Raw genomic sequence first — 57,671 nt, forward strand, 5'->3', positions numbered from 1 at the left:
TCCAGGCTAACTATTATTCGACGAATATCTATCGGTTCTTTTTCGAATCTCCCGATTCCATTACTCTTATTATTTTGTCTTGAAATCTCTTTCAAAACGGCTGTCAATTCAATATGTCTACGAACGTATCTTCTTTTCTTATTTCGCTTGTCTCTCAAAGCGGGTGCAAAAGTAATCTACTTATTTAGATTTACAAGCTTTTTTACAGAGTTTTTTCAACTTTTTTCAAAACTTTTTCCTAACACTCTGATAACGGTAAATTTAGATTAGAAATAAAAAATAAAAAAAATAAAACCTTTCTTACTTTTTGATTTTTTATTAATTCTACTCTATCGAAAAAAACTGATTTTATAGAATTGGCAACTGTTAGTATTTGATAAGTAAAATATCAAAAAACATTAATATAGAGAACTTTCTCAAAATATACATTAGTTATTCAATTTATACATTATACTTACAATCAAGCTCTTTACTCTATTTCGGAATCGTTACATAAAAAATAATTGGGCTTGGTATCTATTTCTGCCACAAAAACCAATGCGCTATTTTAGAAATATTTCACTATTTAAGTTTTGTAACAGATCATGACACATTATAATTTACAAAAGAAGTACCTTAGAAAATATAAGAGCTCTTAAATACAAGGCTCGAAGTACAGAAGTATTCGAACCATATAACCCGAAGTCTTGTAAATGGTGTATTTTAATTTTAGAAATCGACTTTGCTACAGTTTTGATCCCAAAAGACTGAATTAAAGGAATTAAAAAAAACACTCATTTTACTGGCTTTTGATTTGACCGTTATTGGAGAAAATTCGAATCTTTTATTACAAGATTTGAAAATATTAGCCGAATCTTTTTAAGATATTTATAATATGAAATTAATACAAAAAATTGTAGTTAACTACCAAAAATGTCTAAATATTGTAATAGGAAATTATTTTTCTGTTTCATAAGTCAAATAATTTGCTAGTAACCGGATGGTGTTTTACTTTTTTTTATCTAGTATTTCTGTATTTGCAAAAACAATAAAATTGTCTTTAGCTCGTGATACCTGTTCATCTATAATTAACATTTACTTTTTGATTCACCTAAAAGATTAGCTTTTTCATAAATTCATGTAAGTCATTGAGATATAAAGGCACATCTTTTAGAAGTATTTAAACGAAATAAATTATAATATTTTTGTTATGGAAACTGCTTATTTATATGTCAGAGTACTGACGAACAAAAAGCAAAAACTATTGATCAGTCAATTGATTTCTCTGTGCCAGAAAAAACAATTCAAACAAACGCAACCATCACAACCGTCTCTCCCAAAAAGCAGCAGTTTTCCACCTGGTTTCTGCTTGGTAAAAAATACTTTTATGTTTTAGGTAATATTGCCAAATGAACCCTGTTTGTTCAGTATGTGTTTTTCGAAGTGTTTCAGTAAAACCATACTGTAATAGTAAAGCTTGCAATTGCATGGCACTGGCCATTGCATTGTACATGCCCTGAGAAGATAATGGGTCAAAACTTAATGCTGCATCACCTAGAGCAGCCCATTGTTGCCCGGCTACTTGTTCTAATTTAGTCGAATTAGCAGCAACTGAACCTTTAAAAACAATAGCATTTTTATGTTCTTTTAGTAAAGATAAAATAACAGGATTTTCTTTTGCCAATTCTAAAAATGAGGCAGTCGTTTTAAGTTCGTTTTTAGCCACTAAATCAGCATCGGTATGAAAAGCCACTACTCGTTTGTCACTAGGAACAACAGCACTATACCACCAACCATTTTCACTGGCTGAAATAGTACTCATGGTATTGGTCCGGGTATTAGGTAAAGTAACCCAACAAGCAATCAATTTGTCTTCGACTTCCCGTTTAATGCCAAGACTTTTTGCAAAATGCGATTGGCGACCACTTGCATCAATAACAAAAGAGGCCGAAATCGTTGAAACAGATAAAGAGGTATCACTAGCTCTCAATTGCACCTCCCAACGAGAATTTTCATAAGAACTATTATACAGTTTGAAACCCCATAAACAATGAACTCCGCGGCTCTCTGCAACTCTTCTTAAATGGGTTTCAAAAACCTGTCGATCCAAATTTTTAACAAAACCATCTGGATTTCTTAAATCATCTACAAGATGTACCTGATTACTTCCCCAATAGGACTGCATACCAACGTTTTTTTGATACAAAGTGCCTAGTTGGTTTTCCAAACCATCTAACAAATCTAATTGTTTTAAAATACGTTGCGAAGCAGGAGCTAAAGATTCTCCAATACGCTCAATAGGTTCAGGAAGTTTATCGACTAATGTTACCTGATAGGTATCTATCAGAGAAATGGCAGCAATGCAACCTGCAATGCCGCCACCTATAATTAATATATCTGTTTTTTCTGTTGCCAAACCTAATATTTTTTTGGAATAAAACGCTGGAAACGTACCAACTGTTCAGGAACACCAACATCTTTTCTAGGTTGTCTGGAATGGGGAACAGTTCTTGTTTTAGTAAATTTATGTGCTTTAGAAGCTAATAAATCTACCAGTTTTTCAACTTCGTTTGTTAAAGCTTCATCCTGAACCAATTCGTCCTCAACCAATTTTAACAGTTGTTCGCGAGTACTTTCTGTTACAACTTGTTCAGTAAATAAACCTTCATTAGATAAATACCCTAAAGTAGTCTGTAGCAAGGATTCTTCCTTATTATTCAAATTCTTATTGTTATTTAAGATTTTTCTTAATCTGGCTTCTGTCTCTTTCAACAACAGTTGATTTTGTTCTTCATTAGGAACTACACCAATTTGCATTTCTGGTGGAAAATTAGCACTATCAGGGACACCTGGACGTGGCTGCACAATTGCTAGCTTGTCAAAATACTTCACCATTGCATTGATCTGATTGGTCTGTGTTGGTGCTTCGCCATCTAGAGGCAAATCATCCAGCCAAAAATAACGAAATGCAAAAGCTTCTCTACGGGTTTCTTCTGCTAAGTGTGTATCTAAAGTTTCTTTGTAACGCTCTTCACTCAAAATATTGTTCGGAACCCTTGCAGGCCAAAATGTTGGCAGATAAGGATCGTATGCAGTAGTATAACCATCTCTGCAGCTTGCTGTATCAGTCTGCCAGGGAATAGCCATCCATCTGGTTACACCACCTGGTACCTGACCTCCTAGTAAAGGACCAGCAGGCAAAGTCAGGACATCACTATTCATAGTAGATCCATAATAATGATAATCGGTTTTTGGTGTTTTTGGAGCATGTTTCAATCGAAAAGGAGCCATATACATACCAGAAGTTCGCATAGGCCAGGTCATTTCACAGCCCGGATGGAAAGCATCTGCCAAACAGAAATCCATAGCTGCTTTAGTTAGCATATCCGGTTGTTCAGCAATAGGATAGTCATCAATTTTTTTAACAGGCGGAACATAAGGACAACCTGTTTTGTCTACAAAATCAGCATCAAAATCACCTTTGACCCATTGATCTAAAAACTCCAGTTGCAAATGAGATAAAGTAGAATGCTGGCGGACAGAACCTGTGGTAGGAATGGCAACCGCATCACCATATAACCAGGGCCATAGCTGTGGAGCCTCAGCGCCAGACTGATCAAACCTACGGAAATTATTAGAAATAGTACGACGCATTTCTAAGTTGGCAGAAGAAGGGTCATTTAGTTTTTTTACCCATGCTACGCTGGTATAATTAAATTGTCCGCCCCATCCAAAAGCTGCTGCAAATCCTGCATTTACCCATTGCAAGTTGGTCATTCTTTCAAAAATAGGCAAGATGTCTTTACAGAAAGAGGGTCTTGCTGGTCTCACCAACATTCCCGATTCTACAGCAACACTACGCATTAAATCCCACATCGTACGAACCGATTTTTGCATAGGGGCATAATCCGGTGGAGCACAAATTACCCAGGCAGGATCTACATTAAGAACTACTCCATCATATTCTACTGTAGCAGTAACAGGCCCATCTGACATATCATCATACCAGCCTTCATTGTTGGCAAAGGTAATGGCTCTGTCGCCATTGATATTTTTCGATTTACCATGACCACCCAGCATTATTAAGCGTCCTTTTTCATCGGTATGCATTTCTCCTAGATAAACCTGTTTGCCCATGAACTTACCTGTGAACTTTTTTCCTTCAGTGACATTAGGTTTTGAAATACTTTCGCCACCACCGTCAATCAATAACTTGCTGCGGTCTTTTACATCAATATTTCTCAATAAAGAAGGTGGAACATTAGGATCGGTGGCATCCGGAATATCTAAGGCAATCTGGAACTGATACCAGGATGCTTTTTGATTGGCCAAATGCGAATGCCAGGTAATTTTAGCATTTTCCATAGTCAGCTCCTTAATCGCTTTTCCGGCAGCATTGAAACCATAAATGCGAAACTGTGCCGCCTGACGTTTGATGGCTCCTGTTTTGTCGCGATAAGCATACACATCATCTTTGGCTTCTGGCTCATCTACTAAAGGACCTATGAAATACTCTTCTTCACTATTTCCCACACGCATCACACCAATAGGGGGATAAATACCAGCTCTAACAATACAAGTACTATCCTCGTCTGTATTACCCCTAAAATGTGGATTTATAGCATTAGGTTCCTGTAGCTGCTGTCCATTGGCCTGATGTCTGGCTTCTGCACTAGCTGCATAAACTGTTTTACGAGCCTCTGCAATTGAACCTAAAGGTTTATGAGCTCCTAAAGTTCTCCAAATATTAAATGAAAGATTGCTTCCAAATTCAGACTGACCAATCGCTGTTATATCTTGTTGTGGTAAATGCAGCTTAGCAATACAGATGTACGGACTTTCCTCTGTACTCCAGACTACTTGTGCATCATTAAGAGGCATGGTTAAATCGTTAGTACGCAATTGGATTTCAAATCTGAAAGTAGCAGCCCCATTGCGTAAACGTTTTTCTAAATCCAGTCGTAAATAATTATCATTATCAAAAGGTGCTCCTTTATAAGTATCCTCCGGAACCAAACGGTATTTAACAATTTGATTTTCGCCTAGCTGAAAAGGTAAAATAGCCCAATAACCAGTACTTAACACACTTGCTTCTTCTTTCTGCATAGCTTGCAGAATACTAGCCAGTTCAGGATGTTTGTTAATATAAGTATCATAATCCCTGTCAATAACACCGGCAGTTGTAAACGTGCACATTTGCTGTGCATCACGAGCAAAAAAGCGATCAATATTCTGAAAAATGAAATCGGCAGTAGAACCTTCCCCAAAAAGCTTCGGTCCTTCTACACCAAACAATTTCAACCCGACTCCAATAGTGGAGTGCAAGTCAGGTGAAGTAGTGCCTGTATCACTGGAGAAACGAACAGCACAATCATAACGAGAGCTGGCAAAAATACCTATTTTGAATTTTTCAGGAATATCTTCATTGATTATAAATTGACCATAAGTAATCCCATGTTGTTTTCTAAAAACAGCACGCTCTGCTGGATTCTGCCCTTTTTCAATTCGTGTTTTTTGGCCCATTTCTACAAACATCTCTTTCAGTCGCTGTGTCACCATTTCAGTACTGCCGGTACTGTCCCAACATTTTACGTTGTTTGCTGTAGGTTTTTCAATGATTCGTTTTTTGTTGTCCATATTTTGTAATTATTGGTTAGTTACGATAGTTAGTAGAAATCTTATGATTTATCTTATACTTATGACAACCAAAATAGGGCAATCGTTAACCGCTATTAATAGTATATCCTTACAAATCCAAAACTTATCTTATAGTTGAGATGAGATAGTTTTATGTGTTTATTTATACTCCAAAATTTGAAAAATTATTCAGTAAAAAACATCTAAATGTCACAAGAGTGTTTTATTTAGGTACAGAACCTTTAAAAAGTTGATTTACGGTTTTGACTAATGTGGTTCATCCCTTTTGTATGTCCTTATTTGAAATTAGAAGCTGTTCTGTTAAGTTTCGAAAATGAACAATGGCTGAAGCAGCTCAAAAATTAAATTAACAAGCTATCTAATGCGGTAAAACTGTTGGTATATGCTAGGTGACTGAGATAATTGGAAATACAAATATGCTTCCGAACGGCAAAAATGGAAATGGTTAAAGAAGAATTAGAGTAATATTTATTTCCTCCTAAAACGCTTGCATTACAGTTGAACTTCAAAAACCAGGATATCAATTATATTCAAACACAGTACTTATTTATGTGTTCGTGTTAATTCTTTACGTCTCAGTAAAAAAGAATAAAATTAGACTAAAAAATGACAAAACAGAATATTGAATATGAGAAGTCAGAGACGTTCGTTTCAGCATTTTTTATAAGAACACTTAGGAAAACAGGCTTTACCAAACCGCGCCTAACTAAATTCCGTATATATTTATAAAACACAATATTATGAATACTAATTCACTACACCTGACTGCAAAAATTTACCGCTGTCTCACCGAAAATCAAGGACAGTCACTTCATTTTGAAGAACTTTGTGCCCTCATTTATCCTGCTGATCTGAAAGTAGGTGATGCTAATGATTTGCTTTCTGCCGAAATTGAGTACAAAACCAAGGTAATGAATTCATTAATCTTTCTTTCTCACATTAAACTGGTTATTTTAAACGAGCGTACAGACGAAAGCTTTCTTAACTTATCTAATAGAAACTAGCTGTATTTTGTAAAAGCAATACAATATCCCGAACAATACAGAATCATTTTCAAACGATATTGAATTATTTTGACAACAGAAGCACTAATGCTTCGGCAGAATCATTCAATGCAAAAATAAAAGCGTTCAGAATAAAATTCAGAGGGGGTAGAAATATAGAACTCTTTCTTTTTAGGCTAACAAATATTTATGCTTAATTTTTCAATCCCACAGGTTTTCGTATTGATCCCGTATTGATCCTTAAAAACTAAATAACGTAAAACAAAAAGAGGATAATCAGTTACGATTATCCTCTTTAGTGATCCCAGAAGGATTCGAACCTTCGACCTACGCATTAGAAGTGCGTTGCTCTATCCAGCTGAGCTATGGAACCATTTCTTTTTAAACTTATGGCAAAGTTTTGTCGGGGTGGCAGGATTCGAACCTGCGGCCTCCTGCTCCCAAAGCAGGCGCGATAACCGGGCTACGCTACACCCCGAGGCAAAATTTAAGCGGAGAGACAGGGACTCGAACCCTGGCGACGGTTACCCGTCGACAGATTAGCAATCTGCTCCATTACCGCTCTGGCACCTCTCCATGCTCAAGGAATTGTTTCCCTTTTTGCGGTTGCAAATGTAAGACAACATTCGATATCTCACAACTATTTTTGCGCTTTTTTCAATCTTTTTTTAATCTTTTTTTTAAAACACTTCACAATCAAACAAATAGAAATTAACAAAAAATTCATCTAAATTTAAAATCTGCCCTATTCCATACAAAATTTGAATTTGTTCAAATAAACAGTAAATTTGCTTTACTAACTAATATTAAACAGAACATGAACAAAAGAGTTGTTATCGTTTCTGCCGTTAGAACACCTATCGGAAGTTTCATGGGAGGTTTATCTACCGTACCCGCACCAAAATTAGGAGCTGCTGCCATAAAAGGGGCTCTCCAAAAAATTAATCTTGACCCAAAACTGGTAGATGAAGTTTTCATGGGTAATGTAATTCAGGCTGGCGTTGGGCAGGCTCCGGCTCGTCAGGCAGCATTATTTGCAGGTTTATCTGAAGAAGTTGCTGCTACAACCGTAAACAAAGTATGCGCCTCCGGAATGAAAGCTGTCATGTTCGCAGCTCAGGCAATTGCCTGTGGAGATGCTGAAGTTGTTGTTGCCGGCGGAATGGAAAGTATGAGTTTGATTCCGCATTATGTACAGATGCGTGCCGGAAACAAATTTGGCCCTGCTACCCTGCTGGATGGTATGCAGAAAGATGGTTTGACAGATGCTTACGATAACAACGCAATGGGAGTTTGCGCTGACTTATGTGCAACCGAATACAACATCAGCCGTGAAGAACAAGATGCTTTCGCAATTCAATCTTACGAAAGAAGTGCAAAAGCCTGGGATGCCGGAAAATTCGACAATGAAGTGGTTCCTGTTGAAGTCCCACAAAGACGTGGTGAACCGGTTATATTTTCAAAAGACGAAGAATATACTAATGTAAAATTAGATAAAATTCCATCTTTAAGTGCTGTTTTCACAAAGGACGGAACCGTAACTGCTGCAAATGCTTCAACAATTAACGATGGAGCTGCGGCTTTAATTTTAATGTCTGAAGAAAAAGCAAATGCATTAGGTTTAAAACCGCTTGCTTACATTAAAGGCTATGCAGATGCGGCACAGGAGCCAAAATGGTTTACCACAAGCCCTGCAAAAGCATTACCAAAAGCGTTGGATAAAGCCGGAATTTCAATCTCAGATGTTGATTATTTCGAATTAAACGAAGCATTTTCTGTTGTTGGTTTAGCAAATGCAAAAATTTTAAATCTCGATAGTAATAAAGTAAATGTTAACGGCGGAGCGGTTTCTTTAGGACATCCTCTTGGAGCTTCAGGCGCACGTATCATCGTTACACTACTAAACATTTTAGAACAAAACAATGCCAAAACCGGAGCTGCTGCAATATGCAACGGCGGCGGCGGCGCATCTGCCATTGTTATTGAGAGAGCCTAAATAAATATTCACATCAGGAGTTGTAAATTCAATAACTCCTGATTTTTAACTTATAAATTTCCTTAAATGTTCGGAATCTGCAATTTAGCCATAGTACCCGTTCGATCTGAAGCAAGTGACAGGAGTGAAATCGTTACACAACTTTTATTTGGAGAACATATCGAAATTTTAGAACGTAAAAATCAATGGGCACGAATCAGGATTCAGTTTGATGATTATGAAGGCTGGGTAGATTCTAAACAATATCAGGAAATTACCAAAGAGCAATTTAATCAATTAAGCAAAGAAGCCATTATCTTAAATGCCGATTTGATTGATTATATCACAGCACCGGATAATTTATTGCTTCCTATTCCGCTTGGCGCTTCATTATCGTTTTTGAATAACAGCGAAATCAACACTTCAAATTTTGATTTCGAAGGAACAAAAACAAGCGGCATAAAACCTAAAAGTGCTCTTATAAACACCGCGTTTATGTACCTAAATGCACCTTATCTTTGGGGTGGAAAAACGCCTTTTGGAATTGATTGTTCAGGCTTTACACAAATGGTTTACAAATTAAACGGCTATAAAATTCACCGTGATGCCTCTCAGCAGGCCCGTGATGGAGAACCTTTAAGCTTTATTGAAGAAAGTGAACCGGGAGACCTAGCCTTTTTTGATAATGAAGAAGGAAATATCATTCATGTCGGAATCATCATGGACAATAATTACATCATTCACGCAAGTGGGAAAGTCCGCATCGACCGTCTGGACCACCTCGGAATTTACAATCCTGAATTAAAGAAACATACGCACAACCTCAGAGTAATTAAGAAGATTATTTAAATTTCCATTTTTCGCGTAGCAACTTCTAAAAAAGCAAAATGACTAAAATTGAATTATCAAAAACAAGCTTTCAAATTAATGGTACAACCATCGAATTCCCAATTGACATTACAATTTTACAAGAAGCTTTAGGAAATTCCAGATACGTTAAAAAAAAATACAATCATATCTACACCTGGGACGATCAAGGAATAATGGCTTTTTCAAAAGAAGGAAACAAAGTAGAAAGTCTTGCGATTGAATTTAAAGTTAAAGAATATGATTATTGTGCAAAAAACATTTTTACAGGAGAATTTATTTTTGACGGAGAGGATTTGTTTCAATACTACAACAACAATAAGAACCAGCTTGTAAAACTTTTTAAAGGTGACAGAAGCGGTGCTTTTATCCTAAACGGAATTAGCGTTTGGTTTGATAAAGAAGACGGCAAAATCACAAGTTTAAGCATTTCTCCACGTGAGGAAGAAGAAAAAAAAGTTTCAGCTTCTGTTGATCCTGAATTCAAATTCTTTGAACCACTTTGGAAAGAATGGATTTCTGAAATCAATAAAATTGTTTCTGAAAACAATGATTATTACAATCTTGCAGAAGGAATTTCAGAAGAAGACATAAATAATCATTCGGTTATTGAAAATGAAATAAAAATTCCTCTTGCGCTAGTAAATTTCTACAAAGTACATAACGTTGATTATGATGCTGTAACTTCAACTTTTCAGATTTTAATCAATAATTGGCCTTACGAATTAATTCCTTTTCAAGACATTGCAGAAGAATGGAATTCGATTCAAGATTTACAATTCGACGAAGACGATTTACCGGAACAGGAAATTGATTTCGAAAAAATCAATACAGACAATTACGCCAATCCAAAATGGATTCCGTTTGCTACGGGAAGAAATGGCGATTATTTACTTTTTGACACCGATCCCGCTTCAAAAGGAAAATATGGACAAATCATCGAACTTCAAAACGAATCGTGGGAAAGAAATATCATTGCTGATTCATTAGAAGAGTTAATTCAAAATGAAATCAGTAATTTAAAAGCGGGTAAAACTGAACATTTTAGCTTTATAATAGAAAAAGAAAATTAATTTTTTCTCTCACAGATAACGCGGATTTATTTTTAAAAATCTGTTTAAATCTGCCAAAATCATTTAAAATCTGCGTGAAAGAAAAAAACTAAGCACTCAACCGAATTGTCTTTCTAAACTCTGAAGGACTATATCCTTTCTGCTTCCTAAAAAACTTATTAAAGTGGCTTTCATCCGTAAAACCAAACTCATACGCAATTTCATTAATACGCTTATCGCTGAACTGAAGTCGATGTTCAATCAGTTTCGTTTTGTAATTACTGATGTACTGTTGCATCGTTTCGCTGGCATGTTTCTTAAAATAACGCCCTAAATACGTATTCGAAATTCCGAAGTAATAGCTAATTGATTCGGCTTTAATCTTTTCCGGATAATAAATATTGTTCTGAATATATTGAAGAATATCCATCGCTTTAGCCTCAGTATCAATACTAACCTGCTCCGGAAGATATTTTGCAATATTTCTCGCTACAATTATAATCAGTGTATTGACTAATTGCTGAATCAATTCCTGATTGTAAATATCCTTATCCTCCTTTTCCCGGCAAATCGCTTCAATCATCACTTTAACCAGACATTTATCCGGATCATTTTTCAAAATGCAGCCCGGCTGATGGTTCGCATTTTGCAGAATATATTCCAAACGCTGAATACTTTCGTTCTGCAGACTTGAATTTTTCAAATAAATGTCATTGAATCTCAAAAAGAAAAATTTCGTTTGGGTTTCAATCGTGAAATTATGACAGTCTTCGGGCGTCAATAAAAACAAATGTCCCGGATCATACCTAAATATATTTTTGTTGATACATTGCGAACCTGTACCTTCCAAAATATAAACCAGTTCGAAAAAATTATGTCGATCACCTACATCCGGATATTCGTCCAGTGTTTCAAACGAAACCGTAAAAGGCTCATATAAATTTTCTTTTTTCATATAGAAATTATTTGAAGATGCAAATATACCCAAAAAAGGTAAAAATATACCAATTAATAATCAAAAAAACAGTATAATTTTGCTTTATCAATTTAAAACAAAAAATCACCATCATGGAATATAGAAAATTAGGCAACTCTGAACTTGAATTATCAACAATCACTTACGGTGCTTTTGCAATTGGCGGAACTATGTGGGCAGGAACAGATAAAAAAGATGCAATCGACTCTATTCACGCCTCAATCGATCACGGGGTTACCACAATCGACACTGCTCCTTTTTACGGATTTGGTTTAAGCGAAGAAATGATTGGCGAAGCTGTCAAAAGCCACGATCGCTCAAAAGTTCAGTTATTGACTAAATTCGGTTTAGTTTGGGACGGAAGCAACAACGGAAAAGGCGATTACTTTTTCGATGCCGATGACAACGGTAAAAAAGTGCCGATTTACAAATATTCATCCAAACAAAACGTAATCAAAGAGATCGAAGAAAGCTTGAAACGTCTTCAAACCGATTATATCGATTTACTCCAAATTCACTGGCCTGACATTACAACACCAATTTCTGAAACTATGGAAGCTGTTGAAACGCTAATTCAACAAGGAAAAATCAGAGCTTTCGGAGTAAGTAATTATAATGTTTCACAAATTCAGGAAGCACAAAAAACAGTTCAGGTAGTTTCTGATCAGGTTGCCTATAGCATGCTAAACCGCAAAATTGAAGAAGAACTAATTCCTTTCACCGTGGCAGAAAATATCGGAATCATTGCTTACAGTCCAATGGAAAGAGGCTTATTGACCGGAAAATACTTCTTAGATAGCAAATTAAAAGAAAACGACCACAGAAACGGTTATTTCGGAAAATTCGATTTACAGCAGGTAAAAACCTTAATCGAAGAATTGAGCTCTTTAGCACATTCAAAACATGTTTCAATTTCGCAATTGGTTTTACGCTGGACGACGTTACAAAAAGGAATTGCGGTTGTTTTAGCCGGAGCCAGAAATGCAGAACAAGCCATCTCTAACGCCAAAACAATGGATTTCGATTTATCCCCTTCAGAATTAGAGTTTATCAATCAGGCAATTGCTAAAATAAAATAATCTTTAAACATATAGAAACATAGAATTTCCTTGTAAACAAACATAGTCTGCTCAATCTTGTCATTCCGAGGAACGAGGAATCTTCGCGAGAAACTCTACAAAGATTAGCGACTCTCTATGCGGAGCTACTTACGGAGATTCCTCGTTCCTCGGAATGACAAACTTTGAGAACTTTATGCGAAAAACTAGTTTTTAAAACCTATGTTTCTATGTATTAAAAACAAATTCACAACAATTAAAATAATTTGGGTGTGTCCCTCCGGGTCGGGCTTTCGGCTATATCTTTTGCTCCATTTCATTCCACAAAAGGATATCGCCTCAATCCCTCACACATCAGTTTTCACAAAAACAATTAAAATGAAAAAGATATTTATAATCAACGGCGGACAGAAATTCGCACATTCAGGAGGACAATTCAATCAAACCGTTCAGGACTGGACAGTTGAATTCCTTTCCAAAAACAATAATTACGAAATAAAAACAACTCATATCGAAAACCAAATTGATCTTCAGGAAGAAGTAGAAAAATTCGTTTGGGCAGATTTAATTATCTATCACACACCGGTTTGGTGGTTTCAAATTCCAAACCTTTTCAAAAAATACATTGATGATGTTTTCACACACGGACATAACAACGGAATCTACAAAAGCGACGGAAGAAGCCGTGTAAATCCCGACATCAATTACGGAACCGGCGGACTTTTACACGGACGCAAATACATGCTTACCACCAGCTGGAATGCTCCCGCAATGGCTTTTACACTTCCGGGAGAATTTTTCGAAGAAACTTCTGTTGATGATGGCGTAATGTTTGGTTTTCACAAAATGAACAAATTCACAGGAATGGAAAAAGTAAACGGATTTCATTTTCATGATGTCGAAAAAGGCGCAACACCTGAAAATATTGTTATCTTTAAAGAAAATTACACCAATCATTTAAAAGAAATTTTTAAAACTTTATAATCATGATTTCAATTACTGCCATTTTCAAAGGTAAACCGGAACATAACGATCAAATACAAAAGATGATGCGCCATCTTGTTACTGAGACCAGAAAAGAAGCTGCCTGTGTCCGTTACGATTTACATACATCCGAAAATGTATTCATCATTTGGGAAGAATGGAAAGACCAGCCAGGACTTGACATACACAATTCACAACCCTATTTAGCCGATTTTATTTCTCAAATCAGGGATCTCGTTTCAGATCCGATACAGGTTTACAAAACGACCCAGATTTTATAAATATTATTCCTGCAAGGTTTCCAAAACCTTGTAGGTATGCTATAACCTTCTAAAAAATAGACCTACAAGGTTTTGGAAACCTTGCAGGTCAAAATAAAACTTTATTTTATCCCTCCAAAAGCCCCGAAACACATATTCTTATGTAAAATTTCGACTTTTGAGAAACCCACTTTTTTCATCAAATCCAATTGATAATTCATTGATCTTGGCGAATCTTCCTTCTCAATGTAATCCAACACTTTCTGGCGATACTCAGCCCCTCCTATTCCTTCCAAATATTCGCCATAACGCTGCCAGGTATATTCATTCAACAAATCTGTATCTTGCGTGATCAAGTCAGAAATCATCAAACATCCGCCTGGTTTCAATAATCTGAATAATTTAGCAAAAGTCGTTTCCCAATCGTTATCATCTCGTAAATGATGCAAAACAGCTCCTGCCAAAATAATATCAAAACTATTATCTTCTAAATCTATTTCGCGAATATCTCCTTGTTTAACTCGTACTTTTCCGTTTGTCACAGCCGAAACTCTTTCAAAAGCCCGATCCAGCATTGGCAAGCTCAAATCGACCAAAGTGCAGTTTAAATTCGACACTTTAGATAACATCATTAAAGTGTAATTTCCGGCACCACAACCTACATCCAAAACAGTTGCAGCATTTGGGACAATTCGTTTTGAAGCTTCGGTTATTAATTCCAACGAAATGGTAGCGTCGATTGTGGCAACCTGCCCTGTTTCTAAATTTGAGAATCGTTCGACATCATTGTCAAATCGTTCTTTGATTTCTTCGATAGTTGATTTTTTCATCTTTTAAGTTAAAGGTTATAAGTTAAACGTTAGAATTAGTTTTACGTTTTACATCTAACTTCTAACATTTAACATCAATCCAAAACTACCTCTTTCATAAATACTTTAAAAATACTATTTTTATCAATTAATAATACTTTAAAAGTATCATGGAATTACGTCACTTAAAATATTTTCTGGCTGTTGCCGAAGAACTAAACTTTACCAAAGCGGCAGAAAAACTCTTTATTTCTCAGCCACCATTAAGCCGGCAAATAGCCGAATTAGAAGAAGAACTTCAAGCAAAGCTTTTTATTCGAAATAACAAAAAAGTGGAATTGACCGAAGCTGGAAAATATTTTAAAGAAGAAGTAACCGCACTTTTTCAGAATCTGGAACGCATTGCTGTGAAAACAAAAAAAATTGCTGAGAACGTTTCAGGCGAATTCAGAATTGCTTACATCAGTTCGATTAATTCGTCTGTTATTTCCGATCTAATAAAACATCTGAAAGCACAATTCCCATATGTTAATTTCAAGCTTTTCGAAGTATCAACTACCAAACAAATCGACGCTTTAGAACAAGGAAAAATCGAGATGGGAATCATTCGGTCACCAATTCATTCACCCAAAATAAAATCGCATTTATGGTTTAAAGACGGCTTTTCATTGGTTTATAATAAAAACACTTTTCAGATAAAATCAGAAACCGAAATCTTAAAACTACAAGATGAAACGTTTGTTTTTTTCAATAAAGATTACGCACCGCATTATCATGAAGTTTTACTAGAACTTTGTGCTTTTTATGGCTTTACGCCGAAGATTATTCATGAAGCAAACAATATTAATTCAATTGTACAACTGGTCAAAAACGGATTGGGGATTTCGATTGTACCTTCTAACATTGCAAAAAACAATTCCGATTCGGAGATTGATTTCATTGAATTGAAAAAAGTAAATCTATTTACAAATGTTTCTTTAATAACCTCAAAAGATGATCTTTCTGAAATCACGCAGTCAGCTGTTAAGTTTTTATTGAAAAAAGGATAGTTCACAATAAAGTAACCATAAAGCTTGTCATTCTGAGGAACGAAGAATCCCCACAAGTAACTCGACAAAGATTGGATTCTCGCAATGGAGTTACTTGTGGAGATTTCTCCCTCCGGTCGAAATGACAAACCGTATAAATATCTGTCTAATCATATTAAATCTGCAAAATCTGCGTGAAACAAAAAAACTAATGAAAAATTCATGGCCATAATAAAAATTCGTTACAAATTAGTACAGAAATCCACACCATAAAAAGAGAACTTTTAAATACCTTAGCAAATTATAATTCCACTCAATAAAATCAATAAAAATGGCTGAACAATCTTCAATTCAGTGCCCAAACTGCGGAACTCCTATCGATGTAAATGATGTTTTAAAACACCAGCTGGAAGATAGTATCCGCAAAGAATTTCAACAAAAAGTTAATATTCAAAACCGTGAATTAGAGCTTAAAAACGAACAATTCGAAAAAGCAAAAGCCGAATTTGAAGCGAAAAAAAAGCAGGAAAACGAACTTTTTGCCGAGCGTCTGGAGCGCGAGAAAAAAGCAGCGGAAAAAGAAATTGGCGAAAAGCTAAAAACCAAGCTCGAAGAAGAAAACAAAGACCGTTTGTTATTGATGGAAAAAGAGCTCTCTGAAAAGTCTGAAAAAATCAGGGAATTAAATAAAATGGAAGGCGAAATTGCCAAATTACAGCGTGAAAAACTGGAAATGAAAGAAGCCATCCAGGCAGAAGCCGAAAAGCAATTGAATGCGCAACTGGCATTGGAACGCGAAAAAATCAGAAAACAGGAAGACGACAAAAACGAATTAAAATTCAAAGAACTTCAGAAACAACTGGAAGAACAAAAAAAGCTTACTGAAGAAATGAAACGCAAGCAGGAACAAGGTTCGATGCAATTGCAGGGTGAAGTAATGGAACTGGCAATCGAAGAATGGCTTGCCAACAACTTCCCTCTTGACAGTATTGACGAAGTTAAAAAAGGGGCAAACGGTGCCGACTGTCTTCAGATTGTAAATACTCGTGAACATCAAAACTGCGGTTCGATTTATTACGAAAGCAAAAGAACCAAAGCATTTCAGCCTTCCTGGATTGAGAAATTCAAAAATGATATCCGAACCAAAAGAGCCAATATTGGCGTTTTAGTTACCGAAGTAATGCCAGCCGGAATGGAACGAATGGGCATGCGTGACGGCATCTGGATTTGTACTTATGATGAATTTAAAGGCTTGAGCGCCGTTTTGCGTCAGTCAATCATTCAGGTGAGTCAGGCGGTTCAGGCACAGGAAAACAAAGGCGATAAAATGTCAATGCTATATGATTTCTTAACCAGCAATGAATTCCGTTTACAAGTGGAAGGAATTGTAGAAGGTTTTACCCAAATGCAAAGTGATCTGGATGCTGAAAAAAGAGCCATGCAGCGAATCTGGAAGCAGCGCGAAAAACAAATCGAAAAAGTAGTCCACAACACTTTAGGAATGTACGGTTCTATTCGCGGAATTGCAGGAAATGCAGTTCAGACCGTTCGGGCGCTGGAACTCGATTTTATTGAAGATGAAAACGATGATCCTAAGGAATTAGAATAGTTATCATTATAAATATCAGGAGCTTATTCCAGCTGTACGCTATATCTTTTATGGTTCCGATAGCCATCGGGACCATAAAAGGATGCCGCTCCCATCTGAGCTAGGGCAATCCTGCTATTAAGATATTTAGAAAATCTCAAAAATATTATCATAAATAGAACTCCATTTTCCATGTAGAATTGTTAAGAAATTTTGATTTTTATTTTTAGACAAAAACACAAACATTTCTTTTTCAAATCCTTACACTTATTTTTTCAGTAAAAACTTAACATTGGAAAACTTGTTTTATAATTATCTTTACTTAACTGTGAGTTAACAATTTACTTACATTATAAAGATAATCCTTATTTAATACCTGTATAATGATGGAAAACAAGACCGAAGAAACAAATCCTGAGAACATTGATTCTCCAAAAACTGAAAATATTCAGCCGGCTGCAGAAAAAGAAAATACACCGGAAATAAAAAAGCCTGTCCGCAGAGCTCCGGCTAAAACAACTACTGCTGCAAAACCAGCTACAACTGCAACAGTAAAAACGACAACAACAAAAACGCCGGTAAAACCTGCAGTAACTGCCAAACCAACAGCAATAAGAAAAGCACCTGCAAAAAATATAGTATCCACAACAGTACAACCGGAAGAAATAGCTGCGGAGACTATTACTAAATCAATTGAAGCTACAAACGAAGCTGCTGATACAGAAACTTCAAAAGATAAATCTGAAAAAAAGAAGAAAAAAGTGAAAGACAAAGAAAAAGACAAAGCCAAAAAGAAATTAGCAAAGAAAAAAGAGAAAGCTAAAAAAGACAAAAAGAAAGAAAAAGCTAAAAAAGCAAAATTAAAAGCTGCAGCTAAGAAAAAGGAAAAAGCTAAAAAAGCTAAGGAAAAAGCGAAAGCTAAAAAAATAGCAAAAAAGAAAGCAAAGTCTAAAAAGAAGGCAAAAGCTAAAAAGAAAAAATAATACAACAGAAAGGTTTAACTTTAATAAAAGTTGAACCTTTTTTTGTTCTTACGTTTGTCATTGCGAGGAACGAAGTAACCTCATAAGCATTGGTAAATATATTGTGGAAGCTTCTGAATGAGATTGCTTCGTTCCTCGCAATGACAAATTACCCTCCAATCGCAATCATACTGCGATTATCAAAATGCAGTTTCGGATTATCCATTTCAGAAATAGTCACCATTCCGGATCGTACTTTTTTCTTGCTTTTGACAGAAGCTGAAATCAATTCTGTGATCGATTCGCCATTTCTGAAAGCAGTCAGTAAATCAGTTTCGGAATTCGAGAAAAGACAGTTTTTTATTTTTCCGTTTGCTGTCAGGCGGATTCGGTTGCAGCTGTCACAAAACGGATTCGTAATCGAACTTATGATTCCGAAATCACCCTGAAAACCTTTGATTTTATAGGTTCTGGCGGTAAAATTTTTCTCATCCTCCAATTTCTGAATTTTATCAGAAGTAAAACAAGTTTTAACCTGTGATAAAATTTCACTTTGTGATACCATTTTGCTCCTGTCCCACTCGTTTCCGGCAAAAGGCATAAATTCAATAAAACGCACCGAAATAGGTAAAGACTCTGTTAAATTGATAAAATCTACTATTTCGTTATCATTAAAACCTTTCATCAAAACAACATTTACTTTGACCTGAAAATCATGGTTTAAAAGCAAATGCAGGTTATCAATCACTTTCTGAAATTGATTTCTGAGTGTGATCGAATGAAATTTTGAAGCAACCAGCGTATCCAAACTCAGATTGATTTTTTTGATCCCGGCCTGTTTTAAAACATCAATATGACGGTCAATTAAAATACCGTTTGTTGTAATCGAAAGGGAAACTTCTAAAGCCGATAATTTAGAAACAATTTCAGGAAAATCTTTTCTCAACAAAGGTTCTCCCCCCGTCAGTCTGATTTTATCAACACCATTTTCTGTGAAAGTCCGGGCAATTGCAAAAATCTCTTCGGCAGTCATTAAGCTGGCTTTTGGAGACAGTGCAATTCCGTCAGCAGGCATGCAGTATGTACAACGCAAATTGCATTTCTCTAACAACGAAATACGCAAATAATTGTGTTTTCGCCCAAAATCATCCGTTAAAATGGTTTTAGAGGGTGTCATGATTTTTTCCTTTTAAAATATGAAAAACGTGCATCACATGCGGAAAAACGGCATCCATGGATTCTCTTGCCCCGTTTGTTGATCCCGGCAAGGCCAAAACCAGGCTTTTCCCTAATGTTCCTGCAACTGTTCTGGATAACATCGCATACGGCATACGCTGCTGCCCGTAATCGCGAATGGCTTCTTCGATTCCCGGAATTCTGCTTTCTAATATTGGGGAAAGCGCTTCAGGCGTTACATCCCTTGGCGACAATCCGGTTCCGCCTGTAAAAATAACCAGCTGATTATCTTTGGTGAAAGCCTTTGTCTTTTCCTGAATAATTTCTAATTCATCCGGAATAATCTCGTAATGAGTCGTTTCAACGCCGTAAGAATCTAATTTTTCTACAATGATTTTTCCGGACCGGTCTTCTTTATCACCGGCAAAAATAGAGTCGGAACAAACAAAAACCGCTGCTTTTATGGCGTACGGAAATTTATTTTTGAAAGACGATTTTCCGCCTTCTTTATTAATTAATTTAATCGTTGAAATTTCGATTTCCTTATCAATCGGTTTCAGCATATCGTACATCGTAAGCGCTACGATTGAAGCACCATGCATCGCCTCTACCTCTACTCCGGTTTTATAAACGGTTTTTACATTGAAGATAATCTGAATCGTCAAGTCCTCAATTTTATATTCAACCGAAGTATATTCAATTGGCAGCGGATGACAATCCGGAATCGACAAATGCGTGTTTTTTACGGCAAACAATCCGGCCGTTTTTGCCATTTCCAATACATTTCCTTTCGGCACAAGATTATTGACTACCGCGTCAATTGTTTCCTGTTTGCTTACTTTGACAATTGCTGTGGCTGTTGCTTTTCTTAAGGTGTTTATTTTATGCGTAATGTCTACCATTTTAGGTGTTTTTTTTCCAGGTGAATGTATCGTTTTCAAACATTTCCTTGCCAAAAATCGGCACATCTGTTTTAATCCAGTTTACAATAGCTTCTGTAGCTTCATAAACTTGTTTTCGTCTTGTTGCCGAAACAAAAACAAACAGACAGATTTCGCCTGCCTTTACCACACCTAAACTGTGATAAATGTGCATGCAGGTCAAATCGAATTTAGCAAAAGCTTTTTCACGAATGGTATGCAGGGCTTCGTTTGCCATATCAGTGTAAGCCGAATAATCAATTGCCACAACCGTATTATCATGAATCACATCGGCGCGAACCTGGCCCAGAAAAATATTATGCGCCCCAATTGTATGTTTGGATTGATGTTTGGCAATCGACTCCGCAATAAACTGGGGAGAAATTGGTCCTTCTACAAATACATTTTTACTCATTGTTTTTATATTTTTTTTGCCAAAGTTTTTACAGATTAAAAGGATTTTGCAATGAATTACACAAATTTTCTGTCCTTATATTCTATAAAAAGAATCATCGCAATATTGTCATTTCGACGAAGGAGAAATCCCCGTAAGAAGCTCTACAAAGTTTGGCGAAATTCCAGACGGAGTTACTTGTGTAGATTCTTCGTTCCTCAGAATGACAAACTGTATGGACAATTATAATCCTTGACTATATTTTTATATTTTTATTTCTTTAATTAATAATTCTTTAATTGCCAAAGCCCCGCCAACAACACTTTTTACACCTTCAAATTCTTTTTTCTGAAGCAATTCAACAGCCATTTTACTTCTAATTCCGGATTGGCAGAAGACATAAATCGTTTGATTTGGATCTAGTTTTTCAATTTCATTTTCCAGATACATTAACGGAATCTGAATACTGTTTTTGAATGTTATTTTTGGAAGTTCGTCTGCATTTCGAACATCCAAAAACAAGACTTCTTCATTATCAATTTGATCTAAAACTGCTTCGGCTGAAATCTCTTCAATAAGATTTTCTTTGTGGGAATATTTTTCTTCAAAAATACTTCTGTCTATTAGAAAAGAATCACTTTTTTCAAAATCATATTTCTGCTGTTCATTATTCAGGATGTTATAAACCAATATCTTTCCACTTAAAATTTCTCCTGTTTCCAGAATCATTTTTATAACTTCATTGGCCTGGAGCATTCCGATAATTCCAACTGAGATTCCAATGACGCCCGCATCCGTACAATTTACAGATGAACTGTTTTCATCCGGATACAAACATCTGTAGGTTGGTCCATTTTGATAATTAAAAACCGAAACCTGTCCCTGAAACCTGAAAATTGATCCATAAACCATTGGTTTATTTGTAATCAAGCAGGCATCATTTATCAGGTATTTTATTTGAAGATTATCAGTTGCATCAACAATAATATCATATTTTTCGAATAAAGCAATGGCGTTTTTCCCTGAAAGTTTTTCAGCAACAGCGTTTACTTTAACGTCGGGATTTAATGCTGTCACCATGGATTTGGCTTCTTCAACCTTATATTTCCCGACAGATGAACTTTTGTAAATTACCTGACGCTGCAAATTTGAAAGTTCCACAACATCATCATCCACGATTCCGATTTCGCCTACTCCGGCTGCTGCCAGATAAGGCAATATTGCAGTACCAAGACCTCCTGCACCAATAATTAAAACTTTTGATTTTAATAATTTGTACTGACCTGTTTCTCCAATTTCGGGAAGGATTATTTGTCGGTTATAACGTGAAGATGCATTCATAAATTGTAAATTATCCTCCTGCAAAAGGAGGCAATAATGCAACAATATCGCTTGTTTTCAAAGCATAATCTGTTGTTTTTGAAACTATTTTCTGATTGACTGCAACACTGAATGACAACGATTCGAATTTGTATTTTTCTTCTAAATCCTGCAATAAATCCTGCAGGGAAATATTCGAAGAAATTACATTTTCGAAGGAACATTGTGTCTTTTCAGCTATAGCTCCAAAATATTTAACTTCAATCATTTATTATAAATTTAAACTATATCAAACCAATATGGATCGAGCCTAAGGCTCTTTGCCATTTCACATTTTATCATATGGACGAATTGAAATTCATTCCTACAAAATTATTCGAGCCTACAGCTCTTTTTTGAATTTAGTTCCAACCCCGATAAAACAAATATTTTGCAGCAACTATTCAGCCCTGCAAAATTATTCCGGGCTGCAACTTTTTTTTAAATATAGTCACAGCAGGACAATTTATTTTGTAGCAACGGAATTTATTCCGTTGTGTTAGTTTTGAAGCAATAATAAAGTTCCAGAGGAACGATTCATATATTCCGGACGTTTATTATAAATTTAAATTCTGAAATATAAATTCGTCTTCAAAGTGTTCCTGAAAATACGAGGTCAGTCTTGACGTATTTTTTACCACTTCTCCAATTACAATAATTGCCGGTGATGAAATGTTTTTTTCGGCGACTAATTTAGTAATTGAGCTAATGTTTCCTACTACTTTTTGTTCTGAATTTTTAGTTCCGTTTTGAATAATCGCAATCGGTAAATCATCAGTACGATTGGCTTTATAAATGTCAACAATTTCATTTAATTTATGCATCCCCATCAAAATAACCACTGTCGCAGCCGATTGGGATGCCAAATGTACATCTTTAGACAATTCATGACTGGAGGTTGTACCCGTAATTACCCAGAAACTCTCTGCTACTTTTCGTTGTGTAAGACTGATTCCTACTGAAGCCGGAACGCCCAATGCAGATGAAATCCCGGGAACGACAGCAGTTTCCAGACCAAATTTTTCAGAATATTCGATTTCTTCACTTCCACGTCCGAAAATAAACGGATCGCCTCCTTTTAAACGAACTACATGTCCGTAACGATTTGCCATCGAAACTATCAATTCATTAATCTGATCTTGTGTATAGGCGTGGCATCCCAAACGCTTACCCACAAAAACAATCTCTGCCTGCGTTGCATATTGCAACAATTCTTCATTGACAAGCGCATCATACAAAACTACGTCGGCATTTTCTAACGCTTTAATTGCTTTCAGCGTAATCAATTCAACATCTCCCGGGCCTGCGCCTACTACTGTTAACTTTGGTGTTCTTGAGTTTTGCATAATCTATTAACTTAAATTGATATTCAGGTTGTTTAATTCGTCTGCCGAATTAATATTTGTCAAAGGAAAGTTTTCGCTTTCTTCTATTTTTATAATCTGATGGGGCACTTTCGATAGAAAATCCATCATTTTCAGTTCATTGTTGTCGATTGCTTCTTTTATAACCGGAATTATTTTTTTCGAATAAATTCCGATTAAAGGATGTATCCTGCTTTCTGTCGCAAATATGGTAATCTGGGCTTCCTGATTGTGTTTTGAGATTAATTCAGCTAACAATTCTGAAGAAATCAATGGAATGTCACAGCTTAAAATCAGGTTAAATTCGGTTTCAGAATGCTCCAGTGCGGTATAAATTCCACCCAAAGGGCCTTTATCTTTAACAATATCAGCCGTTTTCTGATACGGCAGATAATCGTATTCTTTTGTATTTGTTATGAACTCAATAGCAGACGTAACGGGCAAAACAGCCTGAATTATATGTTCAATAAATGGTTTTCCCTGAAACAGAACCAATCCTTTTTCAGACTTCATTCGGGAACTTTTTCCTCCGCAAAGAATAAATGCTGTTAGTGTTTTCATGATTAATTAATTTGTTTTCAGGTTTAATTGAAATGAGAAAAATTTTACCGCAAAGAGCGCTAAGGTTTTATTTATTTAACTTTTAAGATTAAGTTCGCAAAGGTTCCAAAGCTTTGCGAACTTAACTATTTTCATAAACCGCTTTAATGACACCTTGCGTACTTTGCGGTAAAATTAAAAACTATACTTTGGCTACATCTCAAGGAAAAATCAATTTTATGCTTGCCATTAAAATCACGGTTCCTAAAACTATTTTTAAAGTTTTGTTCGAAAAATAACCGCTTCCGTAAAACCCGCCTAACATTCCGCCTATCACTGCAATCGGAACCAGATATAAACTTTCTATCGGAATAATTTTTCCTCCCAAAAGAAATCCTAGCATTCCGGCAACCGAGTTTACAAATATGAAAAGGCTTGAAATAGCAGCTGATTCTTTTACCGAAGCCCATCCCAGGAACAATAAAACCGGACTTAAGATAATGCCACCTCCTATGCCCAGCATTCCTGACAACAACCCAATTACAAATCCGATTGCCAATGCAAAAGGCAATTGAATTTGAACCGCTTCTTTTTCTTTAAAATTGAATATTCCGAACAGCCTCAAGGCTGCGAACACCAGAACGATTCCTAAAATAACTTTATAAATTGTATTGTCCAATGTGATAAATCCGCCAATAAAAGCTGCCGGGACAGAAGCTATCGCAAACGGATAAAAAAGTTTGGGTTTGAAATAATTCATTCTGTAATAAAACAAAAACGAAATACTCGAAACAAATAAATTAAGTAACAATGCCGAAGGTTTCATAATCGTCACCGGAAAAGCAAAAATGGTCATTAAAGCCAAATAACCCGAAGCTCCGCCATGTCCTACACTTGAGTACAAAAACGCAATCACGATTAATGCGAAGCTGAAGAGGATAATATTTTCGGAAGTAAGTAAATTCATTTTTTTGTTTCAGGTTTTATTTGTTTCACGTTCATGCTATATGTTTATTTTTACACACTGCATCTTAAAACAAAAATTCTTTATTCTTTATTCTTTATTCTTTATTCTTTATTCTTTATTCTTTATAAATCTAATCAATCGGCAGTAAAGTCACAAATTGTTCTTTTTCAATCATTTCTACATCATTTGGTACAATTAACAAACAATTTGCTGTAGCAAAAGTATTAAGCATTGCTGAGCTCTGACCCTCTAAAACCGCTACATGGGTTTCATCATACAAGGCTTTTAAGAACAATGTTTTTCCGGAAGTATTTTTAATATCCGTATTTAATTTTCGGATAACTTTCGGTAAATGAATATCTGAAAATCCCATTCGGTTTCGGATTGCCGGATATACATATACATAAAAATTAGTCAGTGATGAAGCCGGATTTCCAGGTAAAGCAAAAACTAAAGCTTCTTTTTTAGAACCAAAAAACATTGGTTTGCCTGGTTTTTGATTGATTTTATAAAAATGTTCCTTCACTTCATTTTTAAGTAGTGCTTCTTTTACAAAATCATAATCCCCAACTGAAATTCCGCCTGAAATTAAAACCACATCATATTTTTCAAGTATATCTTTCAAAGCTTTCTTAGTCGTTTTAAGATTGTCTTTAACATTAAAAACCTTTGTTTTATTTATACCAATCGTTTGAAGCGCTGCCTGTAGCATTAGTGAATTACTTTCGTAAATTTTTCCTTTTGGCAATTTTTTTCCCGGCTTTACCAATTCATTTCCAGTAACTAAAATAGCTACTTTCGGCTTTTTGTAAACCGTAATTTCAGTAATTCCTAAACAAGCCAAAAAACCAATTGCGGCTGGTGTAATTAAAGTATTGGCTTCAAAAACAACTTCTTCTTTATTAATCTGTTCTCCTTTTGCACGAACATTTGCCAATTTCTCAGGCATTTTAGCAATCAAAATCGAATTTTCATTTGCCATAACGTGCTCCTGCATCACAACTGTATCCGCATCATCCGGAACAAAAGCTCCGGTAAAAATCCTTACAGCTTCATTTTCTTTCAGTTTTATATTAGAATGATCACCGGCTTGTGAACTGCTTACCACATCGTATTGATGTTTTCTGCTGTGAATGAAAGCATAACCATCCATTGCTGACTGGCGAAACGGCGGCATTGCAATTGGCGAATAAACCGTCTCCGCTAAAACATATCCAAGTGCTTTTCTCACTGCTATTTTTTGCAATGGCATTTTCGAACTGTTTTCAGCTACAATCGTTAAGGCTTCATTTACTTGTATCATTTTAAAAAATATAAAACTAAGTAAAAATACTTATTACAAATATAAGTATTTTTTACTAGTATGATTAAAAAATTTAATTTATTTTTCAATCTATAAAATTACTCTAATTTATTTAAAATCACGGCTTAAAATTGAATGTTGTTTTGGGCTAAAATTCTTCAATTTTAGATTCAAACAGATTTTTTTAAGACTTACCTAATTTTTTTACAATTCAAATAATAATAAAAATGAATAAATCGAGTATAAAATACTGCATTTCATTACTAAATAAATTTTATTTTTTAACATTTGTTTGACTTCACAAAAACAATAATAACTTAATAATCAAAACATTAAATCCTTTGATTAATGTGAAATTTATTTATTCAATTTATTATTAAAAAAAATGCAGCAAATTTTTGGATATTATTATATTAAATTTAACTTTGTCTATAGGATTAATAGAGTTTAAAACTTATTTAAAACCATAAACAACTGCATTTTGAAAACAACCGAAAGCATATCGTATTTTATTCCTTCTAAAAAAAATACTTATAACACGTCTTGTTGTTGTATGTGCTTCTGTTGTTAATTGTCAAAAACAATTCTTGTTTATTCAATTTCCAACTTTAATTGAAATAAGCAATCTTTATAAAATTCAAAAAATTACTGCAAATCTGTTTCTAACAATTATTTGTACCGAAACAGTATTTGAAACTATACCTGAAAAAGAAAATCAAATTAAAACTAAAAATTACCAAAATGAAAAAGATGCACAACTGCTGCTGTAAATAAACAAAAAAGCCATTTCTGCGGCAACAGAAATGGCGTGGCTTAAAGAAAATTTATCGCTAAATAAAGGAAACACGAGAGAGTTGAAAAATCAACTTTCAGGGCTCCTTGTTAATTACTTAAACCAATACAAAGAAATGAAAAAAAATATAAATGTTTACACATTATTATTTCTCCTGTTTTTAACATCAGGAATAAATGCCCAAAATACAACTCCACTTATTCAGTCTAAACTGGACGGGACAATAGTGGATGACATTACAAACCAGCCCATTATTGGAGCTTCAGTTATTATTAAAGGAACGACACACGGGGTTCAGACAGATACTGAAGGAAAATTTTATTTTCAAACTGGTCAGAAATTACCTTACACTTTAATCATAACCTATATCGGATATAAGAAAACTGAAATTATTGTCGACAAAAATCCTGTCACTATCAGTTTAAAAGAAGAACGTCAGGAACTGGATGAATTAGTCGTTGTTGGATACGGTTCTCAGAAGAGAAAAGACATTACCGGTTCAGTGTCATCCGTTCCAAAAGCAAATCTTTCCCAGGTTTCATCATCTGCAGATAATTTATTGCGAGGTGCAGTTTCGGGCGTGGTAGTTACACAAAGTTCAGGTCGTCCGGGTGCATCTTCAAGTGTTCGTATTCGTGGGGGAAACTCTATTACTGCGGGTAATGAACCTTTATATGTACTGGATGGAATTTTGATTTATAATGACAATGCCAACAGCTCCGCCGGAATAGCAAATGCCGGAGCGAGTCTGAACGTTTTGTCCACCATTAACCCATCTGATATAGAATCAATTGAAGTTTTAAAAGATGCTTCTGCAACTGCAATTTATGGCTCTCGCGGTGCAAATGGTGTTGTAATTATTACTACTAAAAAAGGAACAAAAGGTCAGGATAACATTTCGTATCAGGGTTATTTTGGATTTCAGAATATTTCGAAGAAACTTAGCGTAATGAATGCTAGCCAATGGGCAAGTTTACGAAATGATGTTCAGGCAAGTATTGGTCAGGCACCTTCTTTTACTGATGCACAAATTGAAGCATTTAAAACTTCAGGGAACTACGACTGGCAGTCAGCAGCTTTTAGAAGAGCAAGTCCGGTTCAAAATCATCAATTGTCATTTTCGGGCGGTGATGAAAGATCCAGATATTCTATTTCTGCCGGATACTTTGATCAGGAAGGAATTGTTTTAGGATCTGATTTTAAAAGAATTTCACTTCGTGTTAACTACGAAAAAAACTATTCTCAAAACTTTAAATTCGGCGTAAATGCCAATTACAGTAATTCCGTTTCCAATGGTATAGCAAGCAATAGTACCGGCGGAAGAAACCCAAATCCTTTAGTGAGTGTTTTATTAACCGCTCCGGTTGTTCCTATTCGAAATGAAGATGGTACGTATAATGTAAAAAATAATATTTATACTACTTCTGTTAACGGCTTTGTACCAAACCCGATTAATGATTTGGAAAATACAATTAACGAAACTAAAATTAACAGAATTCTTACCAGCTTATTTGGAGAATACAAAATCACTAAAAAACTGACTGCGAAAGTTGCGGTAAGCGGCGATGTAATCGATACAAAACAAAATTATTACGCGCCTGCAAATACCTCAAATGGTGCCGGAACAAAAGGTTCTGCTGCTGTTGGAGACCGATTGGTAAGTTCTGTATTAAATGAAAATACGGTGAATTATAATACCAACTTCGGTGAAAACCATAAATTCTCAGCTTTAGGAGGTTATACACTTCAATGTACTAAAGGAGAAGTCGTTACAGCAGGATCAAATACTTTTGTAAATGATGCCAATACCTATAATGCCTTACAAGATGGTGTCGCAGTAAAACCATACAGCGATGCATACGAAAGTATATTAAAATCATGGCTTGCAAGGGTAAACTATTCTTATAAAGGAAAATACAATTTTACACTTTCTGCCCGTGCCGACGGATCTTCAAGATTTGGTTCTGAATCACGCTGGGGTTATTTCCCGTCAGCAGGTTTCTCATGGAATATTACAGATGAAGAATTTGCAAACAATATCAAAGGTGTAACTGAGGCAAAACTTAGAATTACTGCCGGAACAACAGGAAATCAGGAAATTGGAAACTATCTGGCGTTAGCTCAAATGGGTTCTGTAAACTATTCTTTTGGCGGAACATTATACACAGGACTTGCTCCTACCCGATTATCAAATACAGATTTGAAATGGGAAAAAACAACACAGTATAATGTTGGTTTGGATTTATCATTATTTGAAAGAAAAATCAATTTTGTTTTTGATGTGTATTACAAAAAAACAAACGATTTGTTAATCAGCGTTCCGGTGCCGCTTACTTCCGGATATGCAAGTGTACTTCAAAATATCGGAGGTGTTGAAAATAAAGGTATCGAGATTGGTTTAACAACTGAAAACCTTAAAACAGAAAATTTCTCATGGAATTCGAACCTTGTATTTTCTGCTAACAGAAACAAAGTGGTAGCAATTGGAAACGGAGTCAATCAGTTTTTTCCAGTAGTTCCAAACGGATCTTTATTGCAGCAGCAGCCTGTAACGGTTAAAGTTGGTTTACCATTAGGCACTTTCTGGGGATACAGGACCAATGGCATTTTCCAGACTCAGGAAGAAGTGAATACGCAGCCTAAAATAAACAGTTTAGCTAATACAAAAGTTGGTGACAGAAAATATGTTGATACCAACGGAGACGGTGTAATTACAGCTCTTGACAAAGGAAATCTTGGGTCATCACAGCCAAAATTTGTTGGAAGTTTCAGCAACACAATTTCTTACAACGACTTTGATCTGAATTTTTCTTTTCAGGGTTCTTATGGAGCTAAAATCTTCAATGCTTTAAATCAGCAGTTAGAAATTTCTACTCTTGGAACAAATGTGTCAACCGCTTTAGCTGACCGCTGGACACCAACAAACCCTAGCAATGAAATTCCGAGAGCATCCAGTTCTCCATTAGGAATAGTTTCTGAGCGTTATGTAGAAGATGCTTCTTTCCTGAGACTAAAACTGATCACTTTAGGATATACATTACCTAAAAGCATTTCTAAAAAATTAGGTACAAAGAGCGTTAAATTTTATGTATCTGCTGAGAACTTAATTACATGGACAAAATACACCGGATATGACCCTGAGGTAAGCTCATACGAACAAAACAACTTATATCCGGGAATTGATTTTGGTTCTTATCCAAACTCAAAAACATTCATCTCAGGACTGAACGTAACTTTCTAAGTAAAAAAATATAAAATGAAAAAGATTATAATAACATTCCTTTTAAGTGCCGGTTTATTGGTATCGTGCACCGACCTTGAGGTAACACCAACCTCATTTGTAACCGAAGATAATTACTTTCAAACTCAGGATGATGCCGTTGCGAGTGTAACAGCGGTTTATGCTTCTTTAAGCCTTGATCCGGGAGAGCAGAGTTTATTTGGCAGAAACTTATATTTCTTAACAGATATGGGTTCTGATTATGCTGCAGCAGGAGTTTCTGCAACAAACCCACAGGTTCGAGCGATCAGCAGTTTAACACATGATGCTACTAATGACCGTGTTCAGGTGGCTTGGAAACAAATTTATGCAGGAATTAACAGAGCTAATGTTTCGATTGATAATATTCCGAAAGTTTCAGGGTCTGAAGCAGTAAAAACAAGATTAATCAATGAAGCTAAATTTATCCGCGGATTACTGTATTTTCAGGCAGTTCGTATTTGGGGCGGAGTGCCGATTGTTTTACACGAACCCAATTCTATTCAGCTGGAAAGCTTAAAATCAAGAAGAGCAACTGTTGACGAAGTTTATGCTCAGATTATTAAAGATCTTACAGATGCAGAAAGTTTACCAGCATCTTATACAACTGCTGATGCCGGACGCGCCACTTCCGGAGCTGCAAAAGCAATTTTGGCAAAAGTTTACCTGACAAGAAAGGACTGGCCGAATGCTATTTTAAAAGCAAGGGAAGTAATCAACGGCGGATATGGTTATGCTTTGTTCGAAAGCTTTCAGGATATTTTCACGAAAACAAAAAAGAATGGAAAAGAACATATTTTCTCTGTTCAGTTTGAGCCAAACCAGGCCGGAAACGGATCTAGCGGAAGTACTTTTCAGGCAACATCTTTTACAGGATTTACGGCAACTGAACCTGCTGATATTATCTCAGATGTAGCTTTGTTTTATGATATTTATGAGGCAGGTGATACTCGTAGAGATGTTAGTTATGCCAAACAACTTCTTAATCCAACAACTGGAACTCTTTATACTTTTCCGAAACCAATTTTCAAAAAATATCTTGATTTAACCAATTTGGCAACTCCTTCAAACGTAGCGATCAATTTCCCTTTAATTCGGTATGCAGACATCTTATTGTCTTTGGCGGAAGCCATAAATGAGCAAAACGGTGCGCCAACTCCAGAAGCTTTTGAACTGATAAATCAGGTAAGAAGAAGAGCTTACGGAAAAGTAATTACAACTCCGGATGTTACGGTAGATTTAGTTGGATTAAATCAAACCACTTTTAGAGAAGCCATTCAGGAAGAACGTAAAAAAGAGTTTGTTCAGGAAGGACAGCGATGGTTTGACTTAGTTCGTTGGGGAACATTGGTTACCGAAGTGAAAAAAGTTACGGCTAAAAACTCCGTTTCAGAAAGAAACAATCTGTATCCAATTCCGCAAAGCGAAAGAAATATTGATCCGGTAGGATTACCACAAAATCCAGGCTATTAATAAAGAGGATTAATAAACAAGTAAATAAAAATGATTAAAAAACTGTTCATTATCGCCCTATTGGTTGTTGCACAATCTCAGCTATTTGCACAGAAAAAGCAACCTAACATTATCGTCATTCTGGCAGATGATTTAGGTTTCTCAGATATTGGTGCTTTTGGCTCAGAAATTAAAACTCCAAACCTGGATAAGCTTGCTAAAAACGGACTTATTCTAAAGCAATTTTATAATGCCGGGCGCTGCTGTCCTTCACGCGCTTCATTGCTCACAGGTTTATATCCGCATCAGGCAGGCATTGGGGACATGGTGCAGGACAAGGGATTTCCTGCGTATCAGGGATATTTAAACGAGCATTGCATCACGATTGGACAGGCACTCAAACAGGCAGGATACAACACTATCGTTTCAGGAAAATGGCACGTAGGTTTGGTTCCGTCTGCCTGGGCTGTTAATAGAGGGTTTGATGATTCTTTTACTTTACAAAACAATGGCAGCAGTTATTTCAACTCGGAACCTTTGTATAATGATGGAAGGAAAGTTACTTTTTTGAAAGGAGATCAGGAAATTACAAGAACAGACAAATCTACTTATCTGACTCAGGAAATAACCAATTTTGCCATTAATTCTTTAGAAAAACACAGCAAGGAACAAAAACCTTTTTTTCTGTATATTACTTATAATGCGCCTCATTGGCCCATTCAGGCATTACCTGAAGATATTGCTAAATACAAAGGTAAATACCTAAAAGGCTGGGATAAGCTGAGAGCAAGCCGTTTTGAGAAATTGAAACAACAAGGTATTATTGATAAAAACTGGGACTTATCCAATCGTTTTGAAAAAGTACCGGATTGGGAAAAATTAAGCGACGAAGAAAAAGACAAATGGGACACCCGAATGGCAATTTACGCCGCCATGATTGACCGAATGGATGCCGGAATTGGAGAAATTCTGCAAAAAGTAAAATCTCTGGGAGAAGAAGATAATACCCTGATCCTTTTTCTTTCTGATAATGGCGGAAGTGCCGATGATGTGAAAAACTGGAATTATGTTACCCAAAAAAATGGAACACCGGGTTCTGCCGCATCGATTGACAGTTACGAAAGTCCGTGGGGAAATGTGAGCAACACGCCTTTTCAATTATTCAAAAAGAACACTCACGAAGGCGGTATTGCTTCGCCTTTTATCGCTTATTATCCAAATCATATCAAAGCTGGTACACTAAGCAACAGAGTTAGCCATCTGATTGATATTTTTCCGACTTGTCTGGAATATGCCGGATTTGAATATCCGGATTCTTTTCAGGAAAAAAAACTCATACCCTTAGAAGGTACTAGTTTAAAAAAGGAATTTGAAGGGCAAAAATCTGCTACACATGAAGCTTTATTTTGGGAACATGAAGGCAGTAAAGCAGTACGAAAAGGACAATGGAAAGCTGTAGCCGAAAACAACCAGCCCTGGGAATTGTATAATCTTGCTGCTGACCGGACCGAAACAAAGAACCTGGCAAAGTCAGAACCAAAAATCCTCCAAAACCTGATTGAATTACATGAGCAATGGTCAGCAAAAGTAGGTGTTGAAGATTGGAACAAAATAAAATAACAATACTGAAAAAATAATATTACAATCAAAAATCCTCAAGAAGTAAAATGATGATTTGAAATCAAAATAAAATGAAATTAGTATGGACTGTTATTTATCTGGTGCCCTTGTCAATTTTAATGGGTATTTTTTCTATTATCCGTTTTATAAAAAAACAGATCAATAAGCCTGTAAAAACAAAATAAACAACAGTTATTCCTAATTCCTCACTTTACAATTTATCAAAAAACCAGGACAATAAATTATACTAAATACATAGAATTAATAAATTATTAATTAATCGCTTAAATATATAAAACAATGAAAAAATTTAAAAACAACAGTACGATCAAAAGTCCAACAACAGGAATTTTGATTACAGCATTGCTGGTTGCTCAGTTTGGCTTTGCACAGGATAATCAAAATGCAGAATTTAAAGGAGTTGTTGGTAAAACATTGGCAGATTCAAAAGAATATTGGCCTGAGCCAGTAAAAGCGCCAAAAGGTGCTCCCAATGTGGTTTGGATTTTACTGGATGATGTAGGATTCGGTGCTTCCAGTGCTTTTGGAGGATTAATAGAAACGCCTACTTTTGATGCTTTGGCAAATAACGGGTTGCGTTATACCAATTTCCACACAACCGCTATTTGCGCCCCTACCCGCGCCGCTTTATTAACGGGTAGAAACTCAGGCAGAGTTCACGTTAGCGGTTTTTCTCACACCATTCTATCTGCGGGCTTCCCTGGCTGGGATGGCAGAATTCCATCGGACAAAGGAACTATTGCTGAGATTCTACGGGAGAACGGCTACAACACTTTTGCAGTAGGAAAATATGGTGTAACTCCGGATGAAGATGCTACAGATGCAGGTCCGTTTGACAGATGGCCAACCGGAAAAGGTTTCGATCATTTCTATGGTTTCTTAGGATCACAAACCGATCAGTACAACCCTGATTTGGTAGAAGATCAGGTACATATAAAACCAGACGGCCGCCATCTGAACGAATTAATTACCGATAAAGCAATCAGTTATATCCAGAAACAACAAAAAGCAGCTCCCGGAAAACCATTCTTTTTATATTATGCACCCGGAGCAGCTCATGCACCTCATCAGGTAGCAAAAGAATGGAGTGATAAATACAAAGGAAAATTTGACGAAGGCTGGGATGTTTATCGTGAAAGAGTTTTGGCTAACCAAAAGAAACTGGGGGTAATTCCTGCCAATGCGGTTTTACCTGAACGTAACCCATTGATTGGGGAATGGAAAAAACTGACTCCGGATCAAAAGAAGGTATATGCAAGATTCATGGAAGTGTATGCAGGATTCCTGACGTATACCGATGCTGAAATTGGAAGAGTGGTAAATTACCTCAAAGAAACCAATCAATTTGATAACACAGTAATTTTCGTGGCAATTGGTGATAACGGAGCCAGTAAAGAAGGTAGTCTTGTAGGTACTATTAACCAAAGTCTTTTTGCTCAGGGTACATCTGACGAAAAAAACCTTCAGGATAATTTAGCTAACATCGGTGAAATTGGAACTCCTCAGGGACGTAATACCAATTACCCTTTGGGCTGGGCACAAGCTACGAATGCACCGTTTAAAAACTGGAAACAGGATGCTCAGTCAGAAGGAGGAACGCGTAATCCTTTGATTATTCATTATCCAAACGGAATAAAAGATAAAGGCGGAATCAGGAATCAATACAGCCACGTAAACGATATTTTACCTACTACGCTTGATATTGCAGGAATCAAAGCTCCGGAATATATTAAAGGAATTAAACAGGATGTCATCCAGGGCTCTTCTTTATATACTTCTTTAAATAATGCTAAAGCAGAGTCGTTACACAAAGTGCAATACTACTATATTTTTGGAAATAGAGCCATTTACAAAGATGGATGGAAAGCAGCCGCAGCGCATCCGGACCCGTTTACTTTATTGAAAACTGCAGCTAAAAATCAGGCACCTTCAGCAAACAGTTTTGACAATGATGTTTGGGAATTATACAACTTAAACGAAGATTTTAACGAACGTAATAACCTGGCCAAAAAATATCCTGAAAAATTAGAAGAACTTAAAAAACTGTTTGATGAACAAGCCAAAGAAAACAATGTGTATCCGTTAATTGACTGGCAGGATGTACTAGGCAGAAAAATTCACAATAGCGGAGCTGACAAAGGCAAAAACCTTCAGGATTTGATTAAGGAAGCTACAAAAGGTGGAAGCGGCAGTTCGCATTAAATAAATAATGAATATGAATTCAATCCAAATTTATAAAGAAAAAATAAAGTATTAACAAAAAATTGAAACACATGAAACTAGTAGATTATCAAATTATAGGCAAAAAGATTGTCGTTGGGGCGATTCTTTTTTTGGTTCCGCTTATGATTTTGGCGGGCGGCTTAACATTAATCAACCAATTTTTAAAATAAGAAATCATGGCAACAGTTCACAATTCAAATAAAAATCTGACAAGAGATTTAAGCATTAGTCTTTTTATATACGCATTACCGGTATTGGCAATTTATCTGTATTTTAAATTAAGTAATAACGTGGTAAGCGAATCGCACATTGCATTACCCGCTTTTTTGGAATTTGCAAAACCTGCTTTCCAAAACATCCGTACCTGGGGATTAACCGTTTTTATGATTGTCCTGGGCATTATAGAATTTACAGCAGGTCTTTACGATGATGAATGGACAGGCGAAGAACGCAAAATTGACATTGTTAGTTTCCTTGCTCCAAAATTAATTTTACCAGCGGTTATTTCTTTTTTCAGCTTACAGGTTTTACCAGTTTTGATTCCGAATCTTGAAAATGCACTTTCTTGGGTTCCGTTTTGGGGAGGTTTTTTCTTAATTGCGGTTGCAGATGATTTGACCCAATACTGGTACCACCGTTTACACCATCAGGTTCCCTTTTTGTGGCGTTTTCATAGAACGCATCATTCGGCTCCATACATGGGAATGGCAATGCTTTCAAGACAAAACTTTATCTACACCATCTTTTTTTCTCAGATTTATTTAACAGCAACGTTGACATTTTTAGGTTTAGGACTACCGGCTCTGTTTGTTTTGGTGATAAAAAGTATCATCACCTTAACGGCACATTCGAGCATTGCCTGGGATAAACCATTTTACAAATACAAAGTTTTACATCCGATTGCATGGGTTTTGGAAAGATTAATTTCTACTCCGGCTACACATCATGCACATCACGCAGATACAAGCGGTGATGGCGTTGGACACTTTAAAGGAAACTTTGGAAATATGTTTTTTATCTGGGATGTGATTTTCGGAACAGGTTTAATTACGCGTCAGTTTCCAAAATCATATGGTATCAAATCCTATAAACAGGAAGAATGGTATGCACAGTTTCTTTGGCCGATATTCAAATCTAAAAAAAAAGGAAGCGCACTGGCAGAAGGAGTTCTTTCTGTACCCTTAAAACAAACTCCGGTTGTTGAAAATCAGCCTGTACTAGAAACCGTTCAATCCTAATATAATGAAAAATAAAATATTTAAAAACTGTATCTCTGTCGTAACTCTTTTTGTAACAATTATTGGCTTTTCCCAAAATAAAAGCTCCAATACAGTATCATTAGATGTTTATTACAGTAAAATTCAGGCTGAAAAAAATCCACAGATTATTGATGCCAGAGGTCCGGAAGAATTTGCCCTGAACCACATTAACGGAGCGGTAAATTTTAATCTGGAATCGAAAGATTATACTCAGCAGATTGCAAAATTAGATAAAACAAGGCCCGTTTTTACCTATTCTATCGGAGCCGGAAGAAGTGTCTGGCTTGCTGATGATTTATTAAAGAAAGGGTTTAAGGAAGCTTATAGTTTAGAGGGTGGAATTGCAAACTGGATTGGCAACGGGAAACCTTTTTATGTAAACTCCAAAAGTAAATTAACACTGGATGAATACAATAAAATCATCGCCGATAATAATACCGTTTTGGTGGACATCGGTTCTAAATATTGTGCGCCGTGTAAGAAAGTAAAGCCTGTTCTGGAAACCATCAAAGCTGAATACGGAGAGAAGGTAAAAATTGTCGAAATTGAACTGGAAGAAAGTCCGCAGGTAATTGCCGGTTTGAAAACTGTAAAAGTATTTCCTACCCTGATTTTATATCAAAAAGGTCAGATTGTTTTCAAAAAAGAGGGTTTCTCAGATTTGAAAAAAGAGGTTGATGTCATTTTGGCTCAGAATAATTAAATTGCTACAAGTTTTAATACAATCTAAAATTTGTAATTCAAATCAAAACACCTGTAAAAAAACAACCAATGTCAATTAAAACTAAACAACTTAACCTTCATGAAGACTGGACAGTCGTACTATTAGGATTCTTAATCATCGGCATTTCGCTGTTTGTATTTCTTCCGGAAGTACCGGTATTCAAATGGTCCAACGGATCTGATTTACTAAAAGATGTATTTGAGGTCGGAAATTTACAAATTCTGTTAATTCAATTTATTTATTTGAATGTTATAGGAACTATTGCTGCTTTTTTAATTGGCAAATCCGTAAAAAACTTTTTATTGGGATTTCCAGTCGTGTATTTGTTGACTTTATTGGCACTCATTATTGCAGGTAATGCAGAGGTTAAAGCAGTCAATTTAGAAGCGGTAATTTTTAGTTTGATAATTGGTTTGGCAATTGGTAATTTTTTCAAACTACCGGAATGGTTTCGCTCAGCGCTTTCTACAGAAGTATTTGTAAAAATCGGGTTGGTTTTATTAGGAACCAGCGTCATTTTTTCAGATATTCTAAAAGCGGGTTCTTTAGGATTGATTCAGGCTTTAGTTGTTGTATTATCAGTTTGGTATTTTGCTTTCTGGCTTTGTAAAAAACTTAAAGTCGATGATGAACTGACGATGATGATTTCAAGTGCGGTTTCTATTTGTGGGGTTTCGGCTGCTATTGCAACATCAGGTGCCATCAAAGGAGATTCGAAAAAACTGTCGTATGTGATTTCTATGGTATTGGTAACGGCCATTCCGATGATGATTTTCATGCCCATAATTGCAAAATATTTTAATTTTCCAGAAGAAGTAACCGGAGCATGGCTTGGCGGAAGTATCGATACTTCCGGAGCTGTTGTGGCATCAGGAACACTGGTGGGAGAAACAGCTTTAAAAATCAGTACCATTGTCAAATTCTCTCAAAATGTTTTATTGGGACTGGCAGCTTTTGGTATTTCAGTTTATTGGACCTACACTCATAATAAATCAGAAGAAGCCATTGCCTCAAAACCAACATTAGGCGTTATCTGGGAGCGTTTTCCAAAGTTTGTAATTGGTTTTATTGCAGCTTCAATCGTATTTTCTTTCCTGATTACTTCTGAAACAAGAGATTTGGTAAAAGACAGTTTAAAAAATCTACAGGGAATTTGGTTTGCCCTTGCTTTTACCAGCATTGGTCTAGAAACGAATTTTAAGGATTTATTCAGCAACAACAGTAAAAAACCTTTGTATGCTTTTTTAATTGCTCAGTTTTTTAATGTGGTTATTACACTGATTATTGCTTCTTTATTGTTTGGAAAATAATTAAGAACTATAAAAATTTCCTTTTCAATGATGTAATAGTAGTTTAAAAACTACAGAAACAAGAGTGTCTAATACTTGAATTGGTATTTGACACTCTTTTTATTTAAAAACAAACACCTAAAAATCAATAACTTAAAACAATTTTATATTTCTACTACACACTTCTTCTTCCCCACTTCAAAAAAAATTAAAAAAACTTTTGGATATCATTATATTAAATTTAACTTTGTCTATAGGATTAGTAGAGTTATACATTTTATCAAAAAAATAATATTTTGAAAACAACAGTTAGCACAACCCATTACTTTCTCATTGAAAATTACACTAATAAGACTTCTTATATGTGTGGCTGTTGCTAAATCTTCGCGGTTACGTCTGCCGATTACTTTTTTTTATAATTGATTTCAGGCTAATCATTACCTCATCAAAAAATTTAATGTAAATACCACGCATTTTGCTTCTATTTATGAGCAAAAAAGCACATTTAAATATTCAAAAACAAATTTTAAACTCAATAATATGAAGAAAATGTACAGCAGCTGCTAAAAAACAAAATATTTCTGCGGCAACGGAAATATCAGGATTAAAGAAAATTTATCGCTAAATGAAAGGACTACAGAGAGTTTAAGAACAAACTTTCAGGGCTCCTTGTATAATTACCTAAACAACGTAATGAAAAAAAATATCAACATCCTTTTATGGATTAGCATTTTATTGATTTCAGTCGGAATTAATGCCCAAAATACACAAGCTACCATCAACTCTACTCTAAACGGAACTGTCATTGATCAGGTTACCAATCAGCCAATTCCGGGAGTTAACATTCAGATTAAAGGTACTACCCATACTGCGGTAACCGATTTAGACGGAAAGTTTTATTTCCAGACAGGTCAGAAATTCCCGTACATACTAATCGTAAGTTATATTGGTTATGTTACTGCAGAACACACTGCAAATACCGATTTTGTTCAGATTTCATTAAAAGAAGACCGCAAGGAACTGGATGAACTTGTTATTATCGGATATGGAAGCACCACCAAAAAAGATTATACCGGCGCTGCCGAAACCGTTTCATCAACAGCCTTAAAAGCCACACAGCGTACACTTGAAAGTTCGCTTCAGGGATCTGTAGCCGGAGTAAATGTCACACAGACTTCGGGTCAGCCGGGTGCCAGTTTGAGTATCCGAATTCGTGGAGGAAGTTCCATTCAGGGAGGAAATGAACCGCTTTATGTAGTGGACGGTTTTCCACTTTACAATTCCGATTTTACAGCCGGAGTTTTGAGTGGTACACCAACAAATCCGTTATCGTCTATAAATCCTGCAGATATAGAATCGATTACGGTTTTAAAAGATGCTTCTTCTACAGCTATCTATGGATCAAGAGGTGCCAACGGAGTTGTAATTATTACTACCAAAAAAGGATCTGCAAGCGCCATGAAAGTCAATTATGATTTTACCATTGGTCAGCAGGAAGTACGCAATAAAGTGGATGTCCTGGATGCAAAAGGTTTCGCCCGACTTAGAAATGCTGCTTTATACGATACTAATCCTGCTTTGGGACAAAACCAATATTTAAGTGAGGCGCAAATTGCAGCATTAGGCAAAGGGGTTGACTGGCAGGAAGAAGCTTTTCAAAAAGGGCTTGTACAAAATCATCAGTTAAGTATTTCGGGTGGTAATAACCAAACTAAATATGCCGTTTCCGGAAATTATTACAATCAGGAAGGAATTATTAAAAATACCGGTTTTGAAAGACTGAGCGGAAGAGTCAATTTGACTTCCAAAATAAGCAGTAAAGCAAGAATTGGTTTGAATCTTACTATTGCAGAAACAAAATCAAAAGTCGCTCCGGCAGGTTTGATCACTTCTTTATTGAGCATGCCTCCTACTGCCACTATTTATGAACCAGATGGAAGCTACACTTTGCGTAATCCGTTTGAAAACATCTTTGCAAATCCAATTGCGACCTTAAACGAACGCAAGAATGAAGCAATTACAGATCGTATTCTCGGAACGATTTATGGTGAGTATGACATTTTGAAGAATTTGGTTTTCAAAGTATCTTTTGGAACCGATTTGATTTTGAACAAAGAGAAAAGTTATCTTCCTTCAACTATTTATGAAGGATTGATCACAAATGGAGAAGGACGAATCGGTACAGCAGATTCTAAAACATGGTTAAACGAAAACACTCTTACTTATTCTAAAGTTTTTGGAGAAAAGCACAGTCTGAATGTTCTGGCCGGTTATACACAGCAAAATTCGGTAAGGGAATTTGTGACGGCAGGATCACAGCAGTTTGTAAACGATGTAACCTATTATTACAGTCTGCAAAGTGGAAATGTGGCGTTAATGCCTACTTCCGGAGAAAGTACCTGGGCTTTGAACTCGTATTTATCAAGGGTAAATTACAATTACAATTCAAAATATTTCCTTACTGCAAGTTTAAGAGCCGATGGCTCTTCCAGATTTGGAAAAAACAATAAATGGGGTTACTTCCCTTCTTTTGCGGCAGCATGGCAAATAAGCAATGAGGATTTCTTTTCTCCTGTAAAAGATATCATCAACAGCTTAAAAATCAGAAGCAGTTACGGAGCAACAGGTAATCAGGAAATTGGAGAATACCAGTCACTTTCGACATTGAGCAGTGTGAAATACCTTTTTGGAGACCAGATTTACACCGGCTTTACGCCAACCAGAATCTCCAATGATGATTTGGGATGGGAACTGACCAACCAGTTTGATGCTGGTGTTGACATTGGTTTTTTTGATGATAAATTAAACCTGACTGTTGATGTTTACCGCAAAACAACCAAAGATTTACTGTTGGCTGTTCAGATTCCGTACACGACCGGATTTACCTCTTCACTTCAAAACTTTGGTACGGTACAAAATCAGGGAATTGAATTAGGAATCAATACAGCGCTTGGGAATACAGCATTTTCATGGACTTCAAATTTTAATATTTCATTCAACCGCAATAAAATTATAGCTTTAGGAAATGATGCGGAATTTTACACTTTCGGAAATTACATCCTGAAAAAAGGAGAATCATTAGGAACTTTTTACGGTGCTGTAACCGATGGAATATTGCAGACCGCAGATGTTGCCACAAAAGGAGTTTTTACAGGAAATTCAACTCCTAAAGCAGGTGATCGTTTGTACAAAGATATTAACGGTGACGGAGCTTTTACAACGGCTGCTGACAGAACCAGCATTGGCGATGCACAGCCTGATTTTACATTTGGCTTCACCAATAATTTTAGCTACAGAGGTTTTGAATTATCAACTCTGATCAACGGATCTGTTGGGAATAAAATCCTAAACGGAAATGCGCAGGCACTGGAATTATACAACGGACAGCAAAATGCTTCTACAAGCGCTTTAGATGCCTGGACTCCGACTAATCCTAGTACTACTACTCCACGTGCGAAACTGGATCCGGCACCCGTTTTCTCAAACCGCTTTGTGGAAGATGGTTCTTTTGTGAGAATCAAAAACATCACATTCAGTTATAATTTACCAAAAAAAGTTTCAGAAAAATTGCTGTTAACTTCAGTGAAATTCAGAGTGGTTGGGGAGAACCTTTTCACATTTACCAAATACACAGGATTTGATCCTGAGGTAACTAATGGAACTACCATTTCTCCAGGAACAGATACCGGAATTTATCCTGCATCCAAAACAATTTCGGGAGGCTTAACCGTAACATTTTAAAAAAGACATCATGAAAAAGACAATCCTATATAGTTTATCACTTCTTTTTATCATAAGTGCTTGTAATCCTTTGGATGAAAATCCGAAAGCTTTTATCGGCTCAGGTAATTTTTACAATACAACCGAAGATGCAGATGCGGCCGTACTATCCATTTACAACGCCATCAACAGCAGTACCCACACGCTTTACAATCGTCTGATCCAAATCTCAACTGAAATGGCAACGGATGATTATGAAGCGGGTCCAAGAGCAAGAAATGCGCATGTTAGAGCCTTATCAAATTTAACTCATGATGCCTCAAATGACCGTATGCTGGAAATCTGGCGTCAAAGTTATGACGGGATAAACAGGGCAAATGTAGCCATTGATAATATTGCTAAAAATCCGAATTTAAATTCGCAAAAGGATAAGGATTTAATTAATGAAGCTAAATTTTTAAGAGCGGTTTTGTATTTCAATATTGTGAGATGGTTTGGAGATGTACCTTTGGTTTTACACGAAACTACTTCACTTACTCCGGAAGCAATAAACCCTTCTAATACTCCGGAAGCGGATGTCTATGCACAGATTGAAGCCGATTTGCTAGATGCTGAAGCCTTGCCGGAAGTACAGCCAATTAAAGGAAGAATCACTTCGGGAGCTGCCAAAAGTTTATTGTCTAAAGTATATCTGACCCAGAAAAAATGGCAAAAAGCAGCTGATAAAAGCCAGGAAATAATTGACAGCAAGGTGTATGACTTGTTCGAAAATTTTGCTGACGTGTTTAACGCGGCCACCAAAAACGGCAAAGAACATATTTTCTCAGCACAGTTTAAAGGGTTTACCAACTGGAACGGAAATATGCTGGCTTCTACCGCTGCACCTACTTCTGTACCCGGAATTGCAGGAGATCAGGCCGATGCTTTACACACTGCAGGAGGTTTATTTGAGGCTTTTGCCGAAACCGATAAGCGTAAATACATCACGTTTGCAGTTGAATTTGTAAGCCCAACTGATGGAAAAACGTATAAAGTGAGTCCGCATTTCAATAAATATTTTGATCCGACAACTCCTGCATCTCCGGGACAATCTTCGAAAAACACACCGATTATTCGATTTGCAGAAATATTGCTACTCAATTCAGAAGCCTTAAATGAACTCAACGGACCAACTCCAGAAGCCTTTGTCGGAATTGACCGTGTTAGGGAAAGAGCTGGAATCGATTTGCTATCGGTTACTTCTCCGTCCATCAGTCAGGATGATTTTAGGGAAGCCGTTTTTGAAGAAAGAAGAAAAGAACTGGTTTACGAATACCAGCGCTGGTTTGATCTTGCCAGAAGAGGTCCCGATTATTTTGTAGCCAAATTAAAAGCAGCGGGTAAAACGAATGCACAGCCAAAACATGTTCATTTCCCAATTCCGCAGAGAGAACTGGATTTGAATAAAAATCTGAAACAGGTTCCGGCCTGGAGAGATAAAACGAATTGATTTTAAAGCATATAAAATAACTAAAATAAAAATTACAATAAGATGAATCAAAAAAGAATTACAACTTTGCTTTCTGCCCTGTTCATTGGGGCATTAGGATCTTATAATGGGAATGCACAAACCAATTCGGCAAAACCAAATGTAATCCTGATTATGGTCGATGATATGGGCTATTCTGACTTGGGAAACTATGGCTCGGAAATTAATACGCCAAACCTCGACCGATTAGCGAAAGAAGGAACACGCTTACGCGAATTTTACAACAACTCCATCTGTGCGCCAACAAGAGCTTCACTTTTGACAGGTCAATATCAGCACAAAGCGGGCGTTGGTTATTTTGATGTAAATTTAGGATTGCCTGCTTATCAGGGATATCTGAACAAAGAATCTTTAACTTTGGGAGAAGTTTTCCGTTCAGGCGGTTACAGCACTTTAATGTCTGGAAAATGGCACGTAGGTTCTGAAGATAAAGCACAATGGCCAAACCAAAGAGGTTTTGATAAGTTTTACGGAATCTTAAAAGGTGCTGCAAATTATTTTAATACGGACGGATTGCCTTTTGGAAAAACGCCTTATCCGGTAGCTTTGATCCGTAATAATGAAGAACTGCATCCAAAAGCGGATTCCTATTATTTTACAGATGAAATCGGGAACAATGCCGTTCAGTTTTTGGATGAACAAAATAAAGAAAACAAACCTTTCTTTTTGTATTTAGCGTTTACAGCGCCACACTGGCCATTGCAGGCAAAACCTGTTGACATTGCCAGATACCGTGGAAAATTTGACGAAGGCTGGGATGTTCTAAGAGAAAAGAGAATCAAAAAACTGAAAGAAAACGGAATCTTATTAGCCGATCAGACGATTGCTCCAAGAGATCCTGAAGTACCGGAATGGAATAAACTGACCTATGACGAAAAACAATTCTGGAAAGCCAAGATGGAAGTCTACGCCGCAATGGTAGACAACATGGATCAGAATGTCGGAAAGGTATTAGACAAATTAAAAACCCTTAAAAAAGACAAAAATACTTTGATTATTTTCATCTCTGATAATGGTGCACAAGGCGGATTCAACACCTACAATCCATTAAGAAGAGGACTTGTGAAAAATGACGGACCAATTGGAACTTCAGGTTCTTTCGATTATCAGGAACAAAACTGGGCTTATTTGTCGAATACACCATTACAGGATTATAAAAACAACATGCACGAAGGCGGTTTCAGTTCTCCTTTTATTGCCTGGTATCCATCAAAAATCAAAGCAGGAAGAATCGATAAAGGAACCGGACATTTAATTGACCTTGCCCCTACTTTTTATGATTTGGCAGGAATTCAATATCCAAAAGAGCTGAATGGAGTAACTTCAAATCCTTTACCGGGCAAAAGTTTACTTCCGGTTTTAATTGACGGTGCTTCAGAAGTAAACCGTGGCGCTCCAATATTCTGGGAAAGAGCCGGAAACAGGGCCGTAAGAGATGGAAAATGGAAACTGGTTTCTATCTACCCTTCTTACCAATGGGAACTTTACAACCTTGAAAATGACAGAGGTGAAACTAAGGATGTAGCGCAGCAAAATCCGGGTATTGTAAACGAGCTTTCAGCCAAATATTTTGACTGGGCAGACAAAACCGGTGTTGTGGAATACAGCAAATTCAAACAAAAAAATGAACTTATTCCGGGAGCAGCTGCTAAAAAGTAATTGCTTTTTTTGATATTTTAAGCAATTATAACAGAAGGCGATTGTTTGTGCAATCGCCTTTTTGTGTTTATTTCAAGTCCTGTAAAATTTGCCGAACCTCAGCTATATTATTGACAAAATATCGGGCCGCTGTTTTTGTATTTCCTACTTTAATGGTATAAGCGCTATCCAGTAATTCCTGAAACATAAATTCGTCAGTCCAGTCATCTCCAATAGCTAAAATAAAATCATAATTACCCTCAGTTACCAGTCTTCCTGCTGCACGTCCTTTATTTACATTACTGCTTTTCACTTCGAGAACTTTATTCCCTTCGAGAACTGAAAGTGAATTGTTAGCCAAAAGGCTAGTCAGGACATGCTTGAGTTCCATGGTTCTCAAATTTGCGAGATCTGCATCAGCTCTTCTGTAATGCCAGGCAAGGGAATAGTTTTTTTCTTCAATAAAAGTACCTGGAGTACTATCTGTAAAACTTTCAATAATAGGCCGGATATTTTCTTTCCATTCTGTTTTAATATGTTCCAGGCTTATCCATTCTTTTTCTTTTTTTCTAAGCCATACTCCATGATCCGTTATTAAAGTATAATTTTTATGTCCAAACCAGCTTTCCAGTGTTTTACGATCACGTCCGCTGATTATGGCAACTTCTGTATTTTCATCAGCTGCAACATTGTCCAGAAGAGCATATAATTCCTCATCCGGACTTGCCTCTCCGGGTATATTCTTAAATCCTACCAGTGTTCCGTCATAATCCAGTAAAAGCAATCTTTTCCCGGAATTTTTATAGTCCAGCGAAATATCGTGAAGTATTTCAGGATTCATTTTTTTGGTAATGGTGACAGGGGTTGAAGTTTTAGTCATTTCAAGAGCATTCAGAAATGAGTCGGCCCATTTTTCTACATTATAGCGTGACACTCTTTTCTGCAAGGTTTCCAGTCTCGATTTTTGTTCGGCTTCAGGCATTTCAAGAGCATATTTCAGCGTATCGGCAATCTGCTCAAAATTATTGGGGTTTACTAAAAGTGCCTCATACATTTCTTTAGCAGCACCGGCCATTTCGCTTAAAACAAGTACGCCTTTTCCTTGTGTTTTTGTTGCTACATACTCTTTCGCTACAAGATTCATTCCGTCCCTTGTTGGCGTAATAAGTGCTACATCAGCTGCAACATATAAATCAATGAGATCATCAAAGGGCATTGACCTGTAAAAATACCAGATCGGTGTCCAGTTTACCGTTGCAAGCTGCCCATTTATCCTCCCTACTAATTCGTCTGTCTCCCGTTTTAAACGCTGGTATTGCGGGACATTCTCCCTGGATGGCACAGAAAGCATCACCAGGCGTACTTTTCCCTTATATTCAGGATATTTGTTCAGGAAATATTCAAATGATTTTATTCTGCTTGGAATTCCCTTTGTGTAATCCATTCTGTCAATTGACAAAATAAGCTTACTTTCAGCAAAAGACATATTGTGCAGTTCGAGACTATGCATCAAATCAGACTTATTGGCATCCGGACGCGCTGCATGTTCAAGAGCCGAATTAAAGTACTTGTCGTAATCAATTCCCATAGGAAAAGAATCTACTTTTACAATTCTGTCTTTGTAAAATATTTCATTAAATCGAATTTCAAGTCCGGCAATCCTGGATGTCGAACTGATAAAATGTCTTACATAATCATAGGTATGAAAGCCTATAAGATCGGCACCAAGCATGCCGTATAACAATTCATCGCGCCACGGACAAGTCCTGAAAAGTTCAAATGACGGATACGGAATATGAAGAAAAAAACCAATGGTAAGGTTTGGCATTTTCTGCCTTAGTAATTCAGGAACCAGTAACAGCTGATAATCATGAATCCAAACAGTATCTCCCTCATTTACATTTTGGAGGATAACATCGGCAAACTTCTGATTCACCTGCTTATAAGATTCCCAATGGGTTATTTCAAATTCTGTATAGGCCTGAAAATAATGAAAAAGAGGCCACAGCGCGGTATTGCTAAAGCCATAATAATAGTTCTCAATATCGTGCACTGTCAGGGGAACACTTATGCATTTTTCTTTTGCCAGTGCAATTTCAACTTCATTTTTCCTTTCTGGTTCAATTTGTTCATCTGTAAGTCCAGACCAGCCTATCCAGATTCCGTTTCCTTCAGAATGAACTGATTTCATTCCGGTCGCAAGTCCCCCAACACTTGATTTTACTACTAACTTTTGGTCATCAAATTTAAGGTCTACAGGAAGGCGATTGGAAACTATAATTGTTTTATTCATCAAAAAATGGTTTGGATTAATAACATCGTTTTAGTAAATTTAAATAATTAATACCCTTTTACCTAACTAAAAGATGACTTTATGAAGAATTTAAACTATGGTATAATTGGTAATTGTCGCAGTGCAGCATTGGTTTCGGATAAAGGAGCTATCGAATGGTGCTGCCTTCCGGAATTTGATTCTGCATCCGTATTTGCAAAAATATTAGATCAGGAAATTGGCGGAAGTTTTGAAATACAGGTGACTGATGATTATACAATTACCCAAAAATATATACCGAACACAAGTATAGTAGTAACTACCTTTTCTAACGGTACAGATGCTTTTGAAATTAACGATTTCATGCCGCGGTACAGAAAAGAAAAAGGAGGATATATGGCGCCTCCGGAAATTATCCGGTATTTAAAAAAACTGTCCGGAAATCCTTCGTTCAGGATAATTTATGATCCTCGTCTGGATTACGCATCAGGTGTAACAAGCAGTTATGTTAAAGAAAATCATATTGTCAGCCTTACCGGTACAATAAAATTCGATTCCCTTTTCCTTTACAGCAATTTAGATTTGGAAAGTATCGCTAATGGAAACGAAATCATGCTTAAGGGAGACGGTTATTTGCTAATGGCTTATAATGAGAAAATTTTTATTCCAACGCTCACAAAAATAAACCTGGAGTTTGAACGAACCAAAACATATTGGCTTAGCTGGAGTGATAAAACAACTGAATATAAAAAGTACAATGAGCAGATTGCGCGCAGTGCCATTACCCTTAAATTACTTAGTTACGAAAAAACTGGCGCTGTTTTGGCGGCAGCCACAACTTCCCTTCCCGAAACTATTGGCGAAGTGCGAAACTGGGATTACAGATTCTGCTGGATTAGGGATGCTTCTATGGTAGTAAAGGTCATTTCCGAACTTGGACATAAAAAACTGGCTAAAGATTACCTGCAGTTCATCATCGATTTAGTTCCCAATAAGGACGAGAAACTGCAAATCATGTATGGCATCAATAAAGAAAAAAAACTGACCGAAGAAACACTCGATCACCTCAGCGGATACATGGGCAGCAAGCCAGTAAGAATTGGGAATGCAGCGTATTCTCAGCGTCAGAATGATATTTATGGTATTTTGATGGATGTGATTTACCAGCAGCTCATTTCTTTTAGTAATGATACTGAAAACGGCGAAGAACTCTGGAACATAACCAAAGGAATCGTTTGGGTTGTAAATAAGCACTGGCAGGAACCTGACAAAGGAATCTGGGAATTCAGAACCGAAGAAAGACATTTTACATTCTCTAAGATATTATGCTGGACAGCCATAGACAGAGCCATCAAAGTTGCCAGAATATTGGGTAAAAAACACAAAGCAGAAAAATGGGAACCTTTGGCTGCTGCTATAAAAAATGACATCATGGAAAATGCCTGGAATGAATCGGTGCAGGCTTTTACACAATCTTACGGCTCTAATGATCTTGATACATCAGTACTGTTAATGGAAAGTTACGGTTTTATTGAAGCGATGGACCCAAAATATGTAGCAACAGTTAAAGCAATTGAACGTGACCTAAGCAATGACGGACTCTTATACCGTTATAAAAACAAGGACGATTTTGGTCTTCCCTCTTCTTCTTTTACGATTTGTACTTTTTGGTTCATTAACAGCTTGTACAAAATTGGAGAAGAAAAGAAAGCGGAAAAACTTTTCGAACAATTACTATCTTACAGTAATCATTTAGGATTATTCAGTGAAGATATCGATTTTGAAACCAAACGCCTTTTGGGGAATTTCCCTCAGGCATATTCGCATTTAGCCCTTATAGAAACAGCTATTAATCTTTCTAATATTACCCATGAAGAGGTAGTGCTTGATGCGATACGATAATTTTTAAGCAATTACAATAAAAGCGATTGTCCTGAGACAATCGCTTTTTGATTTATATAACTAAGAAAGAAAGTGAAATTTAAGATGCCATAGCAATTTCTAATGGTGCAGCTATTTTTGCTAAAGTAAGCGGATCTGAATATCCTAAGAAAAAAATATCCAGTACTTCCTGAAATACAGGATCTGCATTTTCTGCCTGAGAAAAAAGTGTCATTGAAGAACGAAGCTTTCTCGCATCTAATTCTCCAAGAATAGCCTCAATCGATTTTGCTTTATATTCTAATAAAACTTTACAAATTTCAATTAAATGTTTCGCTAAGACTGGATGATTTAAAAAATCTTCTGCTTCTTTAAGATCTGCAAGTGCATAATACTTTGCTATCGTGCTTTTTCCCAAGCCTTTTAACTGAGGGAAAATAAACCACATCCAGTGTGTTTCTTTCTTCCCTTTTTTTAATTCGGAGTAAGCAGTAAGGTAAAGTTTATTCTGTGCATCTAAAAAGCGTGTTAAATCATTATTTGCGTAAGCCATTCTGAAATAATTTATAAGGTTAAACAATTTTTTAGGTTTGTTTATAAAGTCCTCCAAAACTACTCAGCTTCCCGGCTTAAAGTTTTATATAATTATTAAAGTTACATTATATAATTTCAATTTATAAAAACCAAAACAGCTGCAAAAACAAGTAATGCAGCTGTTTCGAGAAAATATACAATTAAAAAGAATTTTAATTTTTGAAATAATGCAACGATTTTTCAATAATAGAAAGGCATTCCTTAATTTGATCTTCAGTAATAACCAAAGGCGGAGCCAGACGAATTTTGTTTCCGTGAGTTGGTTTTGCCAATAATCCGTTATCCCTGAATTTCAGGCAGATTTCCCAAGCCAGATCCGATTCTTCATCAGTATTGATTACAATCGCATTCAGTAAACCTTTTCCACGAACCAGCGTAATTAAATCATTGCGTTGGGCGATTTCGTTCAGTCCTTTTCTTAAAATAATTCCCAGACGTTCTGCGTTTTCAGCCAGATTTTCGTCTTTTACCACTTCAAGAGCCGCAATAGCAACAGCAGCCGCAACCGGATTTCCTCCAAAAGTAGATCCGTGCTGTCCCGGTTTGATCACATTCATGATTTCGTCATTTGCCAAAACCGCCGAAACTGGATAAACACCGCCAGAAATTGCCTTTCCTAAAATCAAAATATCAGGCTGTACGTTTTCGTGATGAACAGCTAAAAGTTTTCCTGTACGCGCAATCCCGGTCTGAACCTCATCTGCAATAAACAACACATTATGTTTTTCGCATAGCGCTTTTGCTTTCGCTAAATAACCCTCAGACGGAACATATACTCCCGCTTCTCCCTGAATCGGTTCTACCAGAAAACCGGCTATATTTTTTGAGGATTCCAATGCTTTTTCTAAAGCCTCCAGATTGTCATATTCAATTTTTATAAAGCCTTCTGTAAAAGGACCGAAACTCTTACGGGCACTTTCATCATTCGAAAACGAAATAATGGTTGTAGTTCTTCCGTGAAAATTATTCTCACAAACAATAATCTGTGCCAGGTTTTCATGGATTCCTTTTACTTCATAAGCCCATTTTCTGCACAATTTCAAAGCTGTTTCTACCGCTTCGGCACCTGTGTTCATTGGCAGGACTTTATCAAAACCAAAATAATTGGTTACGTACTCTTCGTAATTTCCTAATTTATCATTGTAAAATGCACGGGAAGTTAAAGTCAGTTTTTGCGCCTGCTCTACCATTGCCCCCACAATTTTAGGATGACAGTGTCCCTGGTTTACGGCAGAATAAGCCGATAAAAAATCATAATATTTCTTTCCGTCCACATCCCAGACATAGACACCTTCCCCCCTGTCTAAAACTACAGGAAGCGGATGATAATTATGAGCTCCATATTTGTTTTCTTTCCCTATTAAAACTTCTGATTTAGAGGAAAGAGTTTCTTGTGTATGTGCCATGATGATGTATTTATAACTTTTACAAAAATAATTATATTATATTATTTAACAACAAAAAAGACTACTTTTGACTTTATATATCAAATTAAAAGTCAATTTAATAAAATTTACAAAATAAAAAAGTCAATTTTAATTTTAAACAATATAAAAATGGATTCATTAGACGAATTTGACATCAGGATTATAAAAGAGCTTGAAAAAGACGGCAGAATGGCTTTTTCTACCATTGCAGCAAATCTGAAAATCTCAAATACAATGGTACATCAGCGTGTTAATCGTTTAACAGAACAAGGGATTATTTCAGGGATAAAACCTTTGGTTAACGAAAAAAAAATTGGTTACGACTGGGCTTCCTTTACCGGAATAACACTCAATAAAGATTCGGATTCAGAAAGAATTATTGAAGCTTTAAAGACTATTCCGGAAATCACTGAGTGCTATTATGTCACAGGATCTTTTACGCTTTACATCAAAATCATAGCTAAAAACCACGAACATATGCGAAATGTACTTTACGAAAAAATAGACCGGATTTCAGGCATCGCCAAAACCGATTCTATTGTAGAACTGGGATGCGCTTTTAAAAGAAATATTACACTTTAAAGTTTAATATATTTAAATTTAAACTTTTAGTTTTCAATAATTTAATTCCTGTACATAAACCTCAAAAGAAAAAAGCTTTGAGGTTTTTTTGTACGATTATATTTCAGATATTTGTTTAAAATTGTACAAAATCATGAAAAAATCAACATTCTTAATTTTAGTTATTTCCCTGTATTTCAATACCATTAACGCACAATTAAAAGCAGTAAAATACAGCGATGGAAATCAGGTCTTAAACGGACTATCAGTTAAAGCTGCAAAAAAAAGTAGTCAAAATCCAGGTATATTACTTTTGCCTGCATGGCTTGGAATTGACAATGCTTCAAAAGAAATAGCCCAAAATTTATCCAAGCTGGGCTATACTGTTTTTATAGCCGATATTTATGGTGAAGGAAATTATCCTAAAAATACTTCTGAGGCCGGAAAACAAGCCGGTTTTTACAAAAATAATTATCAGGCGTATCAAAAACGTATCCAGCTTGCTTTAGATCAATTAATTAAATCAGGTGCAAATGGGGATAATATTGTAGCTATTGGCTATTGTTTTGGCGGAACAGGAGTTTTAGAAGCTGCCCGAGGTAAATTAAATGTAAAAGGTGTGGTATCATTTCATGGCGGTTTAGGTAAAGATGCCGCCAGACCTTCTGAAACTATCACAGCCAAAGTTTTAGCTTGTCATGGAGCGGACGATCCATTTGTTTCAAAAGAAGAAATAGCTGCCTTTCAACAAGAAATGCGAGACACGAAAGCGGACTGGCAAATGATCTATTATGCAAATTCTGTACATTCATTCACAAATCCGGAAGCCGGAAATGACAATTCTAAAGGTGCTGCTTACAATGCCGTTGCTGCAAAACGATCTTTTGAACATTTACTGCTTTTCCTGAACGAGGTACTTAGAAAGTAACAGACAAACCAACCAAAACTAAACCAAAGACCAATGTCACATAATAAAATCAGAGAAGATAAAACCTGTCTTAACTGTCGTCATGTTGTAGAACAAAAATTTTGTCCCAATTGTGGACAAGAGAATTCAGACAGCAGAAAAACATTTCATCATTTGTTTATCCACTTTTTTGAAGATCTGACACATTATGAAAATGCCTTTTGGAAAACGATACGAAATCTCCTTTTTAAGCCGGCAACTTTAACCAAAGAATATCTGTCGGGAAAAAGGCTTTCCTATTTGGCTCCGGTTCGTTTATATATTTTCATTAGTTTTATTACTTTTCTTTTAGTTGCTATGTTTCCCAACAAAATAAATGAAGAAGAAACTCCTACAACGAAACCGGAAGAAGAAGCAATTTCTAATCAAAAAATGGATTTCGGATTAAAATCAATGAAGGAAATTGATTCAATTCAAAAATATGGCCCAGAAAAAGAAAAATTATCCGGGTTTGAATATTGGATATGCCAAAAGATTTCAACAGTTACGGAACACAATACAAAAGATGAAATTCTTGAAAAATTCGTTGAATCTTTCTTTCATAATATCCCCAAAATTCTTTTTGTAATTATGCCTTTTTTCGCCTTCTTTTTATGGATTTTTCATAGTAAAAGAAGATGGTATTATTTTGATCATGGGATTTTTACTCTTCATTACTTCTCTTTCTTACTATTGATTTTTCTGATCCTATTCATTATTCAGAAGCTGATTGGCTTATTTGGGAATCACAGCCCTGTCAGTTTTGTATCAGACATTACTAATTTTATTGGAGGTCTTTGGATGTGTTACTATTTTTTTCCAGCACATCATCGTTTTTACGGAGAAAGCAGGATTGTTTCATTTGTTAAAAGTGTAACATTATTTGTTATAAACTTTATTTTTATCCTATTTTTACTGGCTTTCTATGTCTTATACATCTTCATAAATTTACACTAAACAAAAAATGAAAAAAATTTTAATTCTATTTTTAATAGTCACTGCATATTCATGTAAAAACACCCAAAATGTTGCCTCTAAGGACAATTCGGATCCTTCTAAATACGTTGAAAAAATTTCCGAAACAAATTTAAAAACAATGCTTTACAGAATAGCTTCAGATGAAATGGAAGGCCGTGAAACTGGCTCGAAAGGGCAAAAGAAGGCGGGACTTTACATGATAGAGCAATACAAAAAAAATGGAATTCCTTTTCCAAAAGGAGCAACTGATTACTATCAGCACATTCCCGCTTCTTACTTAAACGCAAGACATAACGAAAACTTACCGGATTCAGAGAACATCTGGGCGTACATTGAAGGTTCAGAAAAACCAGATGAAATTTTGGTAATCTCAGCTCACTATGACCATGTGGGGATTCAAAATGGAGAAGTTTACAACGGCGCTGATGATGATGGTTCCGGGACAGTAGCACTATTAGAAATGGCTAAGGTTTTTGCAAAAGCTAAAAAAGAAGGACACGGACCTAAACGCTCCATTTTATTTCTTCATGTAACCGGCGAAGAACATGGATTGCATGGTTCAAGATATTACTCTGAAAATCCATTATTTCCGTTAGCCAGTACAATTGTTGATATTAATATTGATATGATTGGCCGCCGTGATACAGAACATGCTAAAACAAACAATTATGTCTATGTTATCGGAGCCGACAGATTATCATCGGATTTACATAATGCCGTTATTTCACAAAACGACAAATACATCAAAATGGATTTGGATTTCAAATTTAATGATCCTAAAGACCCAAACCGCTTTTACGAGCGTTCTGACCATTATAATTTTGCTAAACATGGTATTCCCGCGGTTTTCTTCTTTAACGGTGTTCATGAAGATTACCATGGCAAAGACGATATCGCAGAAAAAATCGAATACGATGCTTTAACCAAAAGAACTAAGCTAGCTTTTGTTGTCGCCTGGGATTTAGCAAACAGAGAAAACAGACCGGTAGTGGATAAAAAATAGGTTCTAAGGTACTAAGTTGCTAAGGTTATAAGTTTAAAAAAAGGGGATGAGTTTTAAAAACTCATCCCCTTTTTTATATAGTAATAATCTCAAAGTAAAACTCTTAGAAACTTAGTCACTCAGCAACTAAGAACCTTCTTTAGTCATTCATCGAAATCAAAAATTCTTCATTATTTCTGGTTTTCTTGAAACGGTCGTTTACAAAATCCATAGATTCTACCGGATTCATATCAGACAGGTATTTACGCATAATCCACATTCTTTGCAATGTTTTCTCGTCTAATAATAAATCGTCGCGACGTGTACTTGATGATGTAAGATCGATGGCAGGAAAAATACGTTTGTTGGCAATTTTGCGGTCCAGCTGAAGCTCCATGTTACCGGTACCTTTAAATTCTTCAAAGATAACCTCATCCATTTTAGAGCCGGTTTCTGTCAATGCTGTTGCGATGATACTTAATGAACCACCGTTTTCAACATTTCTTGCAGCTCCAAAGAAGCGTTTTGGTTTTTGAAGTGCATTGGCGTCAACACCTCCGCTTAATACTTTCCCTGACGCTGGCTGAACGGTATTGTAAGCTCTTGCCAGACGCGTAATTGAATCCAGAAGAATCACAACATCATGTCCGCATTCAACAAGGCGTTTTGCTTTTTCAAGTACAATATTGGCAATTTTCACATGTTCCTGCGGTTCTCTGTCAAAAGTCGAAGCAATAACTTCCCCGCGTACACTTCTTTGCATATCTGTAACCTCTTCAGGACGCTCATCAATCAAAAGAACGATTAGATAAACTTCAGGATGGTTAGCTGCAATTGCATTAGCAATATCTTTTAACAACATGGTTTTACCTGTCTTCGGTTGTGCGACTATCATACCACGCTGCCCTTTTCCAATTGGAGAAAATAAATCGATAATTCGGGTTGATACAGAACTGCCTTTTTCGGCTAATTTGAATTTTTCAGAAGGGAAAACCGGTGTAAGGTGTTCAAAGGAAACCCTGTCGCGAACTACCTGCGGATCGTGACCATTAATTTTAAGAACACGAACCAAAGGAAAGAATTTCTCACCTTCTTTTGGAGGACGCACAACCCCTTTTACAGTATCTCCGGTTTTAAGTCCAAACAACCTGATCTGTGAAGTTGACAAATAAATATCGTCTGGAGAAGCTAAATAATTATAATCTGATGAACGTAAGAATCCGTATCCGTCCGGCATCATTTCAAGAACGCCTTCACTTTCTATAATTCCGTCAAACTCAAAGTCTGAATCCCTGAAATTATTATTCTTTTTATTCTTATGATTTGGATTCTGGTTTCCGTTATTTCCGTTACCATTCCCGTTTTGATTCGGGTTTTGAGTTTGGTTCTGGTTCTGGTTAGGATTTTGTTTTTTATTCTGATTAGGATTAATCTTTTTTACCGGAGCTGTTTCTTCTTCTTTTTCAGCTATGGGAGTAGCAGGAGCATCTGTTTCTGACTCTACTGCTTCTTCAGTACTTTCCTCTTTTACAGTTTCTTTCTCTTTCTGTAAAGCAACCTTTTTCTCGTATGCTGATTTATTAAACTTAACGATTTTTGGTTCTTTTTTATCTAATGCTTTTTCCTCTACTGCATTGTTTTCAACAACTTCCCCTGCTTTTGGCTTTGGCTGGATTTTAGCATTTGGTTTTGAAGCCGGAGTTTTTATCTCCTCACGTGGTTCTTCCACTTTATCAAATTCTAAAACAGGAGCATTTTTAATTGCTGCTGCCTTTTTTACCGGAGCAATTCTTGCTCTCTTTGGTTTATCCTCTACTATTTCTGCATTTGCAACAACAGGTATTGACTGCTCTGATGCCGTTTTTTCCTGATGCGCTAAAATCTGACTGATCAAAGTATCTTTTTTGACACCATTAAACTTTATAGTTTTAGCTAATTTAGCTATTTCTTGAAGCTCAGAAAGCTTCATTTCTTTTAATGCAGAAATATCAAACATGAATGTTCTATGAATTTAATTATTTTAAAGGAAAATACTGTAAAAAGAATAGGTAGATAATTATTTTGAATGAACCGCAGTATGAAGTGCTTACGGTAATATGATGCAATAATACGAATAAATTTTTATCATACAATAGTATTTATAAAAAAGAAAATATATTTTTGTAAAACAATTTTAGGTCATGATACAACGAATTCAAACAATATATCTGCTACTCACCTTTTTGGTGACTGGAGTTTTACTCTTTTTTATTCCGCTTTGGACAGTAAACGGAAAAGATTT

44 protein-coding genes and 3 tRNA genes (1 of these 47 running past the window's edge) are annotated in these 57,671 nt (G+C 36.1%); 27 read left to right on the forward strand and 20 right to left on the reverse strand.

The genetic code is table 11. The annotated features are described in order from the left end of the window. Window positions 1-1,300: 1,300 nt before the first annotated feature. Window positions 1,301-2,395 carry an NAD(P)/FAD-dependent oxidoreductase gene (locus K8B81_RS17180; RefSeq protein WP_223682783.1) on the reverse strand — a complete coding sequence of 365 codons (1,095 nt, stop codon included), beginning with the start codon at window positions 2,393-2,395 and terminating at the stop codon, window positions 1,301-1,303. Window positions 2,396-2,397: 2 nt separating this feature from the next. Continuing rightward, a complete protein-coding gene (locus K8B81_RS17185; protein WP_223682784.1) occupies window positions 2,398-5,616 on the reverse strand; it encodes a LodA/GoxA family CTQ-dependent oxidase in 3,219 nt (1,072 codons plus the stop codon). Window positions 5,617-6,377: 761 nt separating this feature from the next. Here K8B81_RS17185 and K8B81_RS17190 point away from each other — a divergent pair. Together K8B81_RS17190 and K8B81_RS17195 are read left to right on the forward strand one after the other, a co-directional pair. Continuing rightward, complete coding sequence (locus K8B81_RS17190; RefSeq protein WP_223682785.1) at window positions 6,378-6,641, forward strand: hypothetical protein; 264 nt, start codon at window positions 6,378-6,380, stop codon at window positions 6,639-6,641. Window positions 6,642-6,664: 23 nt separating this feature from the next. Next, window positions 6,665-6,838 carry a transposase gene (locus tag K8B81_RS17195; RefSeq protein ID WP_317196967.1) on the forward strand — a complete coding sequence of 58 codons (174 nt, stop codon included), beginning with the start codon at window positions 6,665-6,667 and terminating at the stop codon, window positions 6,836-6,838. A gap of 102 nt (window positions 6,839-6,940) precedes the next feature. On the opposite strand, the gene K8B81_RS17200 is transcribed toward K8B81_RS17195, so the two are convergent. The 3 genes from K8B81_RS17200 to K8B81_RS17210 form a co-directional block, all read right to left on the reverse strand. Beyond that, a tRNA-Arg gene (locus tag K8B81_RS17200) sits at window positions 6,941-7,014 on the reverse strand. Between the two features lie 30 nt (window positions 7,015-7,044). Further along, window positions 7,045-7,119 (reverse strand) — tRNA-Pro (locus K8B81_RS17205). Between the two features lie 14 nt (window positions 7,120-7,133). Continuing rightward, window positions 7,134-7,217 (reverse strand) — tRNA-Ser (locus K8B81_RS17210). 241 nt (window positions 7,218-7,458) lie between these two features. Here K8B81_RS17210 and K8B81_RS17215 point away from each other — a divergent pair. The 3 genes from K8B81_RS17215 (at window position 7,459) to K8B81_RS17225 (ending at window position 10,556) form a co-directional block, all read left to right on the forward strand. Then, on the forward strand, window positions 7,459-8,637 hold the full coding sequence (locus K8B81_RS17215) for an acetyl-CoA C-acyltransferase (protein WP_223682786.1): 1,179 nt from the start codon (window positions 7,459-7,461) through the stop codon (window positions 8,635-8,637). A gap of 66 nt (window positions 8,638-8,703) precedes the next feature. Beyond that, entirely contained in the window at window positions 8,704-9,465 is a 762-nt protein-coding gene (locus K8B81_RS17220) for a C40 family peptidase (protein ID WP_223682787.1), read from the forward strand. 38 nt (window positions 9,466-9,503) lie between these two features. Then, a complete protein-coding gene (locus tag K8B81_RS17225) occupies window positions 9,504-10,556 on the forward strand; it encodes an SMI1/KNR4 family protein (RefSeq protein ID WP_223682788.1) in 1,053 nt (350 codons plus the stop codon). Window positions 10,557-10,644: 88 nt separating this feature from the next. On the opposite strand, the gene K8B81_RS17230 is transcribed toward K8B81_RS17225, so the two are convergent. Continuing rightward, window positions 10,645-11,490 carry an AraC family transcriptional regulator gene (locus K8B81_RS17230; protein WP_223682789.1) on the reverse strand — a complete coding sequence of 282 codons (846 nt, stop codon included), beginning with the start codon at window positions 11,488-11,490 and terminating at the stop codon, window positions 10,645-10,647. 113 nt (window positions 11,491-11,603) lie between these two features. Here K8B81_RS17230 and K8B81_RS17235 point away from each other — a divergent pair, with 113 nt between their 5' ends. From K8B81_RS17235 to K8B81_RS17245, 3 genes are all read left to right on the forward strand, one after another. Then, window positions 11,604-12,590, forward strand: coding sequence for an aldo/keto reductase (locus tag K8B81_RS17235; RefSeq protein WP_223682790.1), 987 nt, complete (start codon window positions 11,604-11,606; stop codon window positions 12,588-12,590). A 357-nt stretch (window positions 12,591-12,947) separates the two neighbouring features. Beyond that, a complete protein-coding gene (locus tag K8B81_RS17240; protein WP_223682791.1) occupies window positions 12,948-13,553 on the forward strand; it encodes an NAD(P)H-dependent oxidoreductase in 606 nt (201 codons plus the stop codon). 2 nt (window positions 13,554-13,555) lie between these two features. Then, a complete protein-coding gene (locus K8B81_RS17245; protein ID WP_223682792.1) occupies window positions 13,556-13,834 on the forward strand; it encodes a putative quinol monooxygenase in 279 nt (92 codons plus the stop codon). 101 nt (window positions 13,835-13,935) lie between these two features. On the opposite strand, the gene K8B81_RS17250 is transcribed toward K8B81_RS17245, so the two are convergent. After that, on the reverse strand, window positions 13,936-14,643 hold the full coding sequence (locus tag K8B81_RS17250; RefSeq protein ID WP_223682793.1) for a class I SAM-dependent methyltransferase: 708 nt from the start codon (window positions 14,641-14,643) through the stop codon (window positions 13,936-13,938). A 149-nt stretch (window positions 14,644-14,792) separates the two neighbouring features. Here K8B81_RS17250 and K8B81_RS17255 point away from each other — a divergent pair, with 149 nt between their 5' ends. From K8B81_RS17255 to K8B81_RS17265, 3 genes are all read left to right on the forward strand, one after another. Further along, the gene (locus tag K8B81_RS17255; protein WP_223682794.1) at window positions 14,793-15,671 is read left to right on the forward strand and encodes a LysR family transcriptional regulator; all 879 of its coding nucleotides are present in this window, start codon (window positions 14,793-14,795) and stop codon (window positions 15,669-15,671) included. A gap of 310 nt (window positions 15,672-15,981) precedes the next feature. Beyond that, window positions 15,982-17,259, forward strand: a complete 1,278-nt coding sequence (locus K8B81_RS17260) for a DUF2130 domain-containing protein (protein ID WP_223682795.1) — start codon at window positions 15,982-15,984, stop codon at window positions 17,257-17,259. Window positions 17,260-17,621: 362 nt separating this feature from the next. Next, the gene (locus K8B81_RS17265) at window positions 17,622-18,221 is read left to right on the forward strand and encodes a hypothetical protein (RefSeq protein WP_223682796.1); all 600 of its coding nucleotides are present in this window, start codon (window positions 17,622-17,624) and stop codon (window positions 18,219-18,221) included. Between the two features lie 148 nt (window positions 18,222-18,369). Here the strand turns inward: K8B81_RS17265 and moaA are convergent, their stop codons facing one another. From moaA to K8B81_RS17310, 9 genes are all read right to left on the reverse strand, one after another. Then, window positions 18,370-19,377, reverse strand: coding sequence for a GTP 3',8-cyclase MoaA (moaA, locus tag K8B81_RS17270; RefSeq protein WP_223682797.1), 1,008 nt, complete (start codon window positions 19,375-19,377; stop codon window positions 18,370-18,372). Then, complete coding sequence (gene moaCB, locus K8B81_RS17275; RefSeq protein WP_223682798.1) at window positions 19,364-20,278, reverse strand: bifunctional molybdenum cofactor biosynthesis protein MoaC/MoaB; 915 nt, start codon at window positions 20,276-20,278, stop codon at window positions 19,364-19,366. Before moaCB ends, moaA begins: the two co-directional genes overlap by 14 nt. Before the next feature lies 1 nt (window position 20,279). Then, the gene (locus tag K8B81_RS17280; RefSeq protein WP_223682799.1) at window positions 20,280-20,711 is read right to left on the reverse strand and encodes a molybdenum cofactor biosynthesis protein MoaE; all 432 of its coding nucleotides are present in this window, start codon (window positions 20,709-20,711) and stop codon (window positions 20,280-20,282) included. A 243-nt stretch (window positions 20,712-20,954) separates the two neighbouring features. Continuing rightward, on the reverse strand, window positions 20,955-22,031 hold the full coding sequence (moeB, locus tag K8B81_RS17285) for a HesA/MoeB/ThiF family protein (RefSeq protein WP_223682800.1): 1,077 nt from the start codon (window positions 22,029-22,031) through the stop codon (window positions 20,955-20,957). Between the two features lie 10 nt (window positions 22,032-22,041). Then, window positions 22,042-22,278, reverse strand: coding sequence for a MoaD/ThiS family protein (locus K8B81_RS17290; protein ID WP_223682801.1), 237 nt, complete (start codon window positions 22,276-22,278; stop codon window positions 22,042-22,044). Between the two features lie 328 nt (window positions 22,279-22,606). Further along, entirely contained in the window at window positions 22,607-23,395 is a 789-nt protein-coding gene (gene cobA / locus K8B81_RS17295; RefSeq protein WP_223682802.1) for a uroporphyrinogen-III C-methyltransferase, read from the reverse strand. Between the two features lie 6 nt (window positions 23,396-23,401). Beyond that, on the reverse strand, window positions 23,402-23,974 hold the full coding sequence (locus K8B81_RS17300; protein ID WP_223682803.1) for a molybdenum cofactor guanylyltransferase: 573 nt from the start codon (window positions 23,972-23,974) through the stop codon (window positions 23,402-23,404). Window positions 23,975-24,173: 199 nt separating this feature from the next. Continuing rightward, complete coding sequence (locus K8B81_RS17305) at window positions 24,174-24,920, reverse strand: sulfite exporter TauE/SafE family protein (protein ID WP_223682804.1); 747 nt, start codon at window positions 24,918-24,920, stop codon at window positions 24,174-24,176. Window positions 24,921-25,050: 130 nt separating this feature from the next. Then, window positions 25,051-26,223: a molybdopterin molybdotransferase MoeA gene (locus K8B81_RS17310; protein WP_223682805.1), complete on the reverse strand. Its 1,173-nt coding sequence runs from the start codon at window positions 26,221-26,223 to the stop codon at window positions 25,051-25,053. Window positions 26,224-27,131: 908 nt separating this feature from the next. Here K8B81_RS17310 and K8B81_RS17315 point away from each other — a divergent pair. The 10 genes from K8B81_RS17315 to K8B81_RS17360 all read left to right on the forward strand — a co-directional run bounded on the left by K8B81_RS17315 (window position 27,132) and on the right by K8B81_RS17360 (window position 45,770). After that, window positions 27,132-30,257 (forward strand): SusC/RagA family TonB-linked outer membrane protein, encoded by a 3,126-nt coding sequence (locus K8B81_RS17315; protein ID WP_223682806.1) that lies wholly within the window; start codon window positions 27,132-27,134, stop codon window positions 30,255-30,257. 15 nt (window positions 30,258-30,272) lie between these two features. Then, window positions 30,273-31,748 carry a RagB/SusD family nutrient uptake outer membrane protein gene (locus K8B81_RS17320; RefSeq protein WP_223682807.1) on the forward strand — a complete coding sequence of 492 codons (1,476 nt, stop codon included), beginning with the start codon at window positions 30,273-30,275 and terminating at the stop codon, window positions 31,746-31,748. 30 nt (window positions 31,749-31,778) lie between these two features. Next, window positions 31,779-33,347, forward strand: a complete 1,569-nt coding sequence (locus tag K8B81_RS17325) for an arylsulfatase (protein ID WP_223682808.1) — start codon at window positions 31,779-31,781, stop codon at window positions 33,345-33,347. Window positions 33,348-33,647: 300 nt separating this feature from the next. After that, window positions 33,648-35,570 (forward strand): arylsulfatase, encoded by a 1,923-nt coding sequence (locus K8B81_RS17330; protein WP_223682809.1) that lies wholly within the window; start codon window positions 33,648-33,650, stop codon window positions 35,568-35,570. 197 nt (window positions 35,571-35,767) lie between these two features. After that, the gene (locus tag K8B81_RS17335) at window positions 35,768-36,829 is read left to right on the forward strand and encodes a sterol desaturase family protein (protein ID WP_223682810.1); all 1,062 of its coding nucleotides are present in this window, start codon (window positions 35,768-35,770) and stop codon (window positions 36,827-36,829) included. 4 nt (window positions 36,830-36,833) lie between these two features. Then, window positions 36,834-37,553, forward strand: a complete 720-nt coding sequence (locus K8B81_RS17340) for a thioredoxin domain-containing protein (RefSeq protein WP_223682811.1) — start codon at window positions 36,834-36,836, stop codon at window positions 37,551-37,553. 68 nt (window positions 37,554-37,621) lie between these two features. After that, window positions 37,622-38,884: a YeiH family protein gene (locus tag K8B81_RS17345; protein WP_223682812.1), complete on the forward strand. Its 1,263-nt coding sequence runs from the start codon at window positions 37,622-37,624 to the stop codon at window positions 38,882-38,884. 672 nt (window positions 38,885-39,556) lie between these two features. After that, the gene (locus K8B81_RS17350) at window positions 39,557-42,604 is read left to right on the forward strand and encodes a SusC/RagA family TonB-linked outer membrane protein (protein WP_223682813.1); all 3,048 of its coding nucleotides are present in this window, start codon (window positions 39,557-39,559) and stop codon (window positions 42,602-42,604) included. 10 nt (window positions 42,605-42,614) lie between these two features. Then, a complete protein-coding gene (locus K8B81_RS17355; protein ID WP_223682814.1) occupies window positions 42,615-44,072 on the forward strand; it encodes a RagB/SusD family nutrient uptake outer membrane protein in 1,458 nt (485 codons plus the stop codon). Window positions 44,073-44,114: 42 nt separating this feature from the next. Beyond that, window positions 44,115-45,770 (forward strand): arylsulfatase, encoded by a 1,656-nt coding sequence (locus K8B81_RS17360; protein ID WP_223682815.1) that lies wholly within the window; start codon window positions 44,115-44,117, stop codon window positions 45,768-45,770. A 67-nt stretch (window positions 45,771-45,837) separates the two neighbouring features. On the opposite strand, the gene K8B81_RS17365 is transcribed toward K8B81_RS17360, so the two are convergent. After that, entirely contained in the window at window positions 45,838-48,042 is a 2,205-nt protein-coding gene (locus K8B81_RS17365; RefSeq protein WP_223682816.1) for a bifunctional alpha,alpha-trehalose-phosphate synthase (UDP-forming)/trehalose-phosphatase, read from the reverse strand. An 81-nt stretch (window positions 48,043-48,123) separates the two neighbouring features. On the opposite strand from K8B81_RS17365, the gene K8B81_RS17370 reads away from it, so the two are divergent. Beyond that, the gene (locus K8B81_RS17370) at window positions 48,124-49,923 is read left to right on the forward strand and encodes a glycoside hydrolase family 15 protein (RefSeq protein WP_223682817.1); all 1,800 of its coding nucleotides are present in this window, start codon (window positions 48,124-48,126) and stop codon (window positions 49,921-49,923) included. 79 nt (window positions 49,924-50,002) lie between these two features. Here the strand turns inward: K8B81_RS17370 and K8B81_RS17375 are convergent, their stop codons facing one another. Both K8B81_RS17375 and rocD read right to left on the reverse strand, forming a co-directional pair. Next, window positions 50,003-50,455: a DUF1810 domain-containing protein gene (locus tag K8B81_RS17375; RefSeq protein WP_223682818.1), complete on the reverse strand. Its 453-nt coding sequence runs from the start codon at window positions 50,453-50,455 to the stop codon at window positions 50,003-50,005. Between the two features lie 193 nt (window positions 50,456-50,648). Then, complete coding sequence (rocD, locus tag K8B81_RS17380) at window positions 50,649-51,902, reverse strand: ornithine--oxo-acid transaminase (RefSeq protein ID WP_223682819.1); 1,254 nt, start codon at window positions 51,900-51,902, stop codon at window positions 50,649-50,651. Between the two features lie 150 nt (window positions 51,903-52,052). Here rocD and K8B81_RS17385 point away from each other — a divergent pair, with 150 nt between their 5' ends. The 4 genes from K8B81_RS17385 (at window position 52,053) to K8B81_RS17400 (ending at window position 55,411) form a co-directional block, all read left to right on the forward strand. Continuing rightward, the gene (locus tag K8B81_RS17385) at window positions 52,053-52,505 is read left to right on the forward strand and encodes an Lrp/AsnC family transcriptional regulator (protein WP_223682820.1); all 453 of its coding nucleotides are present in this window, start codon (window positions 52,053-52,055) and stop codon (window positions 52,503-52,505) included. Between the two features lie 133 nt (window positions 52,506-52,638). Beyond that, complete coding sequence (locus K8B81_RS17390; RefSeq protein WP_223682821.1) at window positions 52,639-53,412, forward strand: dienelactone hydrolase family protein; 774 nt, start codon at window positions 52,639-52,641, stop codon at window positions 53,410-53,412. A 33-nt stretch (window positions 53,413-53,445) separates the two neighbouring features. Further along, a complete protein-coding gene (locus tag K8B81_RS17395) occupies window positions 53,446-54,387 on the forward strand; it encodes a DUF3667 domain-containing protein (protein WP_223682822.1) in 942 nt (313 codons plus the stop codon). Between the two features lie 7 nt (window positions 54,388-54,394). After that, the gene (locus K8B81_RS17400; protein WP_223682823.1) at window positions 54,395-55,411 is read left to right on the forward strand and encodes a M28 family peptidase; all 1,017 of its coding nucleotides are present in this window, start codon (window positions 54,395-54,397) and stop codon (window positions 55,409-55,411) included. A 139-nt stretch (window positions 55,412-55,550) separates the two neighbouring features. Here the strand turns inward: K8B81_RS17400 and rho are convergent, their stop codons facing one another. After that, the gene (gene rho, locus K8B81_RS17405; protein WP_223682824.1) at window positions 55,551-57,386 is read right to left on the reverse strand and encodes a transcription termination factor Rho; all 1,836 of its coding nucleotides are present in this window, start codon (window positions 57,384-57,386) and stop codon (window positions 55,551-55,553) included. Between the two features lie 184 nt (window positions 57,387-57,570). Here rho and K8B81_RS17410 point away from each other — a divergent pair, with 184 nt between their 5' ends. Further along, window positions 57,571-57,671: the 5' portion of a DUF4293 domain-containing protein gene (locus K8B81_RS17410; protein WP_223682825.1), read on the forward strand. It continues 313 nt past the right edge of the window; the window shows 101 of its 414 coding nt (coding positions 1-101); its start codon is at window positions 57,571-57,573; its stop codon lies beyond the right edge, outside the window.

Origin of the sequence: Flavobacterium hibisci, from assembly GCF_020026925.1 — a bacterium.
GTDB lineage: Bacteria > Bacteroidota > Bacteroidia > Flavobacteriales > Flavobacteriaceae > Flavobacterium > Flavobacterium hibisci.

Bases quoted from the DNA above. Each gene is read 5' to 3' on its own strand.
- K8B81_RS17185 (WP_223682784.1), bottom strand. From the start codon at position 5,616: ATGGACAACAAAAAACGAATCATTGAAAAACCTACAGCAAACAACGTA.
- K8B81_RS17190 (WP_223682785.1), top strand. From the start codon at position 6,378: ATGAATACTAATTCACTACACCTGACTGCAAAAATTTACCGCTGTCTC.
- K8B81_RS17215 (WP_223682786.1), top strand. From the start codon at position 7,459: ATGAACAAAAGAGTTGTTATCGTTTCTGCCGTTAGAACACCTATCGGA.
- K8B81_RS17220 (WP_223682787.1), top strand. From the start codon at position 8,704: ATGTTCGGAATCTGCAATTTAGCCATAGTACCCGTTCGATCTGAAGCA.
- K8B81_RS17225 (WP_223682788.1), top strand. From the start codon at position 9,504: ATGACTAAAATTGAATTATCAAAAACAAGCTTTCAAATTAATGGTACA.
- K8B81_RS17230 (WP_223682789.1), bottom strand. From the start codon at position 11,490: ATGAAAAAAGAAAATTTATATGAGCCTTTTACGGTTTCGTTTGAAACA.
- K8B81_RS17235 (WP_223682790.1), top strand. From the start codon at position 11,604: ATGGAATATAGAAAATTAGGCAACTCTGAACTTGAATTATCAACAATC.
- K8B81_RS17240 (WP_223682791.1), top strand. From the start codon at position 12,948: ATGAAAAAGATATTTATAATCAACGGCGGACAGAAATTCGCACATTCA.
- K8B81_RS17245 (WP_223682792.1), top strand. From the start codon at position 13,556: ATGATTTCAATTACTGCCATTTTCAAAGGTAAACCGGAACATAACGAT.
- K8B81_RS17250 (WP_223682793.1), bottom strand. From the start codon at position 14,643: ATGAAAAAATCAACTATCGAAGAAATCAAAGAACGATTTGACAATGAT.
- K8B81_RS17255 (WP_223682794.1), top strand. From the start codon at position 14,793: ATGGAATTACGTCACTTAAAATATTTTCTGGCTGTTGCCGAAGAACTA.
- K8B81_RS17260 (WP_223682795.1), top strand. From the start codon at position 15,982: ATGGCTGAACAATCTTCAATTCAGTGCCCAAACTGCGGAACTCCTATC.
- K8B81_RS17265 (WP_223682796.1), top strand. From the start codon at position 17,622: ATGATGGAAAACAAGACCGAAGAAACAAATCCTGAGAACATTGATTCT.
- moaA (WP_223682797.1), bottom strand. From the start codon at position 19,377: ATGACACCCTCTAAAACCATTTTAACGGATGATTTTGGGCGAAAACAC.
- moaCB (WP_223682798.1), bottom strand. From the start codon at position 20,278: ATGGTAGACATTACGCATAAAATAAACACCTTAAGAAAAGCAACAGCC.
- K8B81_RS17280 (WP_223682799.1), bottom strand. From the start codon at position 20,711: ATGAGTAAAAATGTATTTGTAGAAGGACCAATTTCTCCCCAGTTTATT.
- moeB (WP_223682800.1), bottom strand. From the start codon at position 22,031: ATGAATGCATCTTCACGTTATAACCGACAAATAATCCTTCCCGAAATT.
- K8B81_RS17290 (WP_223682801.1), bottom strand. From the start codon at position 22,278: ATGATTGAAGTTAAATATTTTGGAGCTATAGCTGAAAAGACACAATGT.
- cobA (WP_223682802.1), bottom strand. From the start codon at position 23,395: ATGCAAAACTCAAGAACACCAAAGTTAACAGTAGTAGGCGCAGGCCCG.
- K8B81_RS17300 (WP_223682803.1), bottom strand. From the start codon at position 23,974: ATGAAAACACTAACAGCATTTATTCTTTGCGGAGGAAAAAGTTCCCGA.
- K8B81_RS17305 (WP_223682804.1), bottom strand. From the start codon at position 24,920: ATGAATTTACTTACTTCCGAAAATATTATCCTCTTCAGCTTCGCATTA.
- K8B81_RS17310 (WP_223682805.1), bottom strand. From the start codon at position 26,223: ATGATACAAGTAAATGAAGCCTTAACGATTGTAGCTGAAAACAGTTCG.
- K8B81_RS17315 (WP_223682806.1), top strand. From the start codon at position 27,132: ATGAAAAAAAATATAAATGTTTACACATTATTATTTCTCCTGTTTTTA.
- K8B81_RS17320 (WP_223682807.1), top strand. From the start codon at position 30,273: ATGAAAAAGATTATAATAACATTCCTTTTAAGTGCCGGTTTATTGGTA.
- K8B81_RS17325 (WP_223682808.1), top strand. From the start codon at position 31,779: ATGATTAAAAAACTGTTCATTATCGCCCTATTGGTTGTTGCACAATCT.
- K8B81_RS17330 (WP_223682809.1), top strand. From the start codon at position 33,648: ATGAAAAAATTTAAAAACAACAGTACGATCAAAAGTCCAACAACAGGA.
- K8B81_RS17335 (WP_223682810.1), top strand. From the start codon at position 35,768: ATGGCAACAGTTCACAATTCAAATAAAAATCTGACAAGAGATTTAAGC.
- K8B81_RS17340 (WP_223682811.1), top strand. From the start codon at position 36,834: ATGAAAAATAAAATATTTAAAAACTGTATCTCTGTCGTAACTCTTTTT.
- K8B81_RS17345 (WP_223682812.1), top strand. From the start codon at position 37,622: ATGTCAATTAAAACTAAACAACTTAACCTTCATGAAGACTGGACAGTC.
- K8B81_RS17350 (WP_223682813.1), top strand. From the start codon at position 39,557: ATGAAAAAAAATATCAACATCCTTTTATGGATTAGCATTTTATTGATT.
- K8B81_RS17355 (WP_223682814.1), top strand. From the start codon at position 42,615: ATGAAAAAGACAATCCTATATAGTTTATCACTTCTTTTTATCATAAGT.
- K8B81_RS17360 (WP_223682815.1), top strand. From the start codon at position 44,115: ATGAATCAAAAAAGAATTACAACTTTGCTTTCTGCCCTGTTCATTGGG.
- K8B81_RS17365 (WP_223682816.1), bottom strand. From the start codon at position 48,042: ATGAATAAAACAATTATAGTTTCCAATCGCCTTCCTGTAGACCTTAAA.
- K8B81_RS17370 (WP_223682817.1), top strand. From the start codon at position 48,124: ATGAAGAATTTAAACTATGGTATAATTGGTAATTGTCGCAGTGCAGCA.
- K8B81_RS17375 (WP_223682818.1), bottom strand. From the start codon at position 50,455: ATGGCTTACGCAAATAATGATTTAACACGCTTTTTAGATGCACAGAAT.
- rocD (WP_223682819.1), bottom strand. From the start codon at position 51,902: ATGGCACATACACAAGAAACTCTTTCCTCTAAATCAGAAGTTTTAATA.
- K8B81_RS17385 (WP_223682820.1), top strand. From the start codon at position 52,053: ATGGATTCATTAGACGAATTTGACATCAGGATTATAAAAGAGCTTGAA.
- K8B81_RS17390 (WP_223682821.1), top strand. From the start codon at position 52,639: ATGAAAAAATCAACATTCTTAATTTTAGTTATTTCCCTGTATTTCAAT.
- K8B81_RS17395 (WP_223682822.1), top strand. From the start codon at position 53,446: ATGTCACATAATAAAATCAGAGAAGATAAAACCTGTCTTAACTGTCGT.
- K8B81_RS17400 (WP_223682823.1), top strand. From the start codon at position 54,395: ATGAAAAAAATTTTAATTCTATTTTTAATAGTCACTGCATATTCATGT.
- rho (WP_223682824.1), bottom strand. From the start codon at position 57,386: ATGTTTGATATTTCTGCATTAAAAGAAATGAAGCTTTCTGAGCTTCAA.